Genomic DNA, 56005 nt, shown 5'->3' with positions numbered 1-56005 from the left:
GAGGGCGGTCACTGATGAGGGTCGCCATTGCCGGAGCCGGCGCGGTCGGTCGTTCGATCGCCGGAGAGCTGCTGGAGAACGGCCACGAGGTCCTTCTCATCGACAAGGCCCCGACCGCGATCTCGGTCGAGCGGGTCCCCCAGGCCGAGTGGCTGCTGGCCGACGCCTGCGAGATCACGTCCCTGGACGAGGCGGCGCTCCAGCGCTGCAACGTGGTGATCGCCGCGACGGGCGACGACAAGGTCAACCTGGTCGTGTCCCTTCTGGCCAAGACGGAGTACGGCGTCCCGCGCGTCGTCGCCCGCGTCAACAACCCCAAGAACGAGTGGCTCTTCAACGAGTCCTGGGGCGTCGACGTGGCCGTCTCCACCCCCCGTCTGATGTCGGCCCTGGTCGAGGAGGCGGTGAGCGTCGGCGACCTGGTCCGCCTCCTCCGCTTCAGCCACGGCGACGCCAACCTCGTCGAGCTGACCCTCCCCGAGGAGTCCGCCCTAGCGGGCACCCAGGTCGGCGACGTGGAGTGGCCCGAGGACACCTCCCTGGTCACGATCATCCGCGGCACCCGCGTGCTGACCCCGTCCCGCGAGGACTCCCTGGAGGCGGGCGACGAACTGCTGTTCGTGGCGGCCCAGGCCCGCGAGGAGCAGTTGGAGGACCTGTTGTCGGTGCGCCGGGAGGACGCGGCGAGCAGCTGATCGTTCTACGACGAGGAGGGGCGCCCCGCATGCTCGGGGCGCCCCTCCTCGTCGTAGCGAATGCGGCGAACGCTATGCGTCGCGACGGTGCCGTCCCGACGTGACGTCCTGGCCCTCGCCCGCTGCCTCGGCGGCAGCCTTGCGCTCCTTCTCCGCCTGCTCCTCCGCCTCCATCTCCGCGAACACGTCGATGGGCGCGGGCGCCTTCGCGAGGAAGACCCAGGTCAGCCAGACGGCGAGGAGGAAGGGCGGGATCTTCAACGCGACCAGGACCCAGCCCAGTTGGGCGGTGTTGGCCCACCAGTAGAGCGGGAAGAGGATCGCGCACTTGGCGAGCAGGATCAGGCCCCAGGCCCAACTGGCCTTGGCGTAGGCCTTCTTGCGGCCGGGGTTGCGGGTGCGCCAGGAGAGGTTCTCCTTGAAGACCGGGCCGAGGATCAGGCCGATCAGCGGGACGCCCGCGAGGGTGGTGACGATGTAGGCGAGCGCGAGGCCCAGCGTGTAGAGCATGCCGGGGAGGTAGAAGTTCTTCGCGTTGCCGGTCATCATCGCGAAGACGACACCGAAGGCGACGCCGAAGACACCGCTGAAGGCGTGCTTGACGGTGTCACGCGTCACCAGGCGCACCACGACCAGGACCAGCGACACGGCGAGGGCCGCGATCGCCGACCAGTGCAGGTTCTTGTTGATGGTGAAGATGGTGACGAAGAGGAGGCCGGGCAGGACCGTTTCGATCATGCCGCGCAGGCCGCCGAACGCCTCGAAGAGAGCCGCCTCGGTCACCGCCCGGACGTCCTGCTCGGTGTCTTCTGCGTCCACGGTGTCCGCGGTCGGCTTGTCGAGCGACGTCACCGGCTACTCCCGTCCGAGGGGTCTCAGTTCGTATTTCGGGTTGAAGAGCACCCGGCGGCCTCTGCTCATCGAGACCCGGCCGGACGCGATCAGCTTGCGCCCCGGTTCTATCCCCACGATGGAGCGCCTGCCGAGCCACACCACGTCCAGGGCGGCGGAGCCGTCGAACAGCTCGGCCTCCAGGGCCGGGACTCCAGCCCGGGGGCGCAGCGTGACCGTGCGCAAGGTACCAGTAACCGTCACGATCTGTCGGTCGTGGCAGTCGCCGATCCGGACACAGCCCTCGGTCTGGGAGTCCTCACGCAGCTCCTCCGACTCCAGGTCCTCCTGCGAGGTGGAGAGCCGGTCGAGCATGCGCCGGAACCGGCCCGCCGGCTTTTCGGAACGAGGAACAGCACTCATATCTGAAGCGTACCGGGGTCCACTGACAGCACGTACCCGCAGGGCTAGCGCTCGAACCGGTAGCCCATCCCCGGCTCCGTGATGAAGTGCCGGGGATGCGCGGGGTCCGTCTCCAGCTTGCGCCGGAGCTGTGCCATGTAGACGCGCAGGTAGTTCGTCTCGGTTCCGTACGACGGCCCCCAGACCTCCTGGAGGAGCTGTTTCTGGCCGACCAGGCGCCCGGTGTTGCGCACCAGCACCTCCAGCAGATGCCACTCCGTGGGGGTCAGCCGTACGTCCTTGCCGTCCCGCTGGACCTTCTTGGCCGCCAGGTCGACGGTGAACCCCTCGGTCTCGACCAGGACGTCGTCCTCGCCGCCGCCGGTGGGCTCGGCCCGGCGCACGGCGGCCCGCAGCCGGGCCAGCAGTTCGTCCATGCCGAAGGGCTTGGTGACGTAGTCGTCGGCGCCCGCGTCCAGCGCCTCCACCTTCTCGTCCGAGGAGTGCCGGGCGGAGAGCACCAGGATCGGCACCCGGGTCCAGCCGCGCAGCCCCCGGATCACCTCGACGCCGTCCATGTCGGGCAGGCCCAGGTCCAGGACGACCACGTCGGGGTGGCGGGAGGCGGCGAGGTCGAGGGCGGTCTTGCCGTCGGCGGCCGCGTCGACCTCGTACTTCCGCGCCTTGAGGTTGATCACGAGGGCCCGCACGATCTGCGGCTCGTCCTCGACCACGAGGACCCTGGTCATGAGGCCTGCCTTTCCGGTTGCACGTCGCGCACTTCACGCCCGTCTCCTACGACGGTCGTCGCCGCGCGGAGGGTGAGGACCATGGTGAGGCCGCCACCGGGCGTGTCCTCCGCGTTCAGGGTGCCGTTCATGGCCTCGGCGAAGCCACGCGCCACGGCGAGTCCGAGGCCTACTCCGGCGCCGCGCGGGGCGTCGCCGTAGCGCTGGAAGGGTTCGAAGATGCGGTCCTTGGCCTCGTCGGGGACGCCCGGGCCGCGGTCGACGACCCGTACCTCGACGCGGTCGGCGATGGCGCTGGCGGACACCAGGACGGTTCCGTCCGGCGGGCTGTACTTGACCGCGTTCTCGACGAGGTTGGCCACCGCCCGCTCCAGCAGCCCGGGGTCGACGGCCACCATGGGCAGCGTCTCCGGGACGTCCAGTTCGGCGCTGCCCTCGGAGACACCGCCGAGCGCCATCGGCACCACTTCGTCGAGGTCTATCTCGCGGATGATCGGGGTGACCGTGCCGGTCTGGAGGCGGGACATGTCGAGCAGATTGCCGACGAGGTGGTCGAGCCGGTCGGCGCCGTCCTCGATGCCCTCCAGCAGCTCGGCCTGGTCCTCCTCGGACCAGGCCACGTCGTCGGACCGCAAGCTCGACACGGCCGCCTTGATGCCGGCGAGCGGGGTCCGCAGATCGTGGCTCACGGCGGCCAGCAGGGCCGTACGGATGCGGTTGCCCTCGGCGAGCGCGCGGGCCTGGTCGGCCTCCTCCCGGAGGCGTCGGCGGTCCAGGACGACGGCGGCCTGCGCGGCGAACGCGGCCAGCACCCGGCGGTCGGAGGCGGGCAGCACCCGGCCGGTCAGCGCGAGGGCCATGTGGTCGCCGACCGGCATGTCCACATCGCCGTCCTCGGGCCGCTCCAGCGGCGCGCCCACGCCCACGCGGCCCGCGCAGGTCCAGGGGTCCACGTCGCTCCTGCGTTCCAGCAGCGCCACCGACTCCATGCCGAAGGTCTCCCGGACCCGCTCCAGGAGCGCCTCAAGGCTGGTCTCGCCGCGCAGCACACTGCCCGCGAGGAATGACAGGATCTCCGACTCGGCGCGCAGTCTGGCGGCCTGCTGGGTGCGTCTGGCGGCGAGGTCCACCACGGAGGCCACGGACACCGCGACACCGACGAAGATCGCGATGGCGACGATGTTCTTGGGGTCGGCGATGGTCATCCGGTGCAGCGGGGGCGTGTAGTAGTAGTTCAGCAGGAACGACCCGAGGGCCGCCGAGACCAGTGCCGGCAGCAGCCCGCCGAGCAGCGCCGCCGCCACCGTCAGCGACAGGAACAGCAGCATGTCGTTGGCGAGGCCGAGATGGATCGCGTTCAGCAGCAGCGCCAGCCCCACCGGCCCGGCCACACCGACCACCCATCCCGAGACGATCCGGGCCCGCCCGAGCCGGGCGCCCCGGGAGACGGGCAGCCCGCGCCCCTTGGCGACCTCCTCGTGGGTGACGATGTGCACGTCCAGGTCGGGCCCCGACTCGCGGGCGACCGTGGCGCCGACGCCGGGTCCGAAGACGTACTGCCAGGCCTTGCGGCGCGAGGAGCCGAGCACGATCTGCGTGGCGTTCACCCCGCGCGCGAAGTCGAGCAACGCGGCCGGGATGTCGTCGCCGACGACGTGATGGAAGGTTCCGCCGAGGTCCTCGGCGAGGGTCCGCTGGACGGCGAGTTCCTTCGGGGAGGCCGAGGTCAGGCCGTCGCTGCGGGAGATGTAGACGGCGAGCACCTCTCCGCCGGCCCCCTTCTCGGCGAGCCGGGCGGCCCGCCGGATCAGCGTCCGCCCTTCCGGACCACCCGTCAGCCCTACGACGATCCGCTCGCGTGAACCCCAGATCGCCGAGACCTGGTGTTCGCTGCGGTACTCCTGGAGGTACTCGTCGACCCGGTCGGCCACCCACAGGAGCGCCAACTCCCTTAGGGCGGTGAGATTTCCGGGCCGGAAGTAGTTGGAGAGCGCCGCGTCGACCTTGTCCGGCTTGTAGATGTTGCCGTGCGCCATCCGACGCCGTAGCGCCTGTGGCGACATGTCGACCAGCTCGATCTGGTCGGCGCGGCGGACGACCTCGTCCGGCACGGTCTCCTGCTGCCGTACTCCGGTGATCGACTCGACCACGTCCCCCAGGGACTCCAGGTGCTGGATGTTGACGGTCGACACCACGTCGATGCCGGCGGCCAGGAGCTCCTCGATGTCCTGCCAGCGCTTGGTGTTGCGGGAGCCCGGAATGTTGGTGTGGGCGAGTTCGTCCACCAGGGCGACGGCGGGGGCGCGGCGCAGGACGGCGTCGACGTCCATCTCGGTGAAGACGGTGTCCCGGTAGCCCAGCTCCACGCGCGGGACCTGCTCCAGGCCGTGCAGCATCACCTCGGTGCGGGCCCGGCCGTGGTGCTCCACGAAGGCGACGACGCAGTCGGTGCCCCGCTCCACCCTGCGGTGGGCCTCGGACAGCATGGCGTACGTCTTGCCGACGCCCGGTGCCGCACCGAGGTAGATCCGAAGCTTGCCGCGTCCCATGGGCCCCATTGTCTTCCCGTCACAGGTGTGCACGCAGCGTCGACTTTACGGCCAATAAGTCCGACAAATGGGACGGGTAAGGGATGAGGGGGTCGTCCTTGACGCAACCCTGATGCGCCGGTCGGAGCGCCCGCCGTCCGGCGGGGCTCGACGACGGGCCGTACGTCCGCCGCGCGGACCGTCAGCGCCTACGCCGAACCGCCGCACACCACCGACCCCGCACCGGCCGGCGCAGCACTCAGCGTTCGACGATCTCCCCGTCGCTCAGCTCCAGCACCCGGTCGGCCAGGTCGAGCAGGGTCGTGTCGTGGGTGGCGACGAGGGCCGTGACGTTCTCGCTGCGTACGACGGCCCGCAGCAGCTCCATGACGGCGTGACCGGTCTCCGCGTCGAGTTGGCCGGTCGGTTCGTCGGCGACGAGGAGGGCGGGGTTGTTGGCGAGGGCGCGGGCGAGGGCGACCCGCTGCTGCTGGCCGCCGGAGAGTTCGCCGGGGCGCTGGGTCGCGTGGTCGTCGAGGCCGACGAGGGAGAGCAGCAGCTCGACGCGTGCCTCGCGCTCGCGCGGGTCGGCCCGGCGCAGCCGCAGGGGTACGCCGACGTTCTCGGCGGCGGTGAGGATCGGGATCAGCCCGAAGGACTGGAAGACGAACCCGACCCGGTCCCGGCGCAGTTCGAGCAGCCCGGTCTCGCCGAGCCCGGCGAGGTCCTGCCCGTCCACGGTGACCCGGCCCCCGTCCGGCACGTCCAGGCCGCCCACGATGTTGAGGAGGGTGGTCTTCCCGGACCCGGAGCGCCCCTTGAGGGCGACCAGTTCCCCGCGCGGCACCTCGAAGGAGACCCCGCGCAGCGCGTGCACGGCGGCGACACCGTGGCCGTGGGACTTGTGGACGTTCTCGACGCGGACCATGGTGTCGGTCGCGACCTGGCTCATCTGTGCCCTCCCCATGTCCCCCGTGGACCGGGCGCCAGTATTCCCGTCGGGCGCCCGGTCGGACAACGGTTCGGTTCAGTTGGGGTTGTCGCCGTGCGTGAGGGTCTCCCAGGCCACGAAGAGGTTGTTGCTGCCCGCCGGGCGGTTGTTGAGGGTGAGGGTCTGGGTGTTGGTCATGGCGATGCCCAGACGGTTGTGCAGGGCGTTGTAGCCGACCTCGGTGACCGGTCCGAGGCCGAGGGTCAGCGACCCGCCGCACAGCCAGCTCGGTACGGCCGCGCCCAGTTGGTACTTGGCCTGGAACCCGAGCGCCTGCCGCAGCCGCTCGCCCACATCGGTGCCGTACAGGTCGGTGCCCTGGATCCGGCTCGTCTCGGCGACGTGCGAGATCGCGGAGATGCCGTACCCGGTGTGGGTGAGGTCGCGGCAGGTCTCCTGGGTGAGTCCGGTGACGAAGGTGGACTGGCCCTGCCAGTAACTGACGATCTTCGCGGTGGTGTTGAGGTTCTGGCTGGGCACGGTCTTCGGCACGCTGCCGTCGGAGGCGAGGTAGATGTAGGCCGCGGTGCGGGTCCGGAAGATCGCCATGGCCTTGTCGTACGACGTCTTGTCCTCCAGGAAGACGGAGATGCCGATCGCGGCGTCCATCATCGACAACTCCCAGTTCCCGTTGGAATTGGAGCCGTTGATGATCTCGGGCAGGTAGACGGTGCGCAGCATGGTGGCGAAGCGGGCCGAGTTGGTCCACGTCCCGGTGTACGTGTACTTGATGATCTCGGCGGCCTTGGGCCAGGAGGAGCCGGCCCAGCCGGTCTGCAGGGGCGCGTTGCTGTTGGTGTGGCTGGTGATCGTGGCCGACCAGGCGTCCATGATCTCGATGGCCTTCTGGGCGTAGCGCGCGTCCTTGGTGATGTACCAGGCGAGCGCGTCGGTGTAGGCCGCTATCGCGTCCTCGCGTTCGTCGGTGCAGCCGTAGTTGGGGTTGGAGTACGAGCCGCACTCGACGACGGCTCTGGGCTTCGGGGTGCGGGTCAGGCTCGCGTAGGAGCTGGCCATCATCTGGTCGTAGGCGCCCTTCCAGGGCTGGGCGCCGGCGAGGACCTCGGTGCGGGCGAAGTCCAACTGGCTTCTGGAGACGTCCACTCCGGGGTGGACGAAGGTGGCGGGGGCCGCCTGGGCGGCGAGGCCGGGCTGGGCGAAGAAGAAGCCCAGGACCAGGGCGGTGACGACGGAGAGCAGGGCAGCGCGGCGCACGGTGACTCCGTTCTCGTAAGTTCTCCCATGTTCTCGTATATGAACAAGGAGCACCCTCATGAACATGGGCGTTGAGCCGAGACCATAGGTACGGACCAATGGGCCGTCAAGAGTGCGCGCACGACGAAGGGCCGCACCCCGGGGAGGGGTACGACCCTTTCGTGGCTGTCTGTTCCGGCTAGCGGACCTCGGTGATCTCCGGTCCGCGCTGCAACTGGCCCATGCCGCCGGAGAAGCGGGAACCCGCCTCCTCCTGCTGGACGCCCTCGGGAACCATCTGGGCGTCGTTCGGCAGCTTCAGGACGATCGGGTCGCGGGGCGCCATCGGGCCCTCGCCGCGCACAACGACCGTGTCCCGGAAGATCTGCTCCAGCAGACCGGCCGCCTGCGGCTGCACCGCGCCCTGCCCGGAGATCACCCCGCGCAGGAACCAGCGCGAACCGTCCACACCGACGAACCGCACCACCTGGAAACCGCCCGTGCCGTCCGGCAGTTGCACCGGAACCTGCGCGCGCAGCTCCCAGCCCAGCGGCCCCTCGACCTCGTCGACGATGCCGCCCTGCTGGGTGATGCCGCTGGCGATCTCCTCGCGGACCTCACCCCAGATGCCCTCGCGCTTGGGGGCGGCGAAGGCCTGCAACTGGATGGCACTGTCCTTGAGGACCACGGTGGCGGCGACGATCGCGTCGCCCGCGACCTCGACCCGCAACTCCATGCCGTCGACTCCCGGCACGAACAGACCGCCCAGATCCACCCGGCCCTCGGCGGGGTCGCCGACCTCCGAGTCGTCCCAGGGTCCGTCGGGGCGGGGCTCCGGTTCGAGCCTCACGCGCTCGACCGCTGCTTCGTCCGCCTCAGTGTCGACGTCGTCGACGACCTGCTCGGCCTCGCTCGCCGCGTCCTCGGCGGCAGTGCCCTTCTTGCGACGTCCGAACACGTCACTGTCCTTCCCGGTCGGATACGACCGAAGCGTATCGATTCCCACCCGTGGTGCCGCCCACGGCGGAGTGACCGCCGGTGGACCCGAAGCCCCCCTCGGCCCGCGCCGAATCGGGAAGCTCCGCGACCTCCTGGAAGCGGACCCTCTCGACCTGCTGGACGACCAACTGGGCAATCCGGTCGAAGCGCTCGAACCGTACCGACTCATGCGGGTCGAGATTCACCACGATCACCTTGATCTCCCCACGGTACCCGGCATCAACCGTCCCCGGGGCATTCACGAGGGCGACACCGCAGCGGGCGGCGAGCCCAGAACGAGGGTGCACGAAGGCCGCATACCCCTCCGGAAGAGCGATAGACACCCCCGTGGGCAGTACGGCCCGCTCCCCCGGCTTCAGTTCCCGGCTCTCGGTGGTCCGCAGATCGGCTCCCGCGTCGCCGGGATGCCCGTACGACGGAAGCGGTACGTCCGGCTCGACGCGGCGGATCAGCACATCCAGGGAGGTACGGCTCACGGATTCACCTCGAAGGCACGGGTACGCCGGACCTGGTCCGGGTCGTCCATGGCGGCCCGGATCTCCTGCGGGCGGCCGTTGTCGATGAAGTGGTCGACCTTCACCTCGATGAAGAGCGCGTCGGCGCGCACCGCCACGGGCCCGTCGGGGGCGCCGATGCGTCCGGTGGCGGTCGAGTAGATCTTGCGGCCGGCCACGGCCGTCACCTCGGCCTCCAGGTACAGCACGGTGTCCACGGGAACGGGCCGCACGAAGTCGGTCTCCAGGCGTCCGGTCACCGCGATCGTCCGCAGCAGCCAGTTGAGCGAGCCCAGGGTCTCGTCCAGCGCGCTGGCGAGCACTCCGCCGTGCGCGAGGCCCGGGGCGCCCTGGTGGGCGGCCCGCACGGTGAACTCGGCGGTGATCGTCACGCCCTCACCGGCCCGCGCCGCCAGGTGCAGCCCGTGCGACTGGTCGCCGCCACATCCGAAACACTGTTCGTAGTGCGCACCGAGCAGCTCACCCGGCGCGGGCGCGTCGGGGTGCCGCACCGGTTTCACGGCGTCGGACGGAGGCTTCAGAGCCGGGGAAGTACCACTCACAGCCGCAGACCTTACCCGCGCGTCGGTAGGTTCCAGACACCGTGCCAAGCTTGGCTTCATGCAGCTCTCCGCCTCCCCCTACGACGAGCGCCTCACAGCACCCCGTTCGTGGTGGTTCATCTCGTTCCTGGTGGGTGTCTCCTTCGCCCTGATCCTGCTGCCCTTCGGCACCCTGCCGCTGCTCGGCGGCCTGGTCGGCGGCACCGCGGCCGCGTCCGTCATGGCCAGTTCCTACGGCTCGCTCCGCATCCGGATCGTGGGCGACTCGCTGATCGCCGGCGAGGCGAAGATCCCGCTGACGGCCCTGGGCGAGGCGGAGGTCCTGGACGCCGAGGAGGCGCGCGCCTGGCGCACCTACAAGGCCGACACCCGCGCCTTCCTGCTGCTGCGCTCCTACATCCCCCGGGCCCTGCGCGTCAAGGTCACCGACCCGGACGACCCGACGCCGTACCTGTATCTGTCGACGCGCGAGCCGGAGCGCCTGGCGGAGGCACTGAAGGCGGCCCGGACGGCGGTCCAGGACAAGGCCTAGCCGCCGAGTTCCTTCGGGATCTCGCCCACCCGGATCGGGTCCACCGGGGGCTCCAGGGGCGGGAGTTCAGGCAGCGCGTCCCAGGGGACCTGGGCCTTGCGCAGGTCCTTGCGGATGCGTTCGGCGAGCTTCTTGGTGTCCCGGCGGTTCATGACCGCTCCGACCGCGGCGCCGACCATGAAGGGCATCAGGTTCGGCAGGTCGCGGACCATGCGTTTCATGATCTGCTGGCGCAGCTCTCGCTTCATGTGGCCGTTCAGGGCCGCGCTCATGGTCGACGGTTTGGTCACGTCGATGCCGCGCTCCCCGGACCAGGAGTTCAGGTACGCGACGCTGCGCTGTCGGAGGTCGCCGGGCGGACGGACGCCGTAGACCTCGTGGAGTTCGGCGATCAGCTTCAGCTCGATCGCGGCGACGCCGGTGATCTCGGCGGCCAGTTCGGTGGGCATCGCGGGCGGTACTGGCAGCATCGCCGCAGCACCGACGCCGGCGCCGACGGTCGAGGTCGCGTTGGCCGCGCCCGAGACCAGTTTGTCGGCGAGCTGTTCGGGGCCGAGGCCCGGGAACTGCCGCCGTAGCGCCGCGAGGTCCCGTACGGGGATCCGCGGGGCTATCTCGATGATCCGGTCGGCGAGGTACGCCAGACCGGCCCTGGCCCGGCTGCCGCCCTTACGGACGCCTTCCCTGGCCTTGTCCCGGATCACCGCCGCCCGTCGTTTGGCGACGGGGGCGGCTGCGGGAACGTCGGCGGGCACCGGGAGGTCAGCCCGGTCGGCCGCCGGTTCGAGCGAGGCTGATCCCTGTTCGGATGAGCCCCGCTCGTCGTCACGCGCGCCATGAGGACCGTAGGCCGGTCCTTCGTCCGCTCCCGGCTGGAGGGAGCGGCGCTTCCAGGGTGGGGTCGAGCCAGTCACGGCCGACCCCTCCTCAGTCGCAGTCGCGGCAGATCGGCTGGCCGTTCTTCTCGCGGGCCAGTTGGCTGCGGTGGTGCACCAGGAAGCAGCTCATGCAAGTGAACTCGTCCTGCTGCTTGGGCAGCACCCGGACGGCCAGCTCTTCGTTCGAGAGGTCCGCTCCGGGCAGTTCGAGGCCTTCGGCGGCCTCGAATTCGTCGACGTCCACTGCGGAAGTCGACTTGTCGTTCCGACGGGCCTTGAGCTCTTCAAGGCTGTCCGAGTCGACGTCGTCGTCGGTCTTGCGTGGGGTGTCGTAATCCGTTGCCATGTCGCTCTCCCCCTCTGGGTGTCTGCGGTGTCTCCAGCGCACGTAACGCGTGAGAGGCCGGACTTGTGCCCGACCTGAGGCGGAGATTTTGCCTCACATCAAGGTCTGTTACTCAATCGACACCCAACCGGACCCCTCAAGAGTGATCGGCTTGGATGGCGAAGGGGACCGTACACGGTCCTCATGCCGCTCTTCAAAGGCACCTCATCGTGTACTTCCCGTGATCAAGACCCCCGAAAACCCGGATTTTCCCGGCTTTCCGACAGGGTGCATGATCACGGAGAGTAGATGGCCTGAAAATCGCGCTTGTGATCGATCACACACGAGACTGCCGGAGGAGCGGCCAGAAAATTCCGCGCAAAGCGAACATCCTCGTGTGTCGGCGACATGATCTCAGATGGGCAGGGTGACTCGCATCACGAGCCCACCCCCGTCCCGAGGCTGGGCCGAGATATGGCCGCCGTGAGCGCGCGCCACGGACCGCGCGATCGACAGCCCCAGGCCCACACCCTTGTCGCTGCCCGTTCGCTCCGTACGGAGCCGTCTGAAGGGCTCGAAGAGGTTGTCGATCTCGTACGCCGGGACCACCGGACCCGTGTTCGAGACGACCAGCACCGCATGACCGTGCTGAACCTCGGTGGTGACCTCGACCCAGCCCTCCTCCGGCACGTTGTACCGCACCGCGTTCTGCACCAGGTTCAGGGCGATGCGCTCCAGGAGGACGCCGTTGCCCTGGACGACCGCGGGCTTGCGCTCGCCGGTGATGACCACATTCCTGCCCCTCGCCTCCGCGTGCACCTGGTCGACGGCCTGCTCGGCGACCTCGGCGAGATCCACGGGCTTGCGCTCGACGATCTGGTTGTCACTGCGGGCGAGCAGCAGCAGACCCTCCACGAGCTGCTCGCTGCGCTCGTTGGTGGCCAGCAGCGTCTTGCCGAGCTGCTGGAGCTCGACCGGGGCGCCGGGATCGGACAGATGCACTTCCAGGAGCGTGCGGTTGATCGCCAGCGGGGTGCGCAGCTCGTGCGACGCGTTCCCCACGAAGCGCTGCTGGGCGGTGAAGGCCCGCTGCAGCCGGTCCAGCATCTCGTCGAAGGTGTCCGCGAGTTCCTTGAGCTCGTCGTCCGGGCCGTCCAGCTCGATCCGGCGGGACAGGTCCGAGCCGGCCACCGCGCGGGCGGTCCGGGTGATCCGGCCCAGCGGGGACAGCACCCGGCCCGCCATCGCGTACCCGAAGGCGAAGGCGATGATCGCGAGGCCGAGCAGGGCCAGCAGCGAGCGGCTGAGCAGGTCGTCCAGAGCGTGCTGCCGCTGCTCGTTGACACACTCGTTCATCGCGTTGTTCATCTCGGTCGCCGACGGCTGCGACGGGAAGTTGCAGGTCTTGCTGCTCACCGAGCCTTCGAGGATCTTGAACGGCAGATCACTGCCCACGTTCAGCGCGTGCGCGGCCAGCAGATAGATGATCGACAGCAGCAGGATGCCGGCGATCAGGAACATGCCGCCGTACAACAGCGTGAGCCTTATACGGATGGTCGGACGCAGCCAGGGAAAGGGCGGTTCGGGCCTTCTGGGGTCCCACGTGGGCTTCGGGGGCGCCTGGGGAGGCGCGGGGGTCGTGGCCACAGTGGATCAGATCCGGTAGCCGGAGCCGGGGACGGTGACGATGACCGGGGGCTCACCGAGCTTGCGGCGCAGGGTCATCACGGTGACACGGACGACGTTGGTGAACGGGTCCGTGTTCTCGTCCCACGCCTTCTCCAGGAGCTGCTCCGCGGAGACGACGGCGCCCTCGCTGCGCAGCAGCACCTCCAGGACGGCGAACTCCTTGGGCGCGAGCTGGACTTCCTTGCCGTCCCGGAACACCTCGCGGCGGTTCGGGTCGAGCTTGATGCCGGCGCGCTCCAGAACGGGCGGCAGCGGCACGCTCGTACGGCGTCCGAGCGCACGCACGCGTGCCGTCAGCTCGCTGAACGCGAAGGGCTTGGGCAGATAGTCGTCGGCGCCGATCTCCAGGCCCTCGACACGGTCGCTGACATCGCCGGACGCGGTCAGCATCAGCACGCGGGTGGGCATCCCCAGCTCGACGATCTTGCGGCACACGTCGTCGCCGTGCACGAGCGGGAGGTCGCGGTCGAGGACGACCACGTCGTAGTCGTTGACGCCGATGCGCTCCAGGGCGGCCGCACCGTCGTACACGACGTCGACGGCCATGGCCTCCCGGCGCAGTCCGGTGGCCACCGCATCGGCGAGCAGTTGCTCGTCCTCGACGACGAGTACGCGCACGTCGCTTGTCCTTCCTCTGTCCACCCGCGTAGCGCGCCTCGGCGCACGCGGGCAGGGTCTTCGTGGCTGTGTTGCCTCCATCCTGCCCTTTTCGGCCATAAGTCGGCTGTAAGGCGGCCGAGCGCGAGATGAAGGTCAGGTATGAGGCCCGGGAATGCGGGATTTTCTCGGCGGGTTGAGGTTTCCACGGAAGGAAGCGGGGGGAGGACGGCTTTACACCCCGCGATCACGCTCTGCACGTGGCAAGCCACCTTGTGGTACGTCCAACCGCTTCCGCAGAGCGGGCGTGGGTGTCCGGCACCGTCGCCGCCCAGCCAGGGCAGCGCTGGGCACCCCATCCGCAGACGTGATCGCCCCTTCCGAACGGCACACCCCCGTGCCACCCGACCCACGACCCAGGACGAGGGGGCGCAGCATGGACGCATTCACCGCAGGACTTCTGCAGCGCATAAGGGCGACCGAGACCGACCTGACGCGGGCTCGCGACGAGGGCGACGACTTCCTCGTCGAGGTGGAACAGGCCGAGCTCGACGACCTGCGCCGCCTCGCCGCCGACCACGGTGTGGAGGTCGGCGCGACGAGCGTCTGATCAGCGCGTACAGCAGGGCAGCAGGGCCTCGGCGAATCCAGCGCCGGGGCTTTGTTGTTTTTTACGGGCCGGGCCGGTGTTGATCAGGCGCAGTCGCGCGCACCTCTATTGGTTCGGTCGCCTTCGGGGCGCTCTCACGGCCGGCGCGTGGGGAGAGTGGGAGTTGGTGGGCCCTCACCGTTGGTTTTGGTGGTCGTCAGTCGTGCCACGCACCGAAGTCCTCCAGGAGGCGCTGCAGGGGCTCGAACACTCCAGGGGTGCCCGCGATCGCCAGATCGCGTGCGGGGCGCTCTCCGGGGCGTCCACCGGTCAGGGCGCCTGCCTCGCGGGCGATCAGGTCGCCTGCGGCCAGGTCCCAGGGGTTCAGGCCGCGTTCGTAGAAGGCGTCGAGGCGGCCCGCGGCCACGTCGCACAGGTCGACCGCGGCGGAGCCTCCGCGCCGGATGTCGCGCAGCAGCGGGATCAACTGCCGGGCCACGTCGGCCTGGTGGGAGCGGACCTCGGTGACGTAGTTGAAGCCGGTCGAGACCAGGGCCTGGTCCAGGGGCGGTGCGGGGCGGCAGGCGAGCCGGCGTTCGCCCTCCCAGGTGCCCGTGGCCCACGCTCCGCCGCCGAGTACGGCGTGGAAGGTCTCGCCGCGCATCGGGACGGCGACGACCCCGGCGACGGTCTCGCCGTGCAGCTCGGCCGCGATGGAGACGGACCAAGTGGGCAGTCCGTAGAGGTAGTTGACCGTGCCGTCGAGCGGGTCGATGACCCAGCGGACGCCGCTGGTGCCGTCGGCGGAGGTGCCCTCCTCGCCCAGGAAGCCGTCGTCGGGGCGGTGCTCGGAGATCAGGTCGGTGATCAGCTTCTCCGCCGCGATGTCCATCTCGGTGACGACGTCGATGGGGCTGGACTTGGTGGCGGCGACCGCGAGGTCGGCCGGGCGGCCGTCCCGCAGCAGCGCGCCGGCCTTGTGAGCGGCCTCCTGGGCGAGTGCGAGCAGGTCCTGGTGCAGGGGGTCGGTCACGGCGCTCCTCATGCGTAGGGGCTGTCGGCGCCCGCGGCGGCGGGGCGGGGGGCGCGGGCCGGGCAGCAGCCCACCGGGCAGAGGTCGTGGCTCGCGCCGAGGGCGCCCAGGGCGCAGGGTGTGGGCTGCTGCCCGCTCTCGGCGGCTGCGCGCTCCAGGACGAGTTCGCGGATCGCGGCGGCGAAGCGCGGGTCGGCACCGACGGTGGCCGAGCGGCGCACCGGCAGGCCCAGCTCCCCGGCCTTGGCGGTGGCCTCCGTGTCGAGGTCGTAGAGGACCTCCATGTGGTCGGAGACGAAGCCGATGGGTGCCATGACGACCGCGGGGACGCCGGCCGCTTGGCGCTCCTCCAGGTGGTCGCAGATGTCGGGCTCCAGCCACGGGATGTGCGGGGCTCCGGAGCGGGACTGGTAGACGAGTTGCCAGGGGTGGTCGACGCCGGTGCGCTCGCGGACGGCGTCGGCGATCAGCCGGGCCACGTCCAGGTGCTGCGCGACGTACGCCCCGCCGTCGCCGTGGTGCTCGACCGGGCCGGAGCTGTCGGCCGAGGCGGTCGGGATGGAGTGGGTCGAGAAGGCGAGGTGTGCGCCGTCCCGGACGTCCTCGGGGAGGTCGGCGAGAGAGTCGAGCACGCCGTCGATCATCGGCTCCAGGAAGCCCGGGTGGTTGAAGTAGTGGCGCAGCTTGTCGACCTTGGGGAGGTCAAGGCCCTCGGCCTCCAGGGCGGCCAGGGAGTCGGCGAGGTTCTCGCGGTACTGGCGGCAGCCGGAGTACGAGGCGTAGGCGCTGGTGGCCAGGACGAGGATGCGGCGGCGGCCGTCGGCGACCATCTCGCGCAGGGTGTCCGTCAGGTACGGGGCCCAGTTGCGGTTGCCCCAGTAGACCGGCAGGTCCAGGCCGTGGTCGGCGAAGTCCTTGCGGAGGGCGTCCAGGAGGGCGCGGTTCTGGTCGTTGATGGGGCTGACCCCGCCGAACAGGAAGTAGTGCTGCCCCACTTCCTTGAGGCGTTCCTTGGGGATGCCTCGCCCACGCGTCACGTTCTCCAGGAACGGAACCACGTCGTCCGGGCCTTCGGGTCCGCCGAACGAGAGCAGGAGCAGGGCGTCGTAGGGGGTGGCATCGAGCGCGTCTGGCATGCGTCCGATCCTGCCACCCGGCACTGACAGCCGGGTAACGGCGGGGTGCCGGGTCGCGATCCGGGGGCTTCCGGACAGGTGCGTCGTGGTCACCCCTCTCGTAAGCTGTATCAGCCGTATTCGCACCTTACTGAGCCGCCACCGCGCCTTTCCGACCGGAGACACCCGTGCCCAGCCCCTACCGCGCCCTGTTCGCCGCCCCAGGCTCCAAGGGTTTCTCCACCGCGGGGTTTCTCGGCCGGATGCCCTTGTCGATGATGGGCATCGGCGTGGTCACGATGATCTCCCAGATCGACGGGCGCTACGGGCTCGCGGGCGCGCTGTCGGCCACCATCGCGATGGCCGCCGCCGCGATCGGGCCGCGGATCTCCCGGTGGGTCGACCAGTTCGGGCAGCGGCGGGTGCTGCGCCCGGCGACGCTCGTCGCGCTGGCCGCGGCGGCCGGGCTACTGCTGGCCGCCCGCTTCGGGTGGCCGGACTGGGTGCTGTTCGTGTGCGCCGCGGGCATCGGATCGGTGCCGAGCCTGGGTGCGATGGTCCGGGCGCGCTGGGCGGCCGTGTACCGGGGCACCCCGCAGTTGCACACCGCGTACTCCTTCGAGTCCGTGGTGGACGAGGTGTGCTTCATCTTCGGGCCGATCATCTCCATCGGACTGTCCACGGCGTGGTTCCCGGAGGCCGGTCCGCTGCTGGCCGCCGGCTTCCTGGCGGTCGGTGTCTTCTGGCTGACGGCCCAGCGCGCCACCGAGCCCGCCCCGCACCCGCGCGTGCGGGGCGTCGACGGCGGCGGCTCGGCGCTGCGGGCGGCCGGTCTCCAGGTCCTGGTGGTCACGTTCGTGGCGACGGGGGCGATCTTCGGGGCGGTCGACGTGGTCACCGTCGCGTTCGCCGACGAGCGGGGCCACAAAGGCGGCGCCAGTGTGGTGCTCGCCCTGTATGCGGCGGGCTCCTGCACGGCTGGTGTCGTGTTCGGTCTGATGCGCGTCCGGGGAGTCCCAGAACGACGGTGGCTACTGGGCATATGCACGATGGCCGTGAGTATGATCCCCCTCCTACTGGTCGGAAACTTGCCGCTTCTGGCCGTGGCGCTGTTCCTTGCGGGCCTGTCCATCGCACCCACGATGATCACGACGATGTCCCTCATAGAAGAGCACGTACCTCGCGCGAAGCTCACCGAGGGCATGACCTGGGTGAGCACCGGCCTGGCGGTCGGGGTCTCGCTCGGCTCGTCCGTCGCCGGCTGGGTGATCGACGCGGCCGGCGCGCGGGCCGGGTACGGGGTTCCGGTCGTCGCCGGTGCCGTCGCGGTCGCGGTCGGTTTCCTCGGGTACCGCCGGCTCAGCAGACCGGCGCCGGGTCGGGGAGGCACCGTTGAGCACCACAACGAGCGCGAGGAACGGCACGTGGCGTAACTGGGGCGGCACGGTCGCGTCCCGGCCCGCGCGAGAGGTCACGCCCGCCTCCGTGGAGGAACTGGCGGCGGCCGTACGGAAGGCCGGTGAGGACGGTCTGACGGTGAAGGCCGTGGGCACCGGGCACTCCTTCACGTCGATCGCCGCCACCGACGGTGTGTTGATCCGCCCTCAACTCTTGACCGGCATCCGCAACATTGATCGCGATGCCATGACGGTCACGGTGGAGGCGGGCACCCCGCTCAAGAGAGTCAACATGGTTCTCGCGCGGGAGGGCCTGTCGCTCACGAACATGGGCGACATCATGGAGCAGACGGTGTCGGGCGCGACCAGCACCGGCACGCACGGCACCGGCCGCGAGTCGGCCTCGATAGCCGCCCAGATCAGGGGACTTGAGCTGGTGACGGCGGACGGCTCAGTGCTCACCTGCTCCGAGAAGGAGAACCCAGATGTCTTCGCGGCCGCCCGGATCGGCCTCGGCGCCCTCGGCATCATCACCGCGATCACCTTCGCCGTGGAGCCCGTCTTCCTGTTGACGGCCCGTGAGGAGCCGATGACCTTCGACGAGGTCACCGGTCGCTTCGACGAACTCTGGGCCGAGAACGAGCACTTCGAGTTCTACTGGTTCCCGCACACCGGCAGCACCAACACCAAGCGCAACAACCGCAGCGCCGGCCCGGAGCAACCCGTGCGCCCGGTCGCCGGCTGGTTCGAGGACGAGTTTCTCTCCAACGGCGTCTTCCAGGTGGTCCAGTGGGTCGGCCGCGCGGTGCCCGGTACGGTGCCCGCGATCGCGCAGGTCTCCAGCAAGGCGCTGTCCGCGCGGACCTACACCGACATCCCGTACAAGGTCTTCACCTCGCCGCGCCGGGTGCGCTTCGTGGAGATGGAGTACGCCGTCCCGCGCGAGGCCCTCGTCGAGACCCTGCGCGAGCTGAAGGCCATGGTCGACCGGTCCGACCTGCGGATCAGCTTCCCCGTCGAGGTGCGTACCGCCCCAGCCGACGACATCACGCTCTCCACGGCCTCCGGGCGCGACAGCGCGTACATCGCCGTCCACATGTTCAAGGGCACGCCCTATCAGGCGTACTTCACCGCCGCCGAGCGCATCCTCACCGCGCACGAGGGCCGCCCGCACTGGGGCAAGGTGCACACCAGGGACGCGGAGTACTTCGCCGGGATCTACCCGCGCTTCGGCGAGTTCACGGCGCTGCGGGACCGGCTGGACCCCGACCGGCGGTTCCAGAACGACTACTTGCGGCGGGTGTTGGGCCAGTAGCCGACGCGCCGGGCGCAGCCGAACCCAATGTTTCCGTTTCCGGCTATTGCGTGACGTACGCCACTTTCAAGATCGCCCGACCCCGCCCCGGGGCGCCAAGTCCCACCCAGCAGAGGAAGTTGGGCGGCGTGCCAATCCACGCACGTGGTCCAAATGGAGTACTGTTGCGAGCCCTGGGTCCGGTCTCCCGCCAGGGCGTCCGCGGCCTTATGGACCGCCCAGAAGGGGCCAGTTGCACAGGGTGACGTAGTTGGTCACTTAGCGTTGCGAATAGGTAACCGTGCCATAACGGCGAGCCGGGGCCCATGCCCGACACGCCGGGCAACTCGGCAAGGTTGTGGCAGGCTGCACCCGGGCAGGCCACACTCGACTAGCGGAAGCAGCGACGCACGTGACGTCGGCAGGCACCACCCGGGAGGTCCCCATGCCCGAACTGCGTGTCGTGGCCGTCTCTAACGACGGCACACGGCTGGTGCTGAAGGCTGCGGACAGCACGGAGTACACGCTTCCGATTGACGAGCGTCTGCGCGCCGCCGTACGCGGCGACCGTCCCCGCCTCGGCCAGATCGAGATCGAGGTGGAGAGCCATCTCCGCCCCCGAGACATTCAGGCGCGTATACGTGCCGGCGCCTCCGCCGAGGAGGTCGCCCAGCTCGCCGGCATCCCCGTCGACCGGGTGCGCCGCTTCGAGGGCCCGGTCCTCGCGGAGCGTGCCTTCATGGCCGAGCGGGCCCGGAAGACTCCGGTCCGCCGCCCCGGCGAGAACGCGGGGCCCCAGCTCGGCGAGGCCGTCCAGGAACGGCTGACGCTGCGCGGTGCCGAGAAGGACACCGTCCAGTGGGACTCCTGGCGCCGCGACGACGGCACCTGGGAGGTCCTGCTGGTCTACCGGGTCGCGGGCGAGCCCCACTCCGCGAGCTGGACGTACGACCCGCCCCGGCGGCTCGTGCAGGCCGTCGACGACGAGGCGCGCTCGCTGATCGGTGAGTCCGACGACCTCGCCGCGACCCCCGAACCCAGCTTCCCGTTCGTCCCGCGCATCGCCCGGTTGCCCCGCGACCGGCCGATGGACCGTGCCCTGGAGCGCCCGGAGCGTCCCGCGCTGCCGTCGCCCGAGCCGGTCGAGGAGAGCGAGCGCGACTCGCTGACCAGCCTCCTGGAGGCGGTACCGAGCTTCCGCGGCGACATGGTGGTCCCCGAGCGCCCCGCGGAGCCCCCGGAAGAGCCCGTCGTGGAACCGGAGGAGGAGGAGCCTCCGGCGCCCGCCGCCTCGGCCGGTTCGGCCTACGCGGATGTGCTCATGCCCCGGTCCGTCGGCGCCCACCGCGACCGTCTGATCGGCTCCACCGACCGCCAGGCAGAGGCGGACGGCGTCCGTCCGGGCCGTAGAGCGGCGGTGCCGAGCTGGGACGAGATCGTGTTCGGGACGCGAAGGAAGAAGCAGGAGTAGCGGTCCGTCGTACGAGGAGAAGGGCCCGGGCCGGTGTCGGCCGCGGGCCCTTTCCCGTCGTCTCCTACGGCCGCTACTGCGGGTCGGGGCCGACGGCGACCGGCCGCTCCGGGTCCGAGGACCACTCCGACCAGGAACCGACATACAGCCCGGCCGGGATTCCGGCCACCGCCAGCGCCAGCACCTCGTGGGCGCCCGAGACGCCCGAGCCGCAGTACACGCCGACGCCCGTTCCCTCCGTAGCGCCAAGGGACTTGAAGCGGGCGGCCAACTCCTCCGCGGGGAGGAAGCGGCCGTCGGGGCCCACGTTCTCGTTGGTCGGCGCGGACAGCGCGCCCGGGATGTGGCCGCCCACCCTGTCGATCGGCTCGACCTCGCCCCGGTAACGCTCCCCCGCGCGGGCGTCGAACAGGACTCCGCTGCGGGCCAGTGCGGCGGCTCCATCGGCGTCCAGGAGGGGTAGGGCACCCGGTTCCGGGGTGAAGTCGCCCTCGGCCGGCGCCGGTGCGTCCGTCTCCAGGGACCCCTCCCAGGAGGGAAGGCCGCCGTCGAGCACCCGCACGTCCGGGTGACCCGTCCAGCGCAGCAGCCACCACGCGCGGGCCGCCGCCCAGCCCTGGCCGCCGTCGTACACGACGACCGGTCGGCCCCTCGACACGCCCGCGCGGCGCATCGCGGCGCCGAACCGCGCGAGGTCGGGCAGGGGGTGCCGGCCGCGTGGACCGGGGGCCGAGGCCAGCTCCTTGTCCAGGTCCACATAGACGGCACCGGGGAGATGCCCGGTCGCGTACGCGGCGTGTCCGTCGAAGGGCGGCTCACCGGCCGCCTTCGCGACGCTGAGCTGCCAGCGGATGTCGAGCAGCACCGGCGGGTTCGTGCCGGTCAGATCGTTCGCCAGTTCGGAGGCGGAAATGATGGCGTTCATGGCCCCCATCCTTGCGCAAGGGGTGGCCGCCGCGCCCAGGTCCGACTACTCTGCTCGGCCGGACAGCCTCGATCACGAGGCGTACGGGATCGAGCACATGCTGTACAGCCGATGGACACCCCGTGGCAATCATCCGGAAACGGACGAGAGGCCGCAGACCGGCCATCCTCCCTACGTGAGCCGCCCGTCGACGGCGCGGCCGGGGCACGCCCCGCCACGGGGAGTGCGAGCATCGGCACGGAGCGTGTACGCGGCTGCGGCACGCGGATCCGCAGAGCGGAAGCGACACGGCCACCGCGAGGGGCCGAGGAGAAGGTGACGATGACCGAGGCACGGGCGTCGGCCGGCCTGAACGGCGACACGCACACTCGGCGTACGCAGGGCACACCCTGCTGGGTGAGTCTGATGGTGCACGGGATGGCCACGACTCAGGAGTTCTACGGGGAGTTGTTCGGTTGGGAGTTCCAACCCGGCCCCCATCAGCTCGGCCCCTACGTGCGGGCCCTGCTCGACGGGCAGGAGGTGGCGGGCATCGGCCAACTGCCGGCGGACCGGCACCTGCCCATCGCCTGGACGCCGTATCTCGCCTCGGACGACGTGGACCAGACGGCCGAGACGGTACGGATGTGCGGCGGCACGGTCGGGGTGGGGCCCCTGGAGGCGGAAGAGGCCGGCCGCCTGGCGATCGGCTCCGACCCCTCGGGCGCGGTGTTCGGCATCTGGCAGGCCGCGGCACACCTCGGCACGAGCATCACGGGCGTCCCCGGCACACCCGCCTGGAACGAACTGCTGACCTTCGAGACCGAGAGCGTCGCCAAGTTCTACGGGGCGGTCTTCGGCTATGAGGAGCGGCCGGTGGGACCCGCCGACTTCGACTACGTCACCCTGCACCTGGACGGCCACCCGGTCGCCGGCATCCACGGCGTGGGCACCGCCCTCCCCCGCGACCGGGGCCCGCACTGGATGACGTACTTCGAGGTCGCCGAGACGGACGAGGCCCTACGCCGGATCATCGACCTCGGCGGCCACCCGCTCACCCCGCCCCACGACAGCCCCTACGGCCGCGTGGCGACGGCGAGCGACCCCGAGGGCGCGATGTTCTCGGTGATCCAGAGTCCGCGGTAGTCGTACGCCCTAGGCCGACGTCATCGGCAGCACGTCCGGGGACAGGGCCGCCGCATGTGCCGTGGCCGCTGTCATGCGGCGGCGGTGGTGGCGGCGGCACAGGACCTCGTAGCCGATGGCCTCCGCCTGGTTGACGTCGCCGACGACGACCTGGGCGCCCTCGACGACCATCTCGCCGCCTATCGTGCGGGCGTTGTGGGTGGCGCGGGCGCCGCACCAGCACAGGGCCTCGACCTGGAGGACCTCCACGCGGTCGGCGAGTTCGACCAGGCGCTGGGAGCCGGGAAAGAGCTTGGAGCGGAAGTCGGTCGTGATGCCGAAGGCGTAGACGTCGAGGCTCAGGTCGTCGACCACGCGCGCGAGTTGGTCGATCTGCACCGGCGCCAGGAACTGTGCCTCGTCGGCGATGACGTAGTCCGCGCGGCCGCCCCGGGAGAGGTGGTCGACGACGTACGCGTACAGGTCCTGCTCGTCCTCGACCTCCACCGCGTCGGTGACCAGGCCGAGGCGTGAGGAAAGCTTTCCCTCGCCCGCGCGGTCGTCCCGGGTGAAGATCATCCCCGCCAGTCCGCGCGCCGAGCGGTTGTGCTCGATCTGGAGCGCCAGGGTCGACTTCCCGCAGTCCATCGTTCCGGAGAAGAACACCAGCTCGGGCATGGGGAGTTGAGCACCTTTCGGCGGAGAAGGGGACAGTGGGGCTTCAGGAGCGTACTTCGAGCAGGGGGACCAACTGCTCGGCAGGGGTCATCGAACCGTGGTTGCCGACCATCGCCGACTCCTTCGGCTCCCGCTCGGAGGCGATGATCAGAACGTCGTCCCTGGCGGCCGCGATCACGTCGCCGAGGCGGTCGTAAACACGCTCGTCGATGTGCGGGCCGAACCAGCCCGCCGCGATCGCCTCGTCCCGCGAGGCCACCCAGAACTGCTCGCCGAGCACCTCGCGCCAGCAGGTCAGCACGTCGCTCTCGGCGCCCCGCACCGCGTAGACATGGCGCGCCCGGCCCTCACCGCCCAGCAGGGCGACCCCGGCGCGCAGCTCCCAGTCCGCGTCGAAGTCGATGCGGTGGTCGTCGTCGAAGGGCACGTCGACCATGCCGTGGTCGGCGGTGACGTACAGCGCGCTGCGCGGCGGCAGTTGCTCGGCGAGGCGCTGGACCAGCCGGTCGACGTACATGAGCTGGCCGCGCCAGGTGTCGGAGGCGACGCCGTAGCGGTGGCCTGCGCCGTCGAGTTCGGCGTAGTACGTGTACACCAAGGAGCGGTCCCCGGCGGCCAGTTGCTCGGCCGCGAGGTCCATGCGCTCCTCGCCGGTCAGCCGCCCGTGGAACGTTCCGCCACTGAGCGCGACCTTCGTCAGCGGGGTGTTCTGGAAGGTGGGGGACGACACCTGGGCGGCGTGCACGCCCGCGTCCTGGGCCAGTTGGAAGACCGTGGGGTACGGCTGCCAGGTCTTCGGCTCGGTCCACGGCTGCCAGCGGAGCTGGTTCATGAGCGCGCCGGTGGCCGGGTCACGCACGGTGTAGCCGGGCAGGCCGTGGGCGCCGGGCGGCAGGCCGGTGCCGACGGAGGCGAGGGAGGTGGCGGTGGTCGCCGGGTAGCCGGCGGTGAGTGGACGTCCCGTGCCGCCGCGCGAGCTGCCGAGGAGCGCGTGGAGGTACGGAGCCTCGTCCGCGTGGTCCTTGATCTGCTCCCAGCCGAGGCCGTCGATCAGGAAGACGCAGTTGCGGTCGGCCGCGGTCAGTTCCGGGATCGTCGCGGTCGTACCGGGTACGCCCATGCCCGCGGCCAGCGTGGGCAGCAGGTCGGCGAGGGAGCCGGAGCCGTACTCGGGGACGGGCGCGGAGGAGAGGGCCAGGGGCTCGGGATGGTCCCAGGTGGCGGGCTGTGCCATCAGTGCGGGACGTCCGCGGTCGCCTCGGAGAGGGACTGGGCGAAGGCGAGGGTCTGCTGGACCGTCTCCGGTCCGTCGCCTGCCTCGCTGACGCGCAGGCTCAGGTCGTCCGCCGTCGAGTTGCCCGTGTAGCCGTGGTCGGCCTCGCAGTTGGGGTCGCCGCAGGCGGCCGGCTCCAGGTCGATCCGGGAGACGGCACCCCAGCCGATGGTCAGCACGACCTCGCGCGGCAGCGTGCCCGGCGCGTACGACTCCGGGTTGGCGACCACCCGGCTGAGCACCACGGACGAGATCCGGCCGATCTTCACGGACTCCGTGGACGTCGTGGCGTACGGCGTCGGGGAGGTGCTGTCGGCGACCTGCTCGTCGGTGTGGCTGACGATGAAGCGGTTGCCGGTGAGGACCAGCACGGTCACGTGCCGGCGCACCTCGTTCTGGTCGAACGTGGTCTCCTGGTGGACCAGGAACGACCGGATCGGCTCGCCGCCGACGGCGGCCTCCACCGCCTCGGCCACGAGGGCCGGGTAGTAGCCGCTGCGCTCGATCGCCGCACGCAGCCCCTGGGTCGTCGTACTGGTCTTGGCCATACGCCCATCCTACGGTGGCCCACTGACTGCGAGGCACCGCTGTGGACTGTCCCGTTTCAGCTGTCCAGGTGCGCGGTCAGTACACGGGAAGCGTCCTGGGACCCAGGTCGTCGCGGACGGGCGGCGGGGCCAGGCGGACCGAGGCGCCGAGCACGCTCAGGCCGTGCGCGGCGACGACGACGGGCTCCAGGGTCACGGCGACCACCTCGGGATGGTCGTCCACCAGCCGCGACACCCGCAGCATCAGCTCCTCCAGGGCAGGCGTGTCGACCGGGGTCGAACCGCGCCAGCCGAACAGGAGCGGCGCCGTCCGGATCGACCGGATCAGCGAACCGGCCTCCCGGTCCGTGACCGGGATCAGCCGGTGCGCCGTGTCCCCGAGCAACTGCGAGGCGGCCCCGGCGAGCCCGAAGGACAGCACGGCCCCCGCCGCCGGATCGATGACGGCCCGTACGACGGTGTCGACGCCGCGCGGCGCCATCCGCTGCACCACCGGCCGCAGCTCCTCCGGCTTGCCGAACAGCTCGCCCAATTCGGCGTACGCCCGCAGCAGTTGCTCCTCGTCGGCGAGGTCCAGGCGGACGCCGCCCAGGTCGGCGCGGTGCCGCAGGTGCGGGGCGGTGGCCTTCAGGGCGACCGGGTAGCCGAGGGTGCGGGCGGCCTCGGCGGCGGCTTCGGGGGTGGGCGCGGGCAGCGCGCGATGGACGTCGAGGCCGTACTTCCCGAGCAGCTCGCAGGTCTCGTCGGCGCCGAGCGTGAGGCCCTGCCCGCGCGCGAGGAGCCCGCCGATCAGCTCCGCGGCCCCCTTCTCGTCGATGTCCTCGAACTCGGGCACCCGGCCGGGGTCGACGGCCTCGCGCCGCCACTGCGCGTACTTCACGGCTTCGGCGAGGGCGCGGACCGCGCGCTCGGCGGCGGGGTAGGCGGGGATGAGGCCGGCCCCTTCGGGTGCCTGCACCGCGGTGGCCGGTCGTTCCGCGGGGCGATGGTTCTCCCGCTTCGAAACGGCCTGTGGTGCCGTGCTGGTCGCGGCCGACAGCGCCTCCGCCAGCCCGCCCAACTCCACGTGCACCACCAACACCGGCTTCCCGGGGACCTCTTCGGCCGCCGACCGCAACGCCTCCGCCAGCGCCGCGTCCTCAGCGGGCCCCTCCCCCACGGCGGGTATCGCGGTCACCACGACCGCGTCGCAGGAGTCGTCGGCCAGCGCTCCCGACAGGGCCCGGTGAAAGTCCCCCGCCGTCGCCGCCGTGGTCAGGTCCACCGGCGGCGAGGGCCGCAACCCCTCGGAGAGGCACGCGTCGTACGTCAGCAGTCCCAGGGACTCGGAGTTCCCGACGATCGCCACCCGTGCCCCGCCGGGCAGCGGCTGCCGTGCGAGCAGCAGCCCCGTGTCGACCAGTTCGGTGATCGTCTCCACGCGGATCACTCCGGCCTGCCGCAGCAGCGCGGACACCGTCGCGTGCGGCAGGCGGGTCGCGCGTACGGCGTGTCCCTGGGGGGCGGATCCCGCTCCCTGGACCACGACCAGCGGCTTCGCCGCGGCGGTGCGGCGGGCGAGGCGGGTGAACTTGCGGGGGTTGCCGATGGACTCCAGGTACATGAGGGCGACATCGGTGTGGGGATCGTCGTACCAGTACTGAAGGACGTCGTTCCCGGACACGTCCGCGCGGTTGCCGGACGACACGAACGTGGAGACACCGGTGACGCCGGTGACCCCGCCGCCGCGCCGGTGCAGCCGGGACAGCAGGGCGATGCCGATGGCGCCGGACTGGGCGAAGAGTCCGATGCGTCCGGGGCGGGGCATCTCGGGGGCGAGGGACGCGTTCAGCCGGACGTCGGCGGCGGTGTTGATGACCCCGAAGGCGTTCGGCCCGATGATGCGCATGCCGTACGTGCGCGCGTGGCGGACGAGTTCGCGCTGGCGCTCGCGTCCTTGGGGGCCGCTCTCCGCGTAACCGGCGGTGACCACGACGAGTCCCTGCACTCCGTGTTCGCCGCACTCGGTGACGACCTGGGGGACGTGCTCGACGGGGACGGCGACGACCGCGAGGTCGACGGGCCCTTCGATGTCGCGCACCGAGCGGTACGCCGGCACCCCGTCGAGGTCCTTCCGCTCCTCGGAGAAGGCCTGGTTCACCGCGTACAGGCCGCCGGTGAACCCGGCGGCCCTGATGTTGTCGAGCACGCTGCGGCCCACCCCTCCGGGGGCGCGGCCCACGCCGACGACCGCGACCGAGCCGGGCACCAACAGCCGTCGTACGGACCGCGCTTCGGCACGCTGCTCCCGCGCGCGCTGCACGGCGAGGGACCGATCCGTGGGTTCGAGGTCGAACTCCAGGCGTACGACGCCGTCCTCGAAGCTGCGCTTCTGGGTGTAGCCGGCGTCCGTGAACACCTTGATCATCTTGTTGTTGGCGGGCAGCACCTCGGCGGCGAAGCGGCGGATGCCGCGCTCGCGGGCGACCGCCGCGATGTGTTCGAGGAGGGCGGAGGCGACGCCCCTGCCCTGGTGCGCGTCCTGCACCAGGAAGGCGACCTCGGCCTCGTCGGCGGGGGCGGAGGCGGCACGACCGTCGGCACTAATGCGGTCATAGCGTACGGTGGCGATGAACTCGCCGCCGACCGTGGCCGCGAGTCCCACCCGGTCCACAAAGTCGTGGTGCGTGAAGCGGTGGACATCCTTGGCGGACAGGCGAGGATACGGCGCGAAGAAGCGGTAGTACTTCGACTCGTCGGAGACCTGCTCGTAGAAGCTGACCAGGCGATCGGCGTCGTCGACGGTGATGGGCCTGATGCGGGCGGTACCCCCGTCGCGCAGCACCACGTCGGCTTCCCAGTGGGCGGGGTACTCGTGCCGGTCCGACGAGGTCTGCATGGGCCCCAGCGTACGGCTCGCGTCCGACAACGGCGCGAGGCAGTCTGTGGGTGAACACAGCGATGGGGAGTCGGATCGAGGCCGCGATCCGACGACTCGCTCCGGAGGTCCGCGGGACCGCTCCGGGCTCGCTTCACGTGTGGGAAACTGGTCTAGACAACCCTGAGACTCTGAAGGGCAGCATCACATGGCTGAGCGCCGCGTCAACGTCGGCTGGGCGGAGGGCCTTCACGCCCGCCCCGCCTCCATCTTCGTCCGGGCCACCACGGCCTCGGGTATCCCCGTGACGATCGCCAAGGCCGACGGCAACCCCGTCAACGCGGCCTCCATGCTCGCGGTCCTGGGCCTCGGCGCCCAGGGCGGCGAGGAGATCGTCCTCGCCTCCGACGCCGAGGGCGCCGACGCGGCCCTCGACCGGCTGGCGAAGCTGGTCTCGGAGGGTCTCGAGGAGCTTCCCGAGACCGTCTGAGCACTCCTCAATTGATGGTTGCCGTGCTTATCGCCCAAAAGCGATGCACAACGATGCACCGCAACCCCGAAGGGCTCGTCCGAATTACCGGGCGAGCCCTTCGCAATTCCACTTGCGGGCAGCGGAAATAATCCCCCGCGAATTAGCTCCTCTTTGTATACGGCGCCCGTGTTAATGCCGCAGACCCGACATGTTTACGGGAGGTTGCGAAGTCCTCACACGGTGCGCGGTGCCCGCGCGCTCGGTGTGCAGGGCCGTGATCGCCCGCGCGCGCTCGCTGTCACCGCGCGCCACGGCGTCCACGATGGCCCCGTGCTCGGCCCAGGACTCGACGGGGTTGGCCGGTGCGTCCACCGCGTACATCCAGGCGATCTTGTGCCGCAACTGGGTCAGCATCGAGGTCAGCGCGGGGCTCCCGGAGGCCTGGGCCAGCGTCTCGTGGAACCAACTGCCCAGGGAGCGCAGGTCCTCGCTGTTGCCCCGCCTGGCGCGCTCCTGGCCCAGCCTGACGAGACCGCGCAACACCTTGAGGTGGGCCTCGGTGCGCCGCTGGGCGGCCCGTGAGGCGCCGAGCGGCTCCAGCAGCATCCGCATCTCCAGCAGGTCGGCGGCCTCCTGCTCGGTCGGTTCCGCGACGCACGCGCCCGCGTGCCGCCGGGTCACCACGAACCCCTCGGCCTCCAGCGTGCGCAGGGCCTCCCGCACGGGGACGCGCGAGACGCCGTACCGGCGCGCGAGGAGTTCCTCCGTGAGCCGGCCGCCGCGCTCGTAGACACCGGCGACGATGTCGTCCCGGATCGCCGTGCATACCGAGTGCGCCGGAATACGCATGTCCGACCTCCGCCTTAATCCCCGTGAAACGTCGACGATTGACGTGTGTTCCGTGACTCTATTGCAATGAGCGGGAATTTCCGATGGGGGGCCGGAATCCATGGATATTTTTTGGACAGGCGGGCTCCACAAACACCGAAAGCCCCGGCCGGCGGGCCAGGGCTTCGGGAAGTGCGGTGGTGCGTCGTCAGACGTTCACGCCGTGCTTGCGGAGGTAGGCGACGGGGTCGACGTCGGAGCCGTACTCGGCGGTCGTGCGGGCCTCGAAGTGGAGGTGCGGCCCGGTGACGTTGCCGGTGGCCCCGGAGAGGCCGATCTGCTGGCCCGGGGTGACCGTCTGGCCGACGGAGACGCCGATGGACGACAGGTGGCCGTACATGGTGTACATGCCGTCCGCCATCTTGATCACTACTTGATTGCCGTACGAGCCGCCCCAGCCCGCGTCGACGACCGTGCCGGAGCCCACCGCGTGGACGGAGGTGCCGGTCGAGGCGTGGAAGTCGATGCCCGTGTGGGCACCGGAGGACCACAGGGAACCGCCGGTCTTGTAGCCGGTGGAGACATACGAGTTCGAGACCGGCGCGACGAAGGTGTTGAGCTTCTTGCGCTCGGCCGCGCGGGCGGCGCGTGCCGCCGCGTCGCGCTCCGCCTTGGCCAGCGCGGCGGCCTTGGCCCGGGCGATCTCCTTGGCGGCCTGCTCATCGGCGGCCTGCTGCTGGGCGGCGGCCTGGGCGTCGATCTTCTCGGCCACGGAGTCGCCGATGGCGACGACGGGGGTGAGGCCGGTCTGCTCGGCGGCGGGCTCCGCGGCGAACGCCGGGGCGGCGGCCAGGGTGCCGACGACGCCGGAGGTGGCGAGAGCCGCGACACTCGCGGCACGAACGGTGGTGCGGTGGGTCCGGCTCGGGCGACGGTGCTTCCCGGTGGCGCGGGTGAACGCCATGAAGTGGCTGGTCCTTTCCTTCCTTCTCGCCTACCGGGTTAGCTGACGGGTTCGGAGCAGGAAGGTCTCCTACGGACCCCCTCGCGGTGCGCGGGCGTCCGATTCACCCCAGGGACTCTTGATGTGGGTCCCCGGCTCCCCTGGCTCGCGCCGTACGGGGACTCGGCGATGACTGTCCGGTGCCGCTGGTGCGGCGCGGTGCCTGACGGACAGCCGGACCGACGCTAAGGGGGGCCACTTTCAATCCCCAAACGGATCACGGTTTTTGTAGCGCATGCCACAGGGCAGACAGGCAACCTCTCCCCCAATTCGGACATGAGAGGGCCCTGATGACGCCTCAGTCACCAGGGCCCTCACGCGCGCGTGCCGCCGCGCAACCCTCTACTCCGCCGGAACGACGGTCACTTCGCCGATGCCGAGAGCCGCCACGGGCTCCTTGATCTGCTCCGCGTCGCCGACCAGGACCGTCACCAGACGGTCCACCGGGAAGGCGTTCACGACCGCCGCGGTGGCCTCGACGGTGCCGGTCGCGGCGAGCTGCTGGTAAAGCGTCGCCTGGTAGTCGTCGGGCAGGTGCTGCTCGACCTGGTCGGCCAGCGTGCTCGCCACGGCCGCGGCGGTCTCGTACTTGAGCGGCGCCACCCCGACGAGGTTCTGTACGGCGATGTCCCGCTCGGCGTCGGTGAGTCCGCCCTCCGCGAGCGTGCGCAGCACCGTCCACAGGTCGTCCAGGGCGGGGCCCGTGTTCGGGGTGTCCACGGAGCCGCTGATGGCGAGCATCGAGATGCCGGTGCCGTCGGGCGCCGAGCGCAGCACCTGGCCGAACGCCCGCACACCGTAGGTGTAGCCCTTCTCCTCCCGCAGGACGCGGTCCAGGCGGGAGGTGAGGGTGCCGCCGAGGCAGTACGTGCCGAGCACCTGGGCCGGCCAGACACGGTCGTGCCGGTCGGATCCGACCCGGCCGATGAGCAACTGCGTCTGGACGGCGCCGGGTCGGTGCACGATCACGACCCGTCCGCTGTCGTCGGCGGTCACCGAGGGCACGGGGCGCGGCTGGGCGGAGGAACCCGTCCACGAGCCCAGGGTGTCGGCGAGCAGCGCGTCCAGGTCGATGCCGGTGAGGTCGCCGACGACCACGACAGTGGCCGTCGCGGGGCGGACGTGCCGGTCGTAGAAGGCGCGTACGGCGGCCGAGTCGATCTTCTGGACGGTCTCCTCGGTGCCTTGGCGCGGACGCGACATGCGCGAGCTCGCCGGGAACAGCTCCTTGGACAGCTCCTTGGCCGCGCGGCGGGACGGGTTGGCCGTCTCGTGCGGGATCTCGTCGAGGCGGTTGCGGACCAGCCGCTCGACCTCGCTGTCCGCGAAGGCGGGCGCGCGCAGCGCGTCGGACAGCAGGCCGAGCCCCTTGGCCAGGCGCGAGGCCGGGACCTCCAGGCTCAGACGCAGTCCGGGGTGGTCGGCGTGCGCGTCGAGGGTGGCGCCGGAGCGCTCCAGCTCAGCGGCGAACTCCTCGGCGGAGTGCTTGTCGGTGCCCTCGGAGAAGGCACGCGCGGTGATCGTGGCGACGCCGTCCAGGCCGGCCGGTTCGGCGTCCAGGGGCGCGTCCAGGAGCACCTCGACGGCGACGACCTGCTGGCCGGGGCGGTGGCAGCGCAGGACGGTCAGGCCGTTGCCGAGCGTGCCTCGCTCGGGCGCCGGGAAGGCCCAGGGCCTGGCCTCGCCCGCCTGGGGCTGCGGGTGGAATTCCATCGTGGCGAGCTCGGTCACTTGGCCGCCTCCTCGTTCTCGTCGGTGGCCGCTGCTTCGGTGTCCTCGTCATCCTCGTCCGCGATCGGCTCGTACACGAGCACCGCGCGGTTGTCGGGGCGCAGGCGGGCCTTGGCGACCTCCTGGACCTCCTCGGCCGTCACGTCCAGGACGCGCTGTACGGCGGTCAGGGCGAGCTGCGGGTCGCCGAACAGGACGGCGTAGCGGCAGAGTTCGTCGGCGCGGCCCGCGACCGTGCCGAGACGGTCCAGCCACTCACGCTCCAACTGGGCCTGGGCGCGCTCCATTTCCTCGGCCGTGGGGCCCTCCGCGGCGAACCGGGCGAGCTCCTCGTCGATGGCGGCCTCGATGACCGGTACCTCGACGTCACCGGACGTCTTGACGTCCAGCCACCCCAGGGAGGGCGCTCCGGCCAGCCGCAGCAGCCCGAAGCCGGCGGCGACGGCCGTACGGTCGCGTCGTACAAGACGGTTGTAGAGGAGCGAGGACTCGCCGCCGCCGAGGATGGTGAGGGCGAGGTCGGCCGCGTCGCACGCGCGCGTGCCGTCGTTCGGCAGGCGGTAGGCGCACATCAGGGCGCGGGCCGGGACCTCCTCCTCGACGATCTCGCGCAACTGGCCGCCGATCACCTCGGGCAGGGTGCCGTCTCTGGGCACGGGCTTGCCGTCGTGCGACGCGATGGACCCGAAGTACTTCTCGATCCAGGCGAGCGTCTGCTCGGGGTCGATGTCGCCGACCACGGACAGGACCGCGTTGTTGGGCGCGTAGTAGGTGCGGAAGAACGCGCGCGCGTCCTCCAGGGTGGCCGCGTCCAGGTCCGCCATCGAGCCGATGGGGGTGTGGTGGTAGGGGTGGCCCTCCGGGTAGGCGAGGGCGGTCAGCTTCTCGAAGGCGGTGCCGTAGGGCACGTTGTCGTAGCGTTGACGGCGTTCGTTCTTGACGACGTCCCGCTGGTTCTCCATGGACTCGTCGTCGAGAGCGGCGAGCAGGGAACCCATCCGGTCGGCTTCGAGCCAGAGGGCGAGCTCCAACTGGTGGGTGGGCATGGTCTCGAAGTAGTTGGTGCGCTCGAAACTGGTGGTGCCGTTGAGCGAACCGCCCGCGCCCTGCACCAGTTCGAAGTGGCCGTTGCCCTTCACCTGTCCGGAGCCCTGGAACATCAGGTGCTCGAAGAGGTGAGCCAGGCCGGTACGCCCCTTGACCTCGTGACGGGAACCGACGTCGTACCAGAGGCACACCGCCGCGACCGGGGTCAGGTGGTCCTCGGAGAGCACCACGCGCAGACCGTTGGCCAAGCGGTGTTCGGTCGCTGTCAGGCCGCCGGAGCCTGCCTCGGCGGTGGCCGTGTGACCCATGGGCATGTACGTCCCTTCGATCGCGGATTCTCTGGCTGGAACCGCAGAAATCCTGCTCGTCCCGCCACTGTATGCAAGCGTGCGGACCGTCGGCGAAGTTCCCGGCGGACGTACGCCCAGAGCGAGATCGCGTAGCCTGCGGGCAGTCGCACACGTGGACCCACGCGGCAGCCGTCGGTGACGGAGCCGAGCGGCCAGCGCCGGGTCCTGGTCCGGGTTGTCAGTGCCGCGGTCCACAATGGTTCACGTCAGACCCCGTTCACGCTTCAGCACGAGTGAGCCGAAGGGGAGCGACCCCCAGGCGAGCGACCAGAAAAGAGGAGCCGGCAGCGATGGCCCGCCGCAGCACGAAGACCCCGCCGCCCGACGACTCGTTCGAGGAGCGGATCCTCGACATCGACGTCGTCGACGAGATGCAGGGCTCCTACCTTGAGTACGCGTACTCGGTCATCTACTCCCGCGCCCTGCCGGACGCCCGGGACGGACTGAAGCCGGTCCACCGTCGGATCGTCTACCAGATGGACGAGATGGGCCTGCGCCCCGACCGCGGCTATGTGAAGTGCGCGCGTGTCGTCGGCGAGGTCATGGGCAAGCTGCACCCGCACGGCGACGCCTCGATCTACGACGCCCTGGTGCGCATGGCCCAGCCGTTCTCCATGCGCGTGCCCCTGGCCGACGGCCACGGCAACTTCGGCTCGCTGGGCAACGACGATCCGCCCGCCGCCATGCGGTACACCGAGTGCCGGCCCTCCGAGGCCGCGAACCTGATGACCGAGTCGATCGACGAGGACACGGTCGACTTCGCCCCGAACTACGACGGCCAGGAGCAGGAGCCGGTGGCCCTGCCCGCCGCCTTCCCGAACCTCCTGGTGAACGGCTCCTCGGGCATCGCCGTAGGCATGGCCACCAACATGCCGCCGCACAACCTCGGCGAAGTCATCGCGGCCGCCCGCCACTTGATCCGCTACCCGAACGCGGACCTGGACACCCTGATGCGCCACGTCCCCGGCCCCGACCTGCCCACGGGCGGCCGGATCGTCGGCCTCACCGGCATCCGGGACGCGTACGAGACGGGCCGCGGCACCTTCAAGATCCGCGCCACCGTCTCCGTGGACAACGTGACGGCGCGCCGCAAGGGCCTCGTCGTCACCGAACTGCCCTTCTCCGTCGGCCCGGAGAAAGTGATCGCCAAGATCAAGGACCTGGTCGGCGCGAAGAAGCTGCAGGGCATCGCCGACGTCAAGGACCTCACCGACCGGGCCCACGGCCTGCGCCTGGTCATCGAGATCAAGAACGGCTTCGTACCGGAAGCGGTCCTGGAGCAGCTCTACAAGCTGACGCCGATGGAGGAGTCCTTCGGCATCAACAACGTGGCGCTGGTCGACGGCCAGCCCCTCACACTGGGCCTCAAGGAACTCCTGGAGGTCTATCTCGACCACCGCTTCGACGTCGTACGGCGACGCAGCGAGTTCCGCCGCACCAAGCGGCGCGACCGCCTCCACCTGGTCGAGGGCCTGCTCACCGCGCTCGTCGACATCGACGAGGTCATCCGGATCATCCGCTCCAGCGACAACTCCGCGCAGGCGAAGCAGAGCCTGATGGAGCGCTTCTCCCTGTCGGACATCCAGACGCAGTACATCCTGGACACGCCGCTGCGCCGGCTCACCCGGTTCGACCGGATCGAGCTGGAGTCGGAGATGGAGCGACTCACCGCGGAGATCGCCGAGTTGACCCGCATCCTGGAGTCGGACACCGAGCTGCGCAAGCTGGTCTCGACCGAACTGGCCGCGGTGGCGAAGAAGTTCGGCACCGACCGGCGTACGGTCCTGCTGGAGTCGGCGGGCGCCCCCGCCGCCACCGTGCCTCTCCAGGTCGCCGACGACCCGTGCCGGGTCCTGCTCTCCTCGACGGGACTGCTGGCCCGTACGGCCAACGGCGAGCCCTTCCCGGAGGACGCCGACGCCCGGCGCACCAAGCACGACGTGATCGTCTCGGCGGTCCCGGCGACAGCACGCGGCGAGTTGGGCGCGGTCACCTCGACCGGTCGCCTGCTGCGGATCAACGTCGTGGACCTCCCCCAGCTCCCGGAGACGGCGGCCACGCCGAATCTCTCCGGCGGCGCGCCGATCTCGGAGTTCGTCTCCCTGGACGACGGCGAGACGGTCGTCTGCCTGACGACCCTCGACGAGTCCTCCCCGGGCCTGGCCATCGGCACGGAGCAGGGCGTCGTCAAGCGCGTGGTCCCCGACTACCCCACGAACAAGGAGGAGTTGGAGGTCATCACGCTCAAGGACGGCGACCGGATCGTCGGCGCGATCGAGCTGCGCACCGGTGAGGAGGACCTGGTCTTCATCACGGACGACGCCCAACTCCTGCGCTACCAGGCCTCGCAGGTCAGGCCCCAGGGCCGCCCGGCCGGCGGTATGGCGGGCGTCAAGCTCACCGAGGGCGCGAAGGTCATCTCCTTCACGGCCGTCGACCCCGCCGTGGACGCCGTGGTGTTCACGGTCGCCGGCTCGCGCGGCACCCTGGACGACTCCGTCCAGACGACGGCCAAGCTGACCCCGTTCGACCAGTACCCCCGCAAGGGCCGTGCCACCGGCGGCGTCCGCTGCCAGCGCTTCCTGAAGGGCGAGGACTGTCTCTCCCTGGCCTGGGCCGGTGCCGTACCGGCGAAGGCCGCACAACGGGACGGCACACCGGCGGAACTTCCGGAGATGGACCCGCGACGCGACGGTTCGGGTGTGTCGCTGGCGAAGACCGTGTCGGTGGTGGCGGGCCCGGTGTAGCCCGCCGCCGTCAGGCCTCCGGGTCCAGGTCGGGCTCCAACTCCGGCTCGGATTCCGGCTCTTGGTCCGGCTCCTGTACGTAGCGCAGGACGCCCCACATGCCGTGCTCGTCGGCGTGTGGGGCGTCGCCGTCCTTGCACGCCTCCAACTCCTTGCCGAGGGCGGGCATGTCGAGGCCGGTGCCGATGAGCACGAGCTGGGTCAGCCGGGGGTCGCCGCTCGGCCAGGGCTCGGGATAGAAGCGCAGGAAGCGTCCGACGGCGTGCACGGCGTACCAGTTGCGCGGATCGTGGGCGCCGAAGTCGACGTATCCCTTGATGCGGTAGAGCCCCTCGGGCCTGCTGTCCAGGAACGCCATCAGCCGTCGCGGGTCCATGGGCGTGTCGTCGGAGGCGAAGGAGAGGCTGTCGTAGGCGGTGTGCAGATGGTCGGTGTGCGCGTCGCCGGCCTGCTCCTCGCCGGTGTGCTCATGCAGGTCGTCGAAGGTCAACTGCCCGACGCGCTCCTCGCTCGGCCGACAGTCGAAGAGGAACTCCGGGTCGATACGGCCGTAGGTGGCGGGCACCACTGCGGCACGGTCGGTGAGGGAGCGGACGAGGCCGAGGACCCGCTCGGCGTCCGGCGCCCGGTCCAGCTTGTTGACGACCACGAGGTCGGCGAGGGCGAGATGCCGGTCGATCTCGGGGTGCTTGGCGCGGGTGTCGTCGAACTCGGCGGCGTCGACGACCTCGACGAGCCCGCCGTAGACGATCCCCGGATGCTCGCTGGCGAGCAGCATGCGCACCAGTTCCTCGGGTTCGGCGAGTCCGCTGGCCTCGATGACGATGACGTCGATACCGGCGGCGGGCCGGGCGAGCCGCTCCAGGTAGGTGTCGAGTTCACTGGCGTCGACGGCGCAGCACAGGCACCCGTTGCCCAGCGAGACGGTCGAGTCGCCGAGGGCTCCGGCGACGGCCAGCGCGTCGATCTCGATCGCCCCGAAGTCATTGACGATCGCCCCGATACGGCTGCCTCCGCTGCGGTGCAGGAGGTGGTTGAGCAGGGTCGTCTTGCCCGACCCTAGGAATCCGGCGAGTACGACGACGGGGATCTGCGGGCTTGCGCCCGGGCTCTGCTGGCTCAACGTGCGACCTCTTTCACGCCGACGCGTGCACCGGCTCGCGGTCCGGCACACGTACGGAGATTGAATGCCGCCCCAGGATACGAGCCGGAAGAATCGCCGCGAAGTGAACGATTGTTAGCAGCACTTGCGGGGCAGACGTTGGGGAAGGCGCCGGTTCGTGCGACCCTCGCTTCCCTCCGTGCGCCTCCTCTCCGCCTCCCCGCCGATCAGAGCCGCTCGGCACTCTGGGAGACGGCAAGCGCCGCCCATCAGTCGACCCGCACCCCGGCGAACGGCGGACGGCCGCCTGATCGGGGGTTGTTGACATGGCCACAAGGAAGCACTCGGTAGGGAAAGTCGGCTCCGCGGCGCTGAGCCTGCTGCTCGCCACCGCGACGATGACACTGGCGGCACGTCAGCGACGCCTGGAAGCCGCCCGCCTGGCCGAACAACGGCTGGAGGAACGGCGCCTGGAGCTGGAGGAGTTGGCGATCCGCCGCAAGGCTCTGGCGCATCAGCAGCGCATGCACTGGGAGTTACTGGCGCGCGCCATCGACGATCCCTCCCTCGCCGCGGTGATAGACACCTACGACAAGAGCATCCCGGTCGAGAAGCGTCGGCAGTTCTTCTATGCCAACGCGTGGTACGTCCACCTTTTCCATCTATATCGGGCGGGGATCCTGGACCGGGACGAGTTGTACAGGTATCTGCGCGAGTTCTTCCAGAGCCCTCTGTTCCGGGAGTACTGGGAGGCATCGCAGGCTCAGCGGGCGACCCTGAGTGAGTCGTCCGAAGAGGCCGTGATCGGCCGTATCGTCGACGGCCTGGTCACGGATCTCGATGAAGCGGACACCGACGAGTGGTGGGTGGTGGGCACCCCACCGACCGACTGACCTCCCTGACGCGGCCCCGCGCGTCAACCCTTCAGCACCACGCACACAGCCGGGTGATTCTTTCTCCATGTCGCCACACAGACCTCGCGCGTCGCAGTATTTTGCTGATCACGACTGTGCCCAGACCTTTTGTAAGGACCGGTAACCCCCTTGAAGATCGTGCGCCGCATCGGTGTGCCCCCGAGTGCCCGTGGCAGCAACTCAGGAGCCAACTGCCCCGATGTGTTCGAACTCAGTGACGGCAACTTCGCCGTCATCGGCACCGAGGCAACCGAAACGCTGGACGGTGAACTGCCCGCGGACGCCGCACGCGCCGACTACGAACGCATCGTCGTCGTGAGTCGGGAAACGCTGATTCGAGCCAAGGCAGACATCCCCGACGCCTGACAGCACCGCACGAGCACGCGTCCACCAGAGACCGTCCCGTCCCCGCCCCCCGGCCGCACGCAACCGTGAGCGAGTCCGGCATCTACCGGCGAGCAGCCCGCCACCCCCGTCACTGCTCGATCACCACCCATGGGGCCTGGCGCCAGAACGGCACCAGGCCGCACGCGTTTCCGGGGCCGCCTCAGCTCATCAGCGGGACCGCCACCGGCGCCTCGGCCCCCACATACCGTGCCACCGGCCGGATGATCTTCGAGTCCTCCGCCTGCTCCACCACATTCGCACTCCACCCCACCACCCGCGCGGCGGCGAACGTGGGGGTGAACATCTCCCGCGGCAGCCCGCACAGTTCCATGACCAGCCCCGCGTAGAACTCGACGTTCGTGTGGAGTTCGCGGCCCGGCTTGAGTTCCGCGAGGATGGCCTCCACCTGCCGCTCCACCTCGACCGCGAACTCGACCCGCGCCCCGCCGAACTGCTGGGCGACCTCGCGCAGCATCCGGGAACGAGGGTCCTCCGTGCGGTAGATCGCGTGACCGAAGCCCATGATGCGGTCGCCGGCGAGGACGCGCTCACGGATCCAGGGGGCGATACGGTCCGGGGTGCCGATCGCGTCCAGGGTGTCGAGGGCGCGGCTGGGCGCGCCGCCGTGCAGCGGACCCGAGAGCGCTCCTACGGCGCCGACCAGGCAGGCCGCCACATCCGCCCCCGTCGACGCGATGACGCGCGCGGTGAAGGTTGACGCATTGAATCCGTGGTCAATGGTTGAGATCAAGTATTGCTCGATGGCTCTGGCCTGCTGCTTGTCCGGCTCCGAACCCGTCAGCATGTAGAGGTAGTTGGCCGCGTAGGAGAGATCCTCACGCGGCTCCACGGGGGCGAGTCCCCGCCTCAGCCGGTACAGCGCGGTCAGCAGGGTCGGTACGGCGGCGGAGGCCACGAGGGCGTCCTCGCGACGCGCGTCCGCATCGATGTCGTAGACCGGCCGGAAGCCCTTCGCGGCGCCGAGCAGCGACAACGCCGTACGCATGCCGGACAGCGGTCCGGACGTACCGCTCGCCGCCGCCACGGCGGGCAGTGCGGCCCGCACCTCGTCGGGTAGCTTGCGCAGCGCGGCCGTCTCCGCTGCGAAGGCGGCGCTCCGTTCGGCGTCCGGCAGTTCGCCGTGAGCCAGGAGATGCCAGACGTCCTCGAAGCCGCGGGTCTGCGCGAGTTCGACGGCGGAGTACTGGCGGTAGTGGTAAAAGCCCTCGGTTCCCCGGACGTCACCGATTCGGGTGTCGGTGACGACGACGCCCGCGAGTCCCCGCGGAACCTCGACACGAGTGGCTGCGGCCCTGTTGATGGACATGTTTCCTCCCTGGACTTGATTTCAATGTCCATGGTTGACTCAATCTCTGTCAATATTGATTGAATCAATGCAATCAACAGATGGATACGGTGTCGTCCATGCGCGATCAAGAACCCGCTCCCGGTCACCCCGAGCGCCGGCTGAGCACCAAGGAGACCGCCGAGCTGCTCGGCGTGAAGCCCGAGACCGTGTACGCGTACGTGAGTCGCGGACAGTTGGGCAGCAGACGTGAGCCCGGCGGTCGGGGCAGCACCTTCGACGCCACGGAGGTGCAGACCCTCGCCCGGCGCAACAGGCGGGAGAGCAGCGGGAGTTCGGGCACCGGGGGCGAGCTGTCCGTGCGGACCCGGATCACGCTCATCGACAAGGACCGGTACTACTTCCGGGGCGTCGACGCGACCGAGCTGGCCGCGCGCCACTCCTACGAAGAGATCGCCGAGTGGCTGTGGACCGGGGAGTTGCGCCCCGGGATCACGTTCACCGCGCCCAAGGCGGCCGTCTCCGTCGCCCGCCGCGCGGTGGACGCGCTGCCCGAACACACCGGTCCCACCGACCGGTTGCGCGTCGCGGCCATCGCGGCGGCGACGGCGGACCCGCTGCGTTTCGACCTGTCCGAGGACGCCGTGCTCGGCACGGCACGCACCCTCATCCCCACCCTCGTCGCCGCCCTGCCGCCGGTGCGGCGCGCCCATCGCGACGAGGGTTCGCTGGCCCAGCGCCTGTGGGCACGGCTGAGCGGTCAACCCGCCGACGAGGCGTCACTGCGCGTGCTGGACACGGCACTTGGCCTGCTCGTCGACCACGACCTGGCCGCGTCCACACTCGCGGTACGGGTCGCCGCCTCGGCCCGCGCGCACGCCTACGCGGCCGTCTCCTCCGGCCTGGGCGTGCTCGAAGGCCCGCTGCACGGCGCGGCAAGCGGCCTGGCGCACCGGCTGCTGCTCGACGTGCTCGACCAGGGCGACGCGGCCCCGGTGGTCGCCGACGAACTGCGCGCCGGCCGCCGTGTCCCCGGGCTCGGCCACCGGCTCTACCCGGGCGAGGACCCACGCGCGCGTGCCCTGTTCGCGCTCCTGGAGGAGATCCCGGGCGCCGGGCCCGCCCTCGCGGCGGCGCGCGACATCGTGACCACCACCGCCCGCCACACCCCGCTGCACGCCAACGTCGACCTGGCGCTCGCCGTACTCACCGTCTCCTCCGGGATGCCCTCCACGGCGGGCGAGACGGTCTTCGCCGTCGCCCGTACGGCGGGCTGGATCGCGCACGCCCTGGAGGAGTACGGGGAACGCCCGCTGCGGATGCGGCCCAGCGGTCACTACGTAGGGCCGAAACCGCCTCAGCCCCTACCGGAGTAGGACACGAGCGCGACCGGAAGTCGCCCCGGGTCAAGTCAGGTTAGGCTCACCTCTGTGAGTACGTGCGCGACCGTCTCCCAGGACCTCGACGAGCCCATGTCCGGAACCGCTGCCACGGCGACGACGTGGCTGCTGCTGGAACAGCCCGGTCCTTGGGGTGCCAAAGCGCTCACTTCGAGCCACCTGGACCCCGCGCTGGGGCGTGCCCTGGAGGCGGCCGCCGCCCACACGGGCGTGCGGATCGCGCTCATCCGCCGCCCGGGACGACACGCCGACCCCGCGCCGTCACGGGTGCGCCAGGTGTACGTGGCCCACACCGTTCCCGGAAACGCATGGCTGCACAGCGCCACGACCACCGAACCGCGAGACCTGCTCGCCCTCGATTTCGCCGCCCTCGGAGCGGGCGACCCACGCTCGTTCGGCTCGGCGCTCGGCGGGCGGGCCCACACCGGTGACCCGCTCGCGCTCGTGTGCACCAACGGCAAGCGCGACCGCTGCTGCGCCCTCCTCGGCCGCCCCCTCGCGGCGGAACTGGCCGCCTCCGGGGTCGAGGGCGCCTGGGAGGTCACCCATCTGGGGGGTCACCGCTTCTCGCCGACGGTGCTCGTCCTGCCGTACGGATACGCGTACGGGCGGGCCGAGGCCCACGCCGTCAAGGAGATCCTGCACGGTGTCCAGGAGGGCCGCGTGGTCGTCGAGGGCTGCCGGGGCGGTTCGGCCTGGGAGCGGCCCGGCCAGGCGGCGGAGCTGGCCGTGCGGACGGCGGCGGGCGAGTACGGGGTGGACGCGCTGAGTGTCGTACGCACGGACGGCGCCGCACCGCGCTGGGAGGTGACCGTCGCGCACGTCGACGGACGCCACTGGCGGGTGATCGTCGCCCAGGGCGCCTCCCTGCCGCCCCGCCCGGAGAGCTGCGGGACGTCGGTCCTCGGCGCACCGGCGCGGATGGACGTGGTGGCGGTGCGCGAACTAGCGACGGCGCTGGCGGGCTGACTCTCCGGGCACTAGGGGCCCTGGCCGACGTCCACGGAAAACAGGCTGCTCCTGGGGAGCCGTTTTCCCAAGAATTGGTCAAGAGATCCGCACCACACCTCTAGGGCGGGCCACGGCCCTCCACGTACCGTCATGGGTATGAGTCCCACTCCCCCCGCACGCCGCCGTCGCCTCGGGCTGCCGCGGCGGGTGTTCTCGCAGGTGCTGCTGATGCAGTTGGCGATCGCCGCGGGAGTCGCGGTACTGGCGACCGGGCTGTTCCTGGCGCCGCTCAGCAAGCAGCTCGACCAGGAGGCGATGAACCGCGCCCTGGCCATCGCCCAGACCACCGCGCAGCAGCCGCAGATCATCAGGGACGTGCAGAACACGCCCCCGACTGTGAACGGGCCCGTGCAGAAGGAGGCCGAGCGGATCCGCAAGGCCACCAAGGCCGAGTACGTGGTGGTGATGGACTGGCGGGGCATGCGGTGGTCGCACACCACTCCGAGCGAGATCGGCCGGTTCGTCTCGACCTCTCCCGGCGAGCCCCTGGCCGGTCAGGAGGTCAAGGAGATCGACAAGGGCACCCTGGGCCGCTCGGCCCGCGGCAAGGTGCCTCTGCGGGCCGCCGACGGCACGATCGTCGGGGCCGTCTCGGTGGGCATCAAGTACGACAGCGTCCGCGCGCAACTGATCAGCACGATCCCCGGGCTGCTGGCGTACGCCGGGGGCGCTCTCGCCGTGGCCGCGCTGGCGGCGTGGCTGATCTCCCGCAGGGTCCAGCGGCAGACCCGGGACCTGGCCTTCTCGGACATCTCGGCGCTGCTCTCGGAGCGCGAGGCGATGCTGCACGGCATCAGGGAGGGCGTCGTCGCCCTGGACCGCGCGGGCCGCATACGGCTCCTGAACGACGAGGCGCGGCGGCTGCTGGGCATCGGCGACGAGGCGGTCGGCAGGTCCCTGGACGAGGCCCTCGGTGACGGACGGACGACCGATGTCCTGGCCGGCCGGGTGACCGGCACCGACCTGCTCGCCGTCCGCGGCCAGCGCGTGCTGGTCACCAACCGCATGCCCACCGACGACGGCGGCGCCGTCGCCACCCTGCGCGACCGCACCGAACTGGAGCAGCTCGGCCGCGAACTCGACTCGACGCACGGCCTGATCGACGCCCTGCGCGCCCAGGACCACGAGCACGCCAACCGCATGCACACCCTGTTGGGGCTGCTCGAACTGGAGATGTACGACGACGCCGTGGAGTTCGTCGGCGAGGTGGTGGGCGACCACCGGGCCACCGCCGAGCAGGTCACCGAGAAGATCCAGGACCCGTTGCTCGCCGCCCTGCTGGTGGGCAAGGCGACCGTCGCGGCCGAGCGGGGTGTCGCCCTGTGGATCTCCGACCGAACCTGGCTGCCGGACCGGTTGATCGACCCGCGCGGGCTGGTGACCGTCGTCGGCAACCTGGTGGACAACGCGCTCGACGCCGTCGCGGGCACACCGCACGCACGCGTGGAGGCCGAGTTGCGGACGGAAGGGCGTACGGCCGTGCTCCGGGTGCGCGACACGGGACCCGGGATCCCGGAGGAACAACGGGAGTTGGTCTTCACGGAGGGCTGGTCCACCAAGAAGCCCCCGGCCCACGGCAAACGCGGTATCGGGCTCTCCCTGGTGCGTCGGCTCGCCGAACGGCAGGGCGGCAGCGCGGTGGTGACGGAGGCGTACGGCGGGGGCGCGGAGTTCGTGGTCGTCCTGCCCGAGGCACTGACCGAGCCGGACCTGGAGCCCGCCCTCGCCGCCTCCGGGGAGACCGCCGGCGAGGAGGAGTCGCGATGATCGAGGTCCTGGTCGTGGACGACGACACCCGGGTCGCGCGGGTCAACTCCGCCTACGTCGAGAAGGTGCCGGGCTTCCATGTCGCGGCCGAGGCGCACAGCGCCGCCGAGGCGCTGAACAGGCTGGAGACACTGCCCCGCCTGGACCTGGTCCTGCTGGACCACTATCTGCCCGACGAGACAGGCCTGGCGGTCGTCCAGGAGATGCGCCGACGGGGCCACCAGACGGACGTGATCATGGTGACGGCGGCCCGGGACGTGACGACCGTACAGGCGGCGATGCGACAGGGCGCGTTGCAGTACCTGGTCAAGCCGTTCGCCTTCGCCGGCCTGCGGGCCAAGTTGGAGGCGTACGCGGAACTGCGCCGCACCCTCGACGGCGGCGGTGAGGCCGAACAGGCGGAGGTGGACCGCATCTTCGGCGCCCTGTCCGCGCCGTCGGAGCCCGGGCTGCCCAAAGGGCACTCCCCCACCACCGCGGAACTGGTGCGCCAGTGCCTGATGAACGCGGAAGGCCCCCTGTCCGCCCAGGAGATCGCCGACCGCACCGGGGTGAGCCGGCAGACCGCCCAGCGTTATCTGAAGCTCCTGGAGCGCACCGGGCGGGCCCGGCTGACCCTCAAATACGGCGACGCGGGCCGCCCGGAACACCGTTACGTGTGGGCGACCCGCGCCTGAGGGCACGGCCTGTGGGTGGCGGGGGAAGGGGCCGTGCCCCTTCCCCCGCTACGGATGCCGGCCGCGGGGCCGTCAGCCTGTCGCGTTCTTCACGAACTCGGTCGTGTATGTCTTGTCGAGGTCCACATTGGCGTTCTTGATGGTGGGGTTGAACGCCTTGAGCACCTTCTCGACGGTCTCCGGACCGTTCGTCGGCATCACGCCGTCCTTGGTGAACATCGGCAGCGTGCTCTTGATCGCGGTGGCGTAGAGCGCCTTGTCGCCCTGGGAGTAGTCGGCGGGCATCTTGCCGGCGATCTCGGTGGCGCTGTGGGTGGACATCCACTTGAGCGTCTTGACGAATGCATTGACCATCTTCTGCACAGTGGACTTGTGGCTGTTCACCCAGTCCGTCTGCATGTACAGACTTGACGAGGGATACGGTCCACCGAGCGCCGCCTGCGATCCCTCGGGCGTCCGCATGTCGACGAGGATCTTGCCGGCCTTCTTGTCGAGGATCGTGGCGACGGTCGGGTCGGTCGTCATACCGGCGTCTATGGAGCCCTGTTGGAGCGCGGCGACGAAGGTCGGTCCCGCGCCCACGGCGACCGGGGTGAAGTCGCTGACACTGACGCCGTTCTTGACGGCGAGGTACTTGGTCAGGAAGTCGGTGGAGGAGCCGAGGCCGGTCACGCCGAGCTTCTTGCCCTTGAAGTCCTTGGCCGACGTGATCTTCCCGGCCGCCTTGGTGGACACGACCTCCACCTCACCGGGCGCCTGCGAGAACTGCACCACGGATTCGACCGACTTGCCCTTCACCTGGAGGTCGAGCGTGTGGTCGTAGAAGCCGACCGCCCCCTGGACCTGGCCGGAGACGAGCGCGGTCTCGGCCTGGACGCCGGCCGGTTCGCTCAGCAGCTCCACGTCGAGGCCTTCGGAGTCGAAGTAGCCGAGCCGCTGGGTGAGCATCGCGGGCAGGTAGATGACCTTGTCCAGGCCACCGACCATGATCTTGACCTTCTCGCCCTTGCCGTCGGAGCCGGTGGAGGCGGTGGAGGCCGCGTCGTTGGCGCAGGCGGTGAGCGAGGAGAGGGCGAGCAGGCCCGAGGTGGCCAGGGCGGCGTATCTGGCGGTCTTGCGCATGGCGGTTCACGTCCTTGTGAGGGTGCGGTACGGGGAGGAAGGGGGCCTCGTCAACGGGGTTGACCCGAGGGGCCGTTCAGTTGTCGGAGCCCGACGGCTTCCAGCGGAAGATGCGGTTCTCGGCGAAGGTGAGAAGCCCTTCGGCGAGGAGGGCGACGACCGCGAGAATCACCATCGCGGCGTACACACCGGCCGCGTTGAAGGTGCCCTGGGACTGCGCGACGAGCAGGCCGATGCCCTTGGTCGCGCCGATGTACTCGCCGACGATCGCGCCGATGAGGGCGAAGCCGAAGCTGACGTGGAGGCTGGTGAAGATCCAGGAGGTCGCGGACGGGATGACCACCTGAAGGGTCACCTTGCGGTCGCTGGCGCCGAGGATGCGGGCGTTGGCGACCAGGTTGCGGTCGACCTCGCGGGCGCCCTGGAAGGCGTTGAAGAACACCGGGAAGAAGACGAGCACGACGGCCGACGCGATCTTGGAGGCCGGACCGAGGCCGAACCAAATCATGAAGACCGGGGCGAGGACGATCCTCGGTACGGAGTTGAGCACCTTGATGTATGGACCAAGGATGTCGGCGAGCAAGGTGATCCGCCCGAGCGTGATACCGAACACGACACCGGCGATCACCCCGATGACCCAGCCGACCAGCGCCTCCTGGAGCGTGAACCAGATCTGCTCGCCCAGGGAACCGAGCGCGGTCCCGTGCATCACCCAGGTGTAGATCTGGTCCCAGATCTTCGAGGGCATCGAGAAGTTGAACGGATCGATGACCTTGGCCCGCGCGAGCCATTCCCACAGGCCGAGAACGGCGACCAGGAGCAGCACTCTCGCCGCCCCGACGCCGACCCTGCGTCGACGGGCGGCACGCGCGCGTGAATGGGCGCGGTCCACCTTGTTGCCGGGCTCGGTCATGGTCAGCGCCACCTGGGCCTCGGGCATGACGTCAGGCGACATTGGCCGCACCCCTTTCGCGCGTGATGCGGACCTCTTCGCCGAGGGACTCCCAGATCTCGCGGTAGATCTCGATGAACCGCGGCTCCAGGCGCACGGATTCGACCTTGCGGGGCCGCGGCAGGTCGATGTCGAAGACCTGCTTCACCGTGGCGGGCCCGGCGGTCATCACGACGACCTTGTCGGCCAGCGCGATGGACTCCTCCAGGTCGTGGGTGACGAAGACGACCGAGGCGCCGGTGCCTTCCCACAGCTCCAGGAGCTCGTCCGACATCAGGGCCCTGGTCTGCACGTCGAGCGCCGAGAACGGCTCGTCCATCAGCAGGATCTCGGGGTCGTTGACGAAGGTCGCGGCGAGCGCGACGCGCTTGCGCATACCGCCGGAGAGCTGGTGCGGATAGCGGTCCTCGAAGGCGGACAGCCCGACCCGGGCCAGCCACTCGCGCGCCTTCGCCTTGGCCTCGGCCTTCGGTACGCCACGGAAGCGGGGGCCCGCCATGACGTTGGACAGGACCGTGCGCCAGGGGAAGGTGGCGTCCTGCTGGAAGACGAAGCCGACCTTGTCGCCGACGCCGGAAACCGGCTCACCGGCCACCAGCACATGACCCTCGGAGGGCTCTTCCAGCCCGCTGACGAGGGTCAGCGTGGTCGACTTGCCGCAGCCCGTGGGGCCGACGACCGCCACGAACTCGCCACGCCCGACAGTGAGATCAAGCTCCCTGACAGCCGTGTGCAGACCCCCCGACGGGGTCCTGAAGGTTTTGCTCGCGCCCCGTAGCTCGATGGCGGGGCTGGTGTCTGCGCTCATGGCCGGGACCGTAGATGTGGCCCGGACCACAACAGCAGTCTTCTGGGCGCAAGCCATTCTTTTGCTCGCAAGAGCCTGTTGTGCTCGTTTTGCTCGCGCTACAACTGCGGAGCCGAAACATGGGCTTAACGCTCACTTGGCCTTGAGGAAAGAGGCCCAATGATTGACGTCATGGTCGTGGACGACGATTTCCGCGTCGCCGAGATCAACGCCAAGTACGTGGGAAAGGTTCCCGGATTCCGGGTCGCCGCCCGCGCGCACAGCGCTGCCCAGGCGCTGGCCACCGTGGAACGCGGAGCCATCGACCTGGTGCTGCTCGACCACTATCTGCCCGACCAGACCGGTCTCGAACTGGTCCACCGCATGCGGGAACAGGGCCACACGACGGACGTCATCATGATCACGGCGGCCAGCGACGTGACGACCGTGCAGCGGGCGATGCGTCTGGGCGCCCTGCACTACCTGGTCAAGCCGTTCACCTTCGCCGCGCTGCGCACCCGCCTCGACTCGTACGCCGCCCTGCGCCGTACCGTCGACCGCGTCGGCGGCCGTGGCATCGCCGGCCAGGAACAGGTCGACCGCATCTTCGGTGCCCTGCGTACGACATCCGCGCCGGCCTCTCCCGGCCTGCCCAGCGGTCACTCGGAACCGACCACCGACTTGATCTGCGCCGTCCTCCACAGCGCCGGCCACCCGCTCTCGGCCCACGAGGTCGCCGCCGAGACCGGCCTGAGCCGCTCCACGGCCCAGCGCTACCTCCGCCACCTTGAACAGGCCGGCCGCCTCCGCCTCTCCCTCAAGTACGGCGACACGGGCCGCCCGGAACACCGGTACGCCTGGGTGGCGCCGTAGCCGGACGCTCTCCGGAGCCGTACGACGACCGGACCGCGCGCCTACGAGGACGGCGGCCGCCCTCGCTACACGGCCCCCGCCCCCGTCAGCGCCCGTACCTCGGTCTCCGCGTGCTTGGCCTCGTCCGGGACCTCCGACGAGGTGACCGTGCCGAGCCAGCCGGCCAGGAAGCCCAGCGGGATCGAGACGAGGCCGGGGTTCTGGAGCGGGAAGAACTGGAAGTCGACACCCGGGAACAACGACTCCGGACTGCCCGACACGACCGGCGACAACACCACGAGCGCCAGCGCGGGGATCAGTCCGCCGTATACGGCCCAGACGGCGCCGCGGGTGGTGAAGCCGCGCCAGAACAGCGAGTAGAGCAGCACCGGGAGGTTCGCCGAGGCGGCGACGGCGAAGGCGAGGCCCACCAGGAAGGCGACGTTGAGGTCCCTGGCGAGCAGGCCCAGCGCGATCGCGACCACACCGATACCGACAGCCGCCGTCCGCGCCACCGCGACCTCGCTGTACGGCTTGGCACGCCGGCGACGCAGCGACGCGTACAGGTCGTGGGCCACGGACGCCGAGGAGGCCAGCGTGATGCCGGCGACCACCGCGAGGATCGTGGCGAAGGCCACCGCGGCGACGATCGCGAACAGGACCGTCCCGCCGGTGGAGTCGGCGCCGCCCAGGTCGAGCGCCAGCAGCGGGACCGCTGTGTTCCCCGCCGCGTTCGACTTCTGTACGGCCTGCGGCCCGACGATCGCGGCCGCGGCGAAGCCGAGCACGATCGTCATCAGATAGAAGCCGCCGACGAGCCCGATCGACCAGATCACCGAACGGCGCGCGGCCCGCGCGGTGGGTACGGTGTAGAAGCGGGACAGGATGTGCGGCAGCCCGGCCGTCCCCAGGACGAGTGCCAGGCCCAGGCTCATGAAGTCGAACCGTGCGGTCCAGTCCCCGCCGTACTTGAGTCCCGGCGCCAGAAACGCCAGGCCGTGACCGCTGCGGTCGGCAGCGGTGAGCAGCAACCGGTCGACGTTCCCATGGAAGCGCAGCAGGACCAGCACCGTCAGCGCGACGGTGGTGCTGAGCAGCAGGACCGCCTTGACGATCTGGATCCAGGTGGTGGCCCGCATCCCTCCCAACGACACATAGATCACCATGAGCGCGCCGACGCCGATGACGGTCCACGCCCGCGCGGCCGGGCTCGTCCCGCCCAGCAGCAGCGACACCAGGCTGCCCGCGCCCACCATCTGTGCCACCAGATACAGAACGGACACGGTGACCGAGGAGGTTCCCGCCGCGATCCGCACCGGCCGCTCGCTCATCCGCGCGGCGACCACGTCGGCGAGCGTGAACCGCCCGCAGTTGCGCACCAGTTCGGCGACCAGGAACAGCACCACCAGCCAGGCCACGAAGAAGCCGACCACGTACAGCATGCCGTCGTAGCCGTACAGCGCGATGAGCCCGGTGACGCCGAGGAAGGAGGCGGCCGACATGTAGTCGCCCGAGATGGCAAAACCATTCTCCATCGGGGAGAAAAGCCGCCCGCCCGCGTAGAACTCCTCTGCCGAACCGTGCCGGTTGCGACTCACCCAGGTCGTGATCCCCAGGGTGACGGCGACGAACCCGCTGAACAGCAGCAACGCCAGCGTCTGATGATTGCCGGTCACGAGACACCGCCTCGGACACCACGCGTCAGTTCCTGGGTGTCCCACCGCAGTTCGAGCGCGGCCCGGTCCCGGCGCAGCCTCGCGTGCCGGGCGTAGGCCCAGGTGAACAGGAAGGTGGTGGCGAACTGCCCGAGCCCAGCGAGCATCGCCACGTTCACGGCCCCCGCCACGGGCCTGGCCATCAGCCCGGGCGCGGTCGTCGCGGCGACGACGTAGGCCACGTACCAGGTGAAGAACACGGCCACCGCCGGCACGACGAACCTCAGATAGCGACTGCGCACCTCCTGAAAGGCCGCGCTGCGCTGCACCTCCAGATACACGTCCGCGGTGCGCAGCGCCACTCCCCCGCCCTCCCTGCGAGCGGACGGCACCTCGGCGGCGGGCACGCCCGCGCCGTCCAACTCGCCCCAGCCGGAGGCGAGTGCGTCGTACCACGGGTCGTGGTACCTCACCTTTCCGGATGCTTCGGCGGGGGTCGGATCATGACCTTCGTGGTTCTCGGCCGGGCTCTCGTGAGCACTCCCGCCACCGCGGGGACGACCGTCGCTTGACTGCATGCCCAAGGATGGACAGAACGGGAAGATCCCCGACTCTTCTTCTCCGCTGTCTTCACCCCATCAGGTGACTCACCCCGCTGGTGGCCGCACCAGGCCCTTCCCGTAGGCGTAACGCACCGCCTGGGCACGGTCCTTGAGCCCCGTCTTGGCGAACAGGTTGTTGATGTGGGTCTTCACCGTCGCCGTGGAGACATGCAGCTTGCGGGCGATCTCCTGGTTGCTCAGCCCCTCGGCGATCAGCACCAGCACCTCGGCCTCCCGCGAGGTGAGCCCGTCCGGCGGCTCGGCGGGTCCCGGTTGCGGCTGCGGCTCGGGCTCCGACAGGCGCTCCAGCAGCCGCCGTTGGATGCTCGGCGACAGCCCCGCGTCCCCGGACAGCACGCTCTGCACGGCTCGGACGATCTCGTCGCCGCCCGCGTCCTTGGTGAGATAGCCGCGTGCCCCCGCGCGCAACGCCGGGAACAGCGAGTCGTCGTCCGCGAACGTCGTCAGCACCACGACCTGCGTCCCCGAATGCTCCGCACGGATCCGCCGGGTCGCCTCGACCCCGTCGCAGCGCGGCATGCGCAGGTCCATCAGGACCACGTCCGGGGCGAGTTCGGCGACGAGCCGCACCGCCTCGTCCCCGTCACCCGCGGCGCCGACGACCTCGATCCCGGGCAGCAGCCCGAGCAGCATCACAATGCCTTCCCGTACGACGGTCTGGTCGTCCGCGACCACGACCCGCGCCGGCCTCGTCACGGCCTCCTCGGTCATGCGGGCACCTTCAGCGTCACCACGAACCCCTCCTCGTCCGGCTCGGCACGCAGCGAACCGCCCAGCAACTCGGCGCGTTCCCGCATGCCCAGCAGACCGTATCCACCTCCCGACCCGGTCAGTTCGCCGGGCGAGCCGCCCGAGTCCCTTACGTCCAGGGTCACTTCGCGCTCTCCGTAGTCCAACTGAAGGAGCACTTCGGCGCCCGGGGCGTGCTTGCGGACGTTCGTCAGGGCCTCCTGGGCGACCCTGCGCACGGCCTGCGACGCCTCTGCCGAGAGCTGCCTCCGATCACCCGTAACGGTGACCCGGGCACCACCCGTCGTGGCCACGATCTCGGTCAGGAAGTCCTCCAGCGGGGTCATCTCGCCCCGCAGCGCGGACAGGGCCTGCCGGGTCTCGGCCAGGCCGTCGCGGGCCATCCCCCGTGCCGCCACGACCCGTTCCAGAATCGTCTCCGGGTCGGCGCCCCGCTCGATCAGCAGCCGGGCCGCCTCCAGGTGCACGAGCTGGGCCGAGAGGCTGTGGGCCAGCACGTCGTGGATCTCCCGGGCGATCCGGGCCCGCTCCCCGAGTGCGGCGGACTCCGCCTCGGCCGCGCGGGCCATGCGTTCCTGGGTGAGCAGCCTCTGGGCGTTGCCCCTGGCCTCGGCGTCGAGGCGGAGCGTGTATCCGGCGAGGGCCAGCCCCGCTGTCGTGACCGCGGTGGTCAGCCATACGTCGTTGTTGACCGCGGCGAACGTCGCGAGGGACACCGATGTCACGGGCAGAGCCACGGCGATGGGCAGCCGCTCCAGCGAACTGACCGCGCAACCGCACCAGATGACGATGGCCATGGTCGCGAACCCGACCGCCTGTCCTGCGATCGCGAGGCCGAGGAGCACGGCGATGCATGCCAGCGAGGGCAAGAGCCTGTGGGCGAGGGTGGCGCGCCAGAAGGACCAGGCGACGACAGCCGCCACGAGGACCCCTGCCATGCCACCGGCCAGGGCCCAGCCGTGGACGTGGTTGCCTTCGAAGGCTCCCCACAGCAGCATTCCGATCACCAACAGCCTGACAACCCAGGCGAGTACGCGCCGGGGCCGGGAGATTCCCTCCCGGCCCAGCGCCTCCCGCGAGGGCCAGCGCGTCCAGGCGTTCTCCGTCACACGCGCTCCTTCCAGGTGGGCCGCGCCATGCCGAGACCGTACGCCGGAGCCGGTCCGGCCACCCCGGTGTGCGGCTGGGCCCGCCAGACCAGGACGCCGGAGCGGACCAGCAACGTGGCCGCGAGACCGAGCATCAGGGCCGAGCTGTCCTGGTGCACACCCACGGCCGCGCCGAGGGCGAAGAGGCCTACGCGCAGGGCTATGCCGACGATCCAGACTCCCGCGCTCGCCTTGGTGCTCTTGCTCCACACCGAACCGTCCGCCTCGGTCCACAGGCGCGTGGTCCAGGCCCAGCCGGCTCCGGTGGCGAGCCCGATGACCACCTCGACGCCGAGCAGAATTGCCGACTCGGTGCGGTGGTGCGCGTCGAGTATGCCGGGCTCGCGCAACGCGACGACCGCGAGGATCACGGGGAGCAGCCACCAGCGCCGGTCGGTGCCGATCCGGCGCGCACCGAACTGCCGCACGATCACCACCGCGACGACCGCCACGATCACCAGCGTGTTGACGAGCCCGGACATCAGAGCCTCCGTGAGCGGAAGAGGATGCCGGCGGCGAGCGCTGCCGACGTCTTCGAAACTACGGAGATCCGCCGGCCGGCAGGTCGGCGCCAGGGTGGATCGTGGGTGGATCCCCGCACCACCCCGATCTCCACCCGCGGGTGGAGCCGACCGACGGCGCGGGCCTCGGTCCGGGCCCAGGACGGGTCCGGGCCGAGGCCCGCGCGACGGTTCTGGCGCCGAGGGTCAGGCGTCGATCCTCGACCGGTCCAGCGTCGCGGCCGAGCTGGAGATGAACTCCTTGCGCGGTGCCACGTCGTTGCCCATCAGCAGATCGAAGACCTGCTCGGCCGCGTCCAGGTCGGAGAGGTTGATCCGACGCAGGGTGCGGTGACGGGGGTCCATCGTCGTCTCGGCCAACTGGTCGGCGTCCATCTCGCCGAGACCCTTGTAGCGCTGGATGGAGTCCTTGTAGCGGACGCCCTTGCTCTGGAACTCCAGGAGCTTCTCGCGCAGCTCACGGTCCGAGTACGTGTAGACGTACTTGTCCTGGCCCTTCTTGGGCTGGACCAGCTCGACGCGGTGCAGCGGCGGTACCGCGGCGAACACCCGGCCGGCCTCGACCATGGGCCGCATGTAGCGCTGGAACAGGGTCAGGAGCAGACAGCGGATGTGGGAGCCGTCCACGTCGGCGTCGGTCATCATGATGATCTTGCCGTAGCGGGCTGCGTCGATGTCGAAGGTGCGGCCCGATCCCGCCCCTATGACCTGGATGATCGCCCCGCACTCGACGTTCTTCAGCATGTCGGTGACGGACGACTTCTGGACGTTGAGGATCTTGCCGCGGATCGGCAGCAGCGCCTGGAACTCGGAGTTCCGGGCGAGCTTGGCGGTGCCGAGCGCGGAGTCTCCCTCGACGATGAACAGCTCGCTGCGGTCCACGTCGTCGCTGCGGCAGTCGGCGAGCTTGGCGGGCAGCGAGGAGGACTCCAGGGCCGTCTTGCGGCGCTGAGCGTCCTTGTGCTGCCGGGCCGCGATACGCGTGCGGGCGGCGGAGACCGCCTTCTCCATGACGACGCGGGCCTGTGCCGCGGCATCGCGCTTCGTGGAGGTCAGGAACGCCTTGAGCTCCCTGGCGATCACGGTGTTCACGATCCTGCGGGCCGCCGACGTACCGAGGACCTCCTTGGTCTGGCCCTCGAACTGGGGCTCGGCGAGGCGGACGGTGACGACTGCGGTGAGCCCCTCCAGCGCGTCGTCCTTGACGATGTTGTCCTCGGCGACACGCAGCATCTTCTTGGCGCGCAGCACCTCGTTCAGCGTCTGGGTGACCGCTTGTTCGAAGCCGGTCACATGGGTGCCGCCCTTGGGCGTGGCAATGATGTTGACGAACGACCTGAGGGTCGTGTCGTAACCCGTCCCCCAGCGCATGGCGACGTCGACACCGAGTTCGCGGGTGACCTCGGTGGGGGTCATCTGGCCGTGGTCGTCCAGGACCGGGACCGTCTCCTTGAAGGTGCCCTGCCCGGAGAGGCGGAGTACGTCGCAGACGGGCTTGTCGCTCGCCAGGTACTCGCAGAACTCGCTGATGCCGCCGTCGAAGCGGAAGGACTCCTCACCCTTGCTGCCGCCCTCGCCGAGGCCGTACTCGTCGCGGACGACGATGGTCAGCCCGGGCACCAGGAACGCGGTCTGGCGGGCCCGCTGGTGCAGGTTCTCCAGCGAGAGCTTGGCGTCCTTGAGGAAGATCTGGCGGTCGGCCCAGTACCGCACGCGCGTGCCGGTGCGGGTCTTGGGAATGCGCTTGGCCTTGCGCAGGCCACCGGGCTCGAACGAGGCGTCCGGACCGGCGGCGGTGAAGGAGCCGGGCACACCGCGCCGGAAGCTGATGGCGTGTGTGTTGCCGCTGCGGTCCACCTCGACGTCCAGCCGCGCGGACAGGGCGTTCACCACGGAGGCGCCCACGCCGTGCAGACCGCCGGAGGCGGCGTAGGAGCCACCGCCGAACTTGCCGCCGGCGTGCAGCTTGGTCATGACGACCTCGACACCGGAGAGGCCGGTCTTGGGCTCGACGTCGACCGGGATGCCCCGGCCGTTGTCCCGGACCTCCACCGAGGCGTCGTCGTGCAGGATCACCTCGATGTGGTCGCAGTAGCCCCCGAGGGCCTCGTCCACGGAGTTGTCGATGATCTCCCACAGACAGTGCATCAGGCCACGGCTGTCGGTCGACCCGATGTACATACCCGGGCGCTTGCGTACGGCCTCTAGCCCCTCAAGGACGAGCAGGTGCCGCGCGGTGTAGTTGGAACCGTCCCGGTCTGCTCCTGCCAGCAGCGCTGTCGACGGCACGGACGTTTCGGCGGTCACGCGGTTCGCTCCTCGCTGAATTTCAGATGAGGCCCTTTTGGGTAAGGGCCCGGCTTCGGTTGCCGCTCAGAGGGTACCGAGGCCTGGTAGAGCCGTTGTAACGCCACCCTCGTCTCCTCCTCACACTAGTCCAGGGTCGTATACCTGTTCGATCCCTCGATGGAGTGAAGTACATATCACGTTCCCTTCGGGGCATGAACCATTTAGGCTCCGGGCACGTCCTCAAGAACAACCGGCAAGCCAGCCGGGAGGACCGACCCCCTGACAGACAGCGCGAACCCGTACAGACACATAGACACGCAATACGGCACATTCGCCGCCAACCGGCAGCAGACAGCCGCCCCGGAAGAATTTTTCGAGGAAAAGCCCCGAGCGGGAACGTTTTCGGGCTGGTTGGATGTTGACCCTGGTACGACAGCTCGTCGAGCTAGAGAAGAGGCGACGTGACTACTGTTCTGACCCCCGCGAGCCCGCTGACGGCCGCCGATCGCTGCGACCGCTGCGGCGCCCAGGCATACCTGCGCGTCGTCCTGCTCAGCGGCGGAGAACTGCTCTTCTGCGCCCACCACGGCCGCAAGTTCGAGCCGGAACTCAAGAAGATCGCCGCTGAGATACAGGACGAGTCGGAGCGGCTGACCTCCGCTCCCGCTGCGAGCACTCCTGAAGAAGAGCGCTGACACTTCGCGTCCACGACGAGCCAGCACCGGCAGAGGCCGGCGACGGGCGGCCCCGCTCCTGAACCACAGGAGCAGGTCGTAGGACCCCTCGGCGGTGAGCTTCTCGGCCGGCACGGTC

General features: G+C 70.3%; 53 protein-coding genes and 1 riboswitch (1 of these 54 cut by a window edge). Of the genes, 18 read left to right on the top strand and 35 right to left on the bottom strand.

Translation table 11 applies throughout. From position 1 onward, the window contains the following. Both ABZT04_RS34905 and ABZT04_RS34900 read left to right on the top strand, forming a co-directional pair. Nucleotides 1-15: the final stretch of a TrkA family potassium uptake protein gene (locus ABZT04_RS34905; RefSeq protein ID WP_356061426.1), read on the top strand. Its footprint begins 657 nt before the window's first position; only the last 15 of its 672 coding nucleotides appear in the window; its start codon lies beyond the left edge, outside the window; its stop codon occupies nucleotides 13-15. Further along, complete coding sequence (locus tag ABZT04_RS34900) at nucleotides 15-695, top strand: TrkA family potassium uptake protein (protein WP_355902136.1); 681 nt, start codon at nucleotides 15-17, stop codon at nucleotides 693-695. Before ABZT04_RS34905 ends, ABZT04_RS34900 begins: the two co-directional genes overlap by 1 nt. A 72-nt stretch (nucleotides 696-767) precedes the next feature. Here ABZT04_RS34900 and ABZT04_RS34895 read toward each other — a convergent pair whose 3' ends face one another. The 9 genes from ABZT04_RS34895 to ABZT04_RS34855 form a co-directional block, all read right to left on the bottom strand. Further along, nucleotides 768-1547, bottom strand: coding sequence for a DUF3159 domain-containing protein (locus ABZT04_RS34895; protein WP_356061424.1), 780 nt, complete (start codon nucleotides 1545-1547; stop codon nucleotides 768-770). Nucleotides 1548-1550: 3 nt separating this feature from the next. After that, nucleotides 1551-1949: an OB-fold nucleic acid binding domain-containing protein gene (locus tag ABZT04_RS34890; protein ID WP_356061422.1), complete on the bottom strand. Its 399-nt coding sequence runs from the start codon at nucleotides 1947-1949 to the stop codon at nucleotides 1551-1553. Between the two features lie 44 nt (nucleotides 1950-1993). Continuing rightward, nucleotides 1994-2677 (bottom strand): response regulator, encoded by a 684-nt coding sequence (locus ABZT04_RS34885; RefSeq protein ID WP_356061420.1) that lies wholly within the window; start codon nucleotides 2675-2677, stop codon nucleotides 1994-1996. Further along, nucleotides 2674-5226 (bottom strand): sensor histidine kinase KdpD, encoded by a 2553-nt coding sequence (locus ABZT04_RS34880; protein ID WP_356061418.1) that lies wholly within the window; start codon nucleotides 5224-5226, stop codon nucleotides 2674-2676. Before ABZT04_RS34880 ends, ABZT04_RS34885 begins: the two co-directional genes overlap by 4 nt. 238 nt (nucleotides 5227-5464) lie before the next feature. Beyond that, the gene (locus ABZT04_RS34875) at nucleotides 5465-6157 is read right to left on the bottom strand and encodes an ABC transporter ATP-binding protein (RefSeq protein ID WP_356061416.1); all 693 of its coding nucleotides are present in this window, start codon (nucleotides 6155-6157) and stop codon (nucleotides 5465-5467) included. A 75-nt stretch (nucleotides 6158-6232) separates the two neighbouring features. Continuing rightward, the gene (locus tag ABZT04_RS34870) at nucleotides 6233-7411 is read right to left on the bottom strand and encodes an alginate lyase family protein (protein WP_356061414.1); all 1179 of its coding nucleotides are present in this window, start codon (nucleotides 7409-7411) and stop codon (nucleotides 6233-6235) included. Nucleotides 7412-7589: 178 nt separating this feature from the next. Beyond that, the gene (locus ABZT04_RS34865; RefSeq protein ID WP_356061412.1) at nucleotides 7590-8348 is read right to left on the bottom strand and encodes a DUF3710 domain-containing protein; all 759 of its coding nucleotides are present in this window, start codon (nucleotides 8346-8348) and stop codon (nucleotides 7590-7592) included. A 1-nt stretch (nucleotide 8349) separates the two neighbouring features. Next, nucleotides 8350-8865, bottom strand: coding sequence for a dUTP diphosphatase (gene dut, locus ABZT04_RS34860; RefSeq protein ID WP_356061410.1), 516 nt, complete (start codon nucleotides 8863-8865; stop codon nucleotides 8350-8352). After that, on the bottom strand, nucleotides 8862-9446 hold the full coding sequence (locus ABZT04_RS34855) for a PaaI family thioesterase (protein WP_356061408.1): 585 nt from the start codon (nucleotides 9444-9446) through the stop codon (nucleotides 8862-8864). The genes dut and ABZT04_RS34855 overlap by 4 nt, the downstream gene beginning before the upstream one ends. Nucleotides 9447-9504: 58 nt before the next feature. Here ABZT04_RS34855 and ABZT04_RS34850 point away from each other — a divergent pair, with 58 nt between their 5' ends. Next, entirely contained in the window at nucleotides 9505-9978 is a 474-nt protein-coding gene (locus ABZT04_RS34850) for a DUF3093 domain-containing protein (RefSeq protein ID WP_356061406.1), read from the top strand. On the opposite strand, the gene ABZT04_RS34845 is transcribed toward ABZT04_RS34850, so the two are convergent. From ABZT04_RS34845 to ABZT04_RS34830, 4 genes are all read right to left on the bottom strand, one after another. Continuing rightward, a complete protein-coding gene (locus tag ABZT04_RS34845; RefSeq protein ID WP_356061404.1) occupies nucleotides 9975-10892 on the bottom strand; it encodes a hypothetical protein in 918 nt (305 codons plus the stop codon). The genes ABZT04_RS34850 and ABZT04_RS34845 overlap by 4 nt on opposite strands. A 13-nt stretch (nucleotides 10893-10905) precedes the next feature. Continuing rightward, the gene (locus ABZT04_RS34840) at nucleotides 10906-11202 is read right to left on the bottom strand and encodes a DUF4193 domain-containing protein (RefSeq protein ID WP_005481602.1); all 297 of its coding nucleotides are present in this window, start codon (nucleotides 11200-11202) and stop codon (nucleotides 10906-10908) included. A 393-nt stretch (nucleotides 11203-11595) separates the two neighbouring features. Then, nucleotides 11596-12828 carry a HAMP domain-containing sensor histidine kinase gene (locus ABZT04_RS34835; protein WP_356061402.1) on the bottom strand — a complete coding sequence of 411 codons (1233 nt, stop codon included), beginning with the start codon at nucleotides 12826-12828 and terminating at the stop codon, nucleotides 11596-11598. A 6-nt stretch (nucleotides 12829-12834) separates the two neighbouring features. Continuing rightward, entirely contained in the window at nucleotides 12835-13488 is a 654-nt protein-coding gene (locus tag ABZT04_RS34830) for a response regulator transcription factor (protein ID WP_010983842.1), read from the bottom strand. A 415-nt stretch (nucleotides 13489-13903) separates the two neighbouring features. On the opposite strand from ABZT04_RS34830, the gene ABZT04_RS34825 reads away from it, so the two are divergent. After that, nucleotides 13904-14077, top strand: a complete 174-nt coding sequence (locus tag ABZT04_RS34825; protein WP_019061061.1) for a hypothetical protein — start codon at nucleotides 13904-13906, stop codon at nucleotides 14075-14077. Nucleotides 14078-14273: 196 nt separating this feature from the next. Here the strand turns inward: ABZT04_RS34825 and ABZT04_RS34820 are convergent, their stop codons facing one another. Together ABZT04_RS34820 and ABZT04_RS34815 are read right to left on the bottom strand one after the other, a co-directional pair. Beyond that, on the bottom strand, nucleotides 14274-15089 hold the full coding sequence (locus tag ABZT04_RS34820; protein ID WP_356061400.1) for an inositol monophosphatase family protein: 816 nt from the start codon (nucleotides 15087-15089) through the stop codon (nucleotides 14274-14276). Nucleotides 15090-15097: 8 nt separating this feature from the next. Beyond that, the gene (locus ABZT04_RS34815) at nucleotides 15098-16225 is read right to left on the bottom strand and encodes a ferrochelatase (RefSeq protein WP_356061398.1); all 1128 of its coding nucleotides are present in this window, start codon (nucleotides 16223-16225) and stop codon (nucleotides 15098-15100) included. A 167-nt stretch (nucleotides 16226-16392) separates the two neighbouring features. Here ABZT04_RS34815 and ABZT04_RS34810 point away from each other — a divergent pair, with 167 nt between their 5' ends. From ABZT04_RS34810 to sepH, 3 genes are all read left to right on the top strand, one after another. Further along, nucleotides 16393-17637, top strand: coding sequence for an MFS transporter (locus ABZT04_RS34810; RefSeq protein WP_356061396.1), 1245 nt, complete (start codon nucleotides 16393-16395; stop codon nucleotides 17635-17637). Continuing rightward, a complete protein-coding gene (locus ABZT04_RS34805) occupies nucleotides 17597-18916 on the top strand; it encodes a D-arabinono-1,4-lactone oxidase (protein ID WP_356061394.1) in 1320 nt (439 codons plus the stop codon). Before ABZT04_RS34810 ends, ABZT04_RS34805 begins: the two co-directional genes overlap by 41 nt. Nucleotides 18917-19340: 424 nt before the next feature. Continuing rightward, a complete protein-coding gene (sepH, locus tag ABZT04_RS34800) occupies nucleotides 19341-20366 on the top strand; it encodes a septation protein SepH (RefSeq protein WP_356061391.1) in 1026 nt (341 codons plus the stop codon). 73 nt (nucleotides 20367-20439) lie between these two features. Here the strand turns inward: sepH and ABZT04_RS34795 are convergent, their stop codons facing one another. Next, entirely contained in the window at nucleotides 20440-21291 is an 852-nt protein-coding gene (locus tag ABZT04_RS34795; RefSeq protein ID WP_356061389.1) for a sulfurtransferase, read from the bottom strand. Nucleotides 21292-21612: 321 nt separating this feature from the next. On the opposite strand from ABZT04_RS34795, the gene ABZT04_RS34790 reads away from it, so the two are divergent. Then, nucleotides 21613-22416 carry a VOC family protein gene (locus ABZT04_RS34790; protein ID WP_356061387.1) on the top strand — a complete coding sequence of 268 codons (804 nt, stop codon included), beginning with the start codon at nucleotides 21613-21615 and terminating at the stop codon, nucleotides 22414-22416. Between the two features lie 9 nt (nucleotides 22417-22425). Here the strand turns inward: ABZT04_RS34790 and ABZT04_RS34785 are convergent, their stop codons facing one another. The 4 genes from ABZT04_RS34785 to ABZT04_RS34770 form a co-directional block, all read right to left on the bottom strand. Then, on the bottom strand, nucleotides 22426-23073 hold the full coding sequence (locus ABZT04_RS34785) for a thymidine kinase (RefSeq protein WP_356061385.1): 648 nt from the start codon (nucleotides 23071-23073) through the stop codon (nucleotides 22426-22428). 43 nt (nucleotides 23074-23116) lie between these two features. After that, nucleotides 23117-24307 (bottom strand): nucleotide pyrophosphatase/phosphodiesterase family protein, encoded by a 1191-nt coding sequence (locus ABZT04_RS34780; protein WP_356061383.1) that lies wholly within the window; start codon nucleotides 24305-24307, stop codon nucleotides 23117-23119. Next, nucleotides 24307-24894, bottom strand: coding sequence for a DUF5998 family protein (locus ABZT04_RS34775; protein ID WP_356061381.1), 588 nt, complete (start codon nucleotides 24892-24894; stop codon nucleotides 24307-24309). The genes ABZT04_RS34780 and ABZT04_RS34775 overlap by 1 nt, the downstream gene beginning before the upstream one ends. A 76-nt stretch (nucleotides 24895-24970) precedes the next feature. Further along, nucleotides 24971-27772 carry a GNAT family N-acetyltransferase gene (locus ABZT04_RS34770; RefSeq protein WP_356061379.1) on the bottom strand — a complete coding sequence of 934 codons (2802 nt, stop codon included), beginning with the start codon at nucleotides 27770-27772 and terminating at the stop codon, nucleotides 24971-24973. 187 nt (nucleotides 27773-27959) lie between these two features. On the opposite strand from ABZT04_RS34770, the gene ABZT04_RS34765 reads away from it, so the two are divergent. Then, complete coding sequence (locus ABZT04_RS34765; RefSeq protein WP_059198592.1) at nucleotides 27960-28241, top strand: HPr family phosphocarrier protein; 282 nt, start codon at nucleotides 27960-27962, stop codon at nucleotides 28239-28241. Between the two features lie 171 nt (nucleotides 28242-28412). Here the strand turns inward: ABZT04_RS34765 and ABZT04_RS34760 are convergent, their stop codons facing one another. The 4 genes from ABZT04_RS34760 to ABZT04_RS34745 all read right to left on the bottom strand — a co-directional run bounded on the left by ABZT04_RS34760 (nucleotide 28413) and on the right by ABZT04_RS34745 (nucleotide 33140). Further along, nucleotides 28413-29072, bottom strand: a complete 660-nt coding sequence (locus ABZT04_RS34760) for a GntR family transcriptional regulator (protein WP_356061376.1) — start codon at nucleotides 29070-29072, stop codon at nucleotides 28413-28415. Between the two features lie 187 nt (nucleotides 29073-29259). Then, on the bottom strand, nucleotides 29260-30015 hold the full coding sequence (locus ABZT04_RS34755) for a M23 family metallopeptidase (protein WP_356061374.1): 756 nt from the start codon (nucleotides 30013-30015) through the stop codon (nucleotides 29260-29262). 13 nt (nucleotides 30016-30028) lie between these two features. After that, nucleotides 30029-30193, bottom strand: a riboswitch (cyclic di-AMP (ydaO/yuaA leader). Nucleotides 30194-30396: 203 nt separating this feature from the next. Further along, the gene (locus tag ABZT04_RS34750; RefSeq protein ID WP_356061372.1) at nucleotides 30397-31785 is read right to left on the bottom strand and encodes a pitrilysin family protein; all 1389 of its coding nucleotides are present in this window, start codon (nucleotides 31783-31785) and stop codon (nucleotides 30397-30399) included. After that, nucleotides 31782-33140 (bottom strand): pitrilysin family protein, encoded by a 1359-nt coding sequence (locus tag ABZT04_RS34745; RefSeq protein WP_356061506.1) that lies wholly within the window; start codon nucleotides 33138-33140, stop codon nucleotides 31782-31784. Before ABZT04_RS34745 ends, ABZT04_RS34750 begins: the two co-directional genes overlap by 4 nt. Nucleotides 33141-33472: 332 nt before the next feature. Here ABZT04_RS34745 and ABZT04_RS34740 point away from each other — a divergent pair, with 332 nt between their 5' ends. Continuing rightward, the gene (locus ABZT04_RS34740; RefSeq protein ID WP_356061370.1) at nucleotides 33473-35929 is read left to right on the top strand and encodes a DNA topoisomerase IV subunit A; all 2457 of its coding nucleotides are present in this window, start codon (nucleotides 33473-33475) and stop codon (nucleotides 35927-35929) included. Between the two features lie 10 nt (nucleotides 35930-35939). On the opposite strand, the gene ABZT04_RS34735 is transcribed toward ABZT04_RS34740, so the two are convergent. Continuing rightward, complete coding sequence (locus ABZT04_RS34735; protein WP_356061367.1) at nucleotides 35940-37052, bottom strand: GTP-binding protein; 1113 nt, start codon at nucleotides 37050-37052, stop codon at nucleotides 35940-35942. A gap of 305 nt (nucleotides 37053-37357) precedes the next feature. Between ABZT04_RS34735 and ABZT04_RS34730 the strand changes: the two genes are divergently transcribed. Both ABZT04_RS34730 and ABZT04_RS34725 read left to right on the top strand, forming a co-directional pair. Next, nucleotides 37358-37924, top strand: a complete 567-nt coding sequence (locus tag ABZT04_RS34730) for a DUF6082 family protein (RefSeq protein WP_356061365.1) — start codon at nucleotides 37358-37360, stop codon at nucleotides 37922-37924. Nucleotides 37925-38074: 150 nt separating this feature from the next. Continuing rightward, nucleotides 38075-38311, top strand: coding sequence for a hypothetical protein (locus ABZT04_RS34725; protein ID WP_356061363.1), 237 nt, complete (start codon nucleotides 38075-38077; stop codon nucleotides 38309-38311). Nucleotides 38312-38492: 181 nt separating this feature from the next. Here ABZT04_RS34725 and ABZT04_RS34720 read toward each other — a convergent pair whose 3' ends face one another. Continuing rightward, a complete protein-coding gene (locus ABZT04_RS34720; protein WP_356061361.1) occupies nucleotides 38493-39659 on the bottom strand; it encodes a citrate synthase/methylcitrate synthase in 1167 nt (388 codons plus the stop codon). A gap of 98 nt (nucleotides 39660-39757) precedes the next feature. On the opposite strand from ABZT04_RS34720, the gene ABZT04_RS34715 reads away from it, so the two are divergent. The 4 genes from ABZT04_RS34715 to ABZT04_RS34700 all read left to right on the top strand — a co-directional run bounded on the left by ABZT04_RS34715 (nucleotide 39758) and on the right by ABZT04_RS34700 (nucleotide 44493). Further along, complete coding sequence (locus tag ABZT04_RS34715) at nucleotides 39758-41014, top strand: citrate synthase (RefSeq protein WP_356061359.1); 1257 nt, start codon at nucleotides 39758-39760, stop codon at nucleotides 41012-41014. 54 nt (nucleotides 41015-41068) lie between these two features. Beyond that, a complete protein-coding gene (locus tag ABZT04_RS34710; RefSeq protein WP_356061357.1) occupies nucleotides 41069-42007 on the top strand; it encodes a sucrase ferredoxin in 939 nt (312 codons plus the stop codon). 138 nt (nucleotides 42008-42145) lie between these two features. After that, nucleotides 42146-43816, top strand: coding sequence for a sensor histidine kinase (locus ABZT04_RS34705; RefSeq protein WP_356061355.1), 1671 nt, complete (start codon nucleotides 42146-42148; stop codon nucleotides 43814-43816). After that, a complete protein-coding gene (locus tag ABZT04_RS34700; RefSeq protein ID WP_356061353.1) occupies nucleotides 43813-44493 on the top strand; it encodes a response regulator in 681 nt (226 codons plus the stop codon). Before ABZT04_RS34705 ends, ABZT04_RS34700 begins: the two co-directional genes overlap by 4 nt. Nucleotides 44494-44565: 72 nt before the next feature. Here ABZT04_RS34700 and ABZT04_RS34695 read toward each other — a convergent pair whose 3' ends face one another. The 3 genes from ABZT04_RS34695 to ABZT04_RS34685 form a co-directional block, all read right to left on the bottom strand. Continuing rightward, nucleotides 44566-45615, bottom strand: coding sequence for an ABC transporter substrate-binding protein (locus tag ABZT04_RS34695; RefSeq protein WP_356061351.1), 1050 nt, complete (start codon nucleotides 45613-45615; stop codon nucleotides 44566-44568). A 76-nt stretch (nucleotides 45616-45691) separates the two neighbouring features. After that, nucleotides 45692-46570, bottom strand: a complete 879-nt coding sequence (locus tag ABZT04_RS34690) for an ABC transporter permease (RefSeq protein WP_356061349.1) — start codon at nucleotides 46568-46570, stop codon at nucleotides 45692-45694. Further along, on the bottom strand, nucleotides 46560-47375 hold the full coding sequence (locus tag ABZT04_RS34685) for an ABC transporter ATP-binding protein (RefSeq protein WP_356061347.1): 816 nt from the start codon (nucleotides 47373-47375) through the stop codon (nucleotides 46560-46562). The genes ABZT04_RS34690 and ABZT04_RS34685 overlap by 11 nt, the downstream gene beginning before the upstream one ends. A gap of 159 nt (nucleotides 47376-47534) precedes the next feature. On the opposite strand from ABZT04_RS34685, the gene ABZT04_RS34680 reads away from it, so the two are divergent. Beyond that, a complete protein-coding gene (locus tag ABZT04_RS34680; RefSeq protein WP_356061345.1) occupies nucleotides 47535-48227 on the top strand; it encodes a response regulator in 693 nt (230 codons plus the stop codon). 65 nt (nucleotides 48228-48292) lie between these two features. On the opposite strand, the gene ABZT04_RS34675 is transcribed toward ABZT04_RS34680, so the two are convergent. The 6 genes from ABZT04_RS34675 to ABZT04_RS34650 all read right to left on the bottom strand — a co-directional run bounded on the left by ABZT04_RS34675 (nucleotide 48293) and on the right by ABZT04_RS34650 (nucleotide 55210). Beyond that, nucleotides 48293-49882 carry a cation acetate symporter gene (locus ABZT04_RS34675; RefSeq protein ID WP_356061343.1) on the bottom strand — a complete coding sequence of 530 codons (1590 nt, stop codon included), beginning with the start codon at nucleotides 49880-49882 and terminating at the stop codon, nucleotides 48293-48295. Next, nucleotides 49879-50439 (bottom strand): DUF485 domain-containing protein, encoded by a 561-nt coding sequence (locus tag ABZT04_RS34670; RefSeq protein WP_356061341.1) that lies wholly within the window; start codon nucleotides 50437-50439, stop codon nucleotides 49879-49881. The genes ABZT04_RS34675 and ABZT04_RS34670 overlap by 4 nt, the downstream gene beginning before the upstream one ends. A gap of 69 nt (nucleotides 50440-50508) precedes the next feature. Then, nucleotides 50509-51195 carry a response regulator transcription factor gene (locus tag ABZT04_RS34665; RefSeq protein WP_356061339.1) on the bottom strand — a complete coding sequence of 229 codons (687 nt, stop codon included), beginning with the start codon at nucleotides 51193-51195 and terminating at the stop codon, nucleotides 50509-50511. Beyond that, on the bottom strand, nucleotides 51192-52343 hold the full coding sequence (locus tag ABZT04_RS34660; RefSeq protein WP_356061337.1) for a histidine kinase: 1152 nt from the start codon (nucleotides 52341-52343) through the stop codon (nucleotides 51192-51194). The genes ABZT04_RS34665 and ABZT04_RS34660 overlap by 4 nt, the downstream gene beginning before the upstream one ends. Next, a complete protein-coding gene (locus ABZT04_RS34655) occupies nucleotides 52340-52864 on the bottom strand; it encodes a DUF1453 domain-containing protein (protein WP_356061335.1) in 525 nt (174 codons plus the stop codon). The genes ABZT04_RS34660 and ABZT04_RS34655 overlap by 4 nt, the downstream gene beginning before the upstream one ends. Nucleotides 52865-53089: 225 nt before the next feature. After that, on the bottom strand, nucleotides 53090-55210 hold the full coding sequence (locus ABZT04_RS34650) for a DNA topoisomerase IV subunit B (protein ID WP_356061333.1): 2121 nt from the start codon (nucleotides 55208-55210) through the stop codon (nucleotides 53090-53092). A 443-nt stretch (nucleotides 55211-55653) separates the two neighbouring features. Between ABZT04_RS34650 and ABZT04_RS34645 the strand changes: the two genes are divergently transcribed. Then, the gene (locus tag ABZT04_RS34645) at nucleotides 55654-55887 is read left to right on the top strand and encodes a hypothetical protein (protein ID WP_355902231.1); all 234 of its coding nucleotides are present in this window, start codon (nucleotides 55654-55656) and stop codon (nucleotides 55885-55887) included. The last annotated feature ends 118 nt before the right edge of the window (nucleotides 55888-56005 follow it).

The sequence above is a fragment of the Streptomyces sp. NPDC005492 genome (assembly GCF_040605995.1).
Classification (GTDB): Bacteria; Actinomycetota; Actinomycetes; order Streptomycetales; family Streptomycetaceae; genus Streptomyces.
Note: the sequence above shows the minus strand (reverse complement) of the source record. Positions and strands in the feature narration are given on the sequence as shown.

Coding starts and splice junctions, on each gene's coding strand:
- ABZT04_RS34755 (WP_356061374.1), bottom strand. CDS start 30,015: ATGGCGTTCACCCGCGCCACCGGGAAGCACCGTCGCCCGAGCCGGACC.
- ABZT04_RS34760 (WP_356061376.1), bottom strand. CDS start 29,072: ATGCGTATTCCGGCGCACTCGGTATGCACGGCGATCCGGGACGACATC.
- ABZT04_RS34740 (WP_356061370.1), top strand. CDS start 33,473: ATGGCCCGCCGCAGCACGAAGACCCCGCCGCCCGACGACTCGTTCGAG.
- ABZT04_RS34705 (WP_356061355.1), top strand. CDS start 42,146: ATGAGTCCCACTCCCCCCGCACGCCGCCGTCGCCTCGGGCTGCCGCGG.
- sepH (WP_356061391.1), top strand. CDS start 19,341: ATGCCCGAACTGCGTGTCGTGGCCGTCTCTAACGACGGCACACGGCTG.
- ABZT04_RS34785 (WP_356061385.1), bottom strand. CDS start 23,073: ATGCCCGAGCTGGTGTTCTTCTCCGGAACGATGGACTGCGGGAAGTCG.
- ABZT04_RS34770 (WP_356061379.1), bottom strand. CDS start 27,772: ATGCAGACCTCGTCGGACCGGCACGAGTACCCCGCCCACTGGGAAGCC.
- ABZT04_RS34790 (WP_356061387.1), top strand. CDS start 21,613: ATGACCGAGGCACGGGCGTCGGCCGGCCTGAACGGCGACACGCACACT.
- ABZT04_RS34695 (WP_356061351.1), bottom strand. CDS start 45,615: ATGCGCAAGACCGCCAGATACGCCGCCCTGGCCACCTCGGGCCTGCTC.
- ABZT04_RS34880 (WP_356061418.1), bottom strand. CDS start 5,226: ATGGGACGCGGCAAGCTTCGGATCTACCTCGGTGCGGCACCGGGCGTC.
- ABZT04_RS34900 (WP_355902136.1), top strand. CDS start 15: ATGAGGGTCGCCATTGCCGGAGCCGGCGCGGTCGGTCGTTCGATCGCC.
- ABZT04_RS34700 (WP_356061353.1), top strand. CDS start 43,813: ATGATCGAGGTCCTGGTCGTGGACGACGACACCCGGGTCGCGCGGGTC.
- ABZT04_RS34730 (WP_356061365.1), top strand. CDS start 37,358: ATGGCCACAAGGAAGCACTCGGTAGGGAAAGTCGGCTCCGCGGCGCTG.
- ABZT04_RS34765 (WP_059198592.1), top strand. CDS start 27,960: ATGGCTGAGCGCCGCGTCAACGTCGGCTGGGCGGAGGGCCTTCACGCC.
- ABZT04_RS34715 (WP_356061359.1), top strand. CDS start 39,758: ATGCGCGATCAAGAACCCGCTCCCGGTCACCCCGAGCGCCGGCTGAGC.
- ABZT04_RS34665 (WP_356061339.1), bottom strand. CDS start 51,195: ATGACCGAGGAGGCCGTGACGAGGCCGGCGCGGGTCGTGGTCGCGGAC.
- ABZT04_RS34685 (WP_356061347.1), bottom strand. CDS start 47,375: ATGAGCGCAGACACCAGCCCCGCCATCGAGCTACGGGGCGCGAGCAAA.
- ABZT04_RS34720 (WP_356061361.1), bottom strand. CDS start 39,659: ATGTCCATCAACAGGGCCGCAGCCACTCGTGTCGAGGTTCCGCGGGGA.
- ABZT04_RS34795 (WP_356061389.1), bottom strand. CDS start 21,291: ATGAACGCCATCATTTCCGCCTCCGAACTGGCGAACGATCTGACCGGC.
- ABZT04_RS34690 (WP_356061349.1), bottom strand. CDS start 46,570: ATGTCGCCTGACGTCATGCCCGAGGCCCAGGTGGCGCTGACCATGACC.
- ABZT04_RS34885 (WP_356061420.1), bottom strand. CDS start 2,677: ATGACCAGGGTCCTCGTGGTCGAGGACGAGCCGCAGATCGTGCGGGCC.
- ABZT04_RS34850 (WP_356061406.1), top strand. CDS start 9,505: ATGCAGCTCTCCGCCTCCCCCTACGACGAGCGCCTCACAGCACCCCGT.
- ABZT04_RS34775 (WP_356061381.1), bottom strand. CDS start 24,894: ATGGCCAAGACCAGTACGACGACCCAGGGGCTGCGTGCGGCGATCGAG.
- ABZT04_RS34780 (WP_356061383.1), bottom strand. CDS start 24,307: ATGGCACAGCCCGCCACCTGGGACCATCCCGAGCCCCTGGCCCTCTCC.
- ABZT04_RS34680 (WP_356061345.1), top strand. CDS start 47,535: ATGATTGACGTCATGGTCGTGGACGACGATTTCCGCGTCGCCGAGATC.
- ABZT04_RS34825 (WP_019061061.1), top strand. CDS start 13,904: ATGGACGCATTCACCGCAGGACTTCTGCAGCGCATAAGGGCGACCGAG.
- ABZT04_RS34670 (WP_356061341.1), bottom strand. CDS start 50,439: ATGCAGTCAAGCGACGGTCGTCCCCGCGGTGGCGGGAGTGCTCACGAG.
- ABZT04_RS34840 (WP_005481602.1), bottom strand. CDS start 11,202: ATGGCAACGGATTACGACACCCCACGCAAGACCGACGACGACGTCGAC.
- ABZT04_RS34655 (WP_356061335.1), bottom strand. CDS start 52,864: ATGTCCGGGCTCGTCAACACGCTGGTGATCGTGGCGGTCGTCGCGGTG.
- ABZT04_RS34745 (WP_356061506.1), bottom strand. CDS start 33,140: ATGGGTCACACGGCCACCGCCGAGGCAGGCTCCGGCGGCCTGACAGCG.
- ABZT04_RS34815 (WP_356061398.1), bottom strand. CDS start 16,225: ATGCCAGACGCGCTCGATGCCACCCCCTACGACGCCCTGCTCCTGCTC.
- ABZT04_RS34890 (WP_356061422.1), bottom strand. CDS start 1,949: ATGAGTGCTGTTCCTCGTTCCGAAAAGCCGGCGGGCCGGTTCCGGCGC.
- ABZT04_RS34875 (WP_356061416.1), bottom strand. CDS start 6,157: ATGAGCCAGGTCGCGACCGACACCATGGTCCGCGTCGAGAACGTCCAC.